52 protein-coding genes (1 of these 52 running past the window's edge) are annotated in these 57,671 nt (G+C 63.9%); 37 read left to right on the top strand and 15 right to left on the bottom strand.

Annotated features, from left to right (window positions below):
* The 4 genes in view from B552_RS0116235 to B552_RS0116220 are tightly spaced (at most 5 nt apart) and all read right to left on the bottom strand, a layout consistent with a single transcriptional unit that may run on beyond the window.
* Window positions 1–567, bottom strand: partial view of an HlyD family secretion protein gene (locus B552_RS0116235; protein WP_026035726.1) — the 5' portion only. It extends 417 nt beyond the left edge of the window; the window shows 567 of its 984 coding nt (coding positions 1–567); it begins with the start codon at window positions 565–567; its stop codon lies off the left edge, out of view.
* On the bottom strand, window positions 564–773 hold the full coding sequence (locus B552_RS0116230) for a DUF1656 domain-containing protein (protein WP_019450095.1): 210 nt from the start codon (window positions 771–773) through the stop codon (window positions 564–566). Before B552_RS0116230 ends, B552_RS0116235 begins: the two co-directional genes overlap by 4 nt.
* Complete coding sequence (locus tag B552_RS0116225; protein WP_019450094.1) at window positions 773–2,752, bottom strand: FUSC family protein; 1,980 nt, start codon at window positions 2,750–2,752, stop codon at window positions 773–775. The genes B552_RS0116230 and B552_RS0116225 overlap by 1 nt, the downstream gene beginning before the upstream one ends.
* 5 nt (window positions 2,753–2,757) lie before the next feature.
* Complete coding sequence (locus B552_RS0116220) at window positions 2,758–3,222, bottom strand: MarR family winged helix-turn-helix transcriptional regulator (protein ID WP_019450093.1); 465 nt, start codon at window positions 3,220–3,222, stop codon at window positions 2,758–2,760.
* Window positions 3,223–3,481: 259 nt separating this feature from the next.
* Between B552_RS0116220 and B552_RS0116215 the strand changes: the two genes are divergently transcribed.
* The 12 genes from B552_RS0116215 to B552_RS0116160 all read left to right on the top strand — a co-directional run bounded on the left by B552_RS0116215 (window position 3,482) and on the right by B552_RS0116160 (window position 15,376).
* Window positions 3,482–6,316, top strand: coding sequence for a glycosyl hydrolase family 18 protein (locus B552_RS0116215; RefSeq protein WP_026035725.1), 2,835 nt, complete (start codon window positions 3,482–3,484; stop codon window positions 6,314–6,316).
* Window positions 6,317–6,414: 98 nt separating this feature from the next.
* Window positions 6,415–6,861 (top strand): type II secretion system major pseudopilin GspG, encoded by a 447-nt coding sequence (gene gspG / locus B552_RS0116210; RefSeq protein ID WP_019450092.1) that lies wholly within the window; start codon window positions 6,415–6,417, stop codon window positions 6,859–6,861.
* A 9-nt stretch (window positions 6,862–6,870) separates the two neighbouring features.
* Window positions 6,871–8,049, top strand: coding sequence for a type II secretion system F family protein (locus tag B552_RS0116205; RefSeq protein ID WP_019450091.1), 1,179 nt, complete (start codon window positions 6,871–6,873; stop codon window positions 8,047–8,049).
* Window positions 8,046–9,725, top strand: a complete 1,680-nt coding sequence (locus tag B552_RS27560; RefSeq protein ID WP_019450090.1) for a GspE/PulE family protein — start codon at window positions 8,046–8,048, stop codon at window positions 9,723–9,725. The genes B552_RS0116205 and B552_RS27560 overlap by 4 nt, the downstream gene beginning before the upstream one ends.
* Window positions 9,706–10,467, top strand: a complete 762-nt coding sequence (locus B552_RS0116195) for a hypothetical protein (RefSeq protein WP_019450089.1) — start codon at window positions 9,706–9,708, stop codon at window positions 10,465–10,467. The genes B552_RS27560 and B552_RS0116195 overlap by 20 nt, the downstream gene beginning before the upstream one ends.
* Complete coding sequence (locus B552_RS0116190; protein ID WP_019450088.1) at window positions 10,464–10,967, top strand: hypothetical protein; 504 nt, start codon at window positions 10,464–10,466, stop codon at window positions 10,965–10,967. The genes B552_RS0116195 and B552_RS0116190 overlap by 4 nt, the downstream gene beginning before the upstream one ends.
* Entirely contained in the window at window positions 10,964–11,485 is a 522-nt protein-coding gene (locus B552_RS0116185; protein ID WP_019450087.1) for a hypothetical protein, read from the top strand. The genes B552_RS0116190 and B552_RS0116185 overlap by 4 nt, the downstream gene beginning before the upstream one ends.
* On the top strand, window positions 11,482–12,015 hold the full coding sequence (locus tag B552_RS0116180) for a hypothetical protein (protein ID WP_019450086.1): 534 nt from the start codon (window positions 11,482–11,484) through the stop codon (window positions 12,013–12,015). Before B552_RS0116185 ends, B552_RS0116180 begins: the two co-directional genes overlap by 4 nt.
* A gap of 85 nt (window positions 12,016–12,100) precedes the next feature.
* The gene (locus B552_RS27555; RefSeq protein ID WP_019450085.1) at window positions 12,101–13,981 is read left to right on the top strand and encodes a secretin N-terminal domain-containing protein; all 1,881 of its coding nucleotides are present in this window, start codon (window positions 12,101–12,103) and stop codon (window positions 13,979–13,981) included.
* Window positions 13,982–14,458 carry a type II secretion system protein gene (locus tag B552_RS0116170; RefSeq protein WP_019450084.1) on the top strand — a complete coding sequence of 159 codons (477 nt, stop codon included), beginning with the start codon at window positions 13,982–13,984 and terminating at the stop codon, window positions 14,456–14,458. It begins immediately after the preceding gene.
* A gap of 2 nt (window positions 14,459–14,460) precedes the next feature.
* Window positions 14,461–14,895, top strand: coding sequence for a prepilin-type N-terminal cleavage/methylation domain-containing protein (locus B552_RS0116165; protein ID WP_035879922.1), 435 nt, complete (start codon window positions 14,461–14,463; stop codon window positions 14,893–14,895).
* On the top strand, window positions 14,870–15,376 hold the full coding sequence (locus B552_RS0116160) for a type II secretion system protein (RefSeq protein WP_019450082.1): 507 nt from the start codon (window positions 14,870–14,872) through the stop codon (window positions 15,374–15,376). Before B552_RS0116165 ends, B552_RS0116160 begins: the two co-directional genes overlap by 26 nt.
* 34 nt (window positions 15,377–15,410) lie before the next feature.
* Here B552_RS0116160 and B552_RS0116155 read toward each other — a convergent pair whose 3' ends face one another.
* Entirely contained in the window at window positions 15,411–16,403 is a 993-nt protein-coding gene (locus B552_RS0116155; RefSeq protein WP_019450081.1) for an NAD-dependent epimerase/dehydratase family protein, read from the bottom strand.
* A complete protein-coding gene (kbl, locus tag B552_RS0116150) occupies window positions 16,400–17,602 on the bottom strand; it encodes a glycine C-acetyltransferase (protein ID WP_019450080.1) in 1,203 nt (400 codons plus the stop codon). Before kbl ends, B552_RS0116155 begins: the two co-directional genes overlap by 4 nt.
* Window positions 17,603–17,701: 99 nt before the next feature.
* On the opposite strand from kbl, the gene B552_RS0116145 reads away from it, so the two are divergent.
* Window positions 17,702–18,307 (top strand): helix-turn-helix domain-containing protein, encoded by a 606-nt coding sequence (locus B552_RS0116145; protein ID WP_019450079.1) that lies wholly within the window; start codon window positions 17,702–17,704, stop codon window positions 18,305–18,307.
* Between the two features lie 544 nt (window positions 18,308–18,851).
* The gene (locus B552_RS0116140; RefSeq protein WP_237718229.1) at window positions 18,852–19,094 is read left to right on the top strand and encodes a hypothetical protein; all 243 of its coding nucleotides are present in this window, start codon (window positions 18,852–18,854) and stop codon (window positions 19,092–19,094) included.
* A gap of 39 nt (window positions 19,095–19,133) precedes the next feature.
* Here B552_RS0116140 and B552_RS0116135 read toward each other — a convergent pair whose 3' ends face one another.
* Complete coding sequence (locus B552_RS0116135; protein WP_019450077.1) at window positions 19,134–20,480, bottom strand: cytochrome-c peroxidase; 1,347 nt, start codon at window positions 20,478–20,480, stop codon at window positions 19,134–19,136.
* 231 nt (window positions 20,481–20,711) lie between these two features.
* Between B552_RS0116135 and acpA the strand changes: the two genes are divergently transcribed.
* From acpA to B552_RS0116105, 5 genes are all read left to right on the top strand, one after another.
* Window positions 20,712–22,847: an acid phosphatase gene (gene acpA / locus B552_RS0116125; protein WP_026035722.1), complete on the top strand. Its 2,136-nt coding sequence runs from the start codon at window positions 20,712–20,714 to the stop codon at window positions 22,845–22,847.
* 179 nt (window positions 22,848–23,026) lie between these two features.
* On the top strand, window positions 23,027–24,457 hold the full coding sequence (locus B552_RS0116120) for an MFS transporter (protein ID WP_026035721.1): 1,431 nt from the start codon (window positions 23,027–23,029) through the stop codon (window positions 24,455–24,457).
* Between the two features lie 104 nt (window positions 24,458–24,561).
* On the top strand, window positions 24,562–24,951 hold the full coding sequence (locus B552_RS0116115) for a hypothetical protein (RefSeq protein WP_019450073.1): 390 nt from the start codon (window positions 24,562–24,564) through the stop codon (window positions 24,949–24,951).
* The gene (locus B552_RS0116110) at window positions 24,948–25,343 is read left to right on the top strand and encodes a type II toxin-antitoxin system VapC family toxin (RefSeq protein ID WP_019450072.1); all 396 of its coding nucleotides are present in this window, start codon (window positions 24,948–24,950) and stop codon (window positions 25,341–25,343) included. The genes B552_RS0116115 and B552_RS0116110 overlap by 4 nt, the downstream gene beginning before the upstream one ends.
* Window positions 25,344–25,469: 126 nt before the next feature.
* Window positions 25,470–25,661, top strand: coding sequence for a hypothetical protein (locus B552_RS0116105; protein WP_019450071.1), 192 nt, complete (start codon window positions 25,470–25,472; stop codon window positions 25,659–25,661).
* A 45-nt stretch (window positions 25,662–25,706) separates the two neighbouring features.
* Here the strand turns inward: B552_RS0116105 and B552_RS0116100 are convergent, their stop codons facing one another.
* A complete protein-coding gene (locus B552_RS0116100) occupies window positions 25,707–26,426 on the bottom strand; it encodes an SDR family NAD(P)-dependent oxidoreductase (RefSeq protein WP_019450070.1) in 720 nt (239 codons plus the stop codon).
* Between the two features lie 237 nt (window positions 26,427–26,663).
* Here B552_RS0116100 and B552_RS0116095 point away from each other — a divergent pair, with 237 nt between their 5' ends.
* Entirely contained in the window at window positions 26,664–27,530 is an 867-nt protein-coding gene (locus B552_RS0116095) for a DMT family transporter (RefSeq protein WP_051003574.1), read from the top strand.
* Window positions 27,531–27,537: 7 nt separating this feature from the next.
* Here the strand turns inward: B552_RS0116095 and B552_RS0116090 are convergent, their stop codons facing one another.
* Window positions 27,538–28,143: a GNAT family N-acetyltransferase gene (locus B552_RS0116090; RefSeq protein WP_019450068.1), complete on the bottom strand. Its 606-nt coding sequence runs from the start codon at window positions 28,141–28,143 to the stop codon at window positions 27,538–27,540.
* A gap of 88 nt (window positions 28,144–28,231) precedes the next feature.
* Between B552_RS0116090 and B552_RS0116085 the strand changes: the two genes are divergently transcribed.
* The 9 genes from B552_RS0116085 (at window position 28,232) to B552_RS0116045 (ending at window position 40,223) form a co-directional block, all read left to right on the top strand.
* The gene (locus B552_RS0116085) at window positions 28,232–28,702 is read left to right on the top strand and encodes a helix-turn-helix domain-containing protein (RefSeq protein ID WP_019450067.1); all 471 of its coding nucleotides are present in this window, start codon (window positions 28,232–28,234) and stop codon (window positions 28,700–28,702) included.
* Window positions 28,703–29,043: 341 nt separating this feature from the next.
* Window positions 29,044–30,357, top strand: a complete 1,314-nt coding sequence (locus B552_RS0116080; protein WP_019450066.1) for an MFS transporter — start codon at window positions 29,044–29,046, stop codon at window positions 30,355–30,357.
* Window positions 30,358–30,394: 37 nt separating this feature from the next.
* Window positions 30,395–32,956 carry a nitrite reductase large subunit NirB gene (gene nirB / locus B552_RS0116075; RefSeq protein ID WP_019450065.1) on the top strand — a complete coding sequence of 854 codons (2,562 nt, stop codon included), beginning with the start codon at window positions 30,395–30,397 and terminating at the stop codon, window positions 32,954–32,956.
* A gap of 26 nt (window positions 32,957–32,982) precedes the next feature.
* Window positions 32,983–33,378, top strand: coding sequence for a nitrite reductase small subunit NirD (nirD, locus tag B552_RS0116070; RefSeq protein ID WP_026035719.1), 396 nt, complete (start codon window positions 32,983–32,985; stop codon window positions 33,376–33,378).
* A gap of 51 nt (window positions 33,379–33,429) precedes the next feature.
* On the top strand, window positions 33,430–34,680 hold the full coding sequence (locus B552_RS27550; RefSeq protein ID WP_019450063.1) for an FAD-dependent oxidoreductase: 1,251 nt from the start codon (window positions 33,430–33,432) through the stop codon (window positions 34,678–34,680).
* Window positions 34,681–34,700: 20 nt separating this feature from the next.
* Window positions 34,701–37,448, top strand: coding sequence for a nitrate reductase (locus B552_RS0116060; RefSeq protein WP_019450062.1), 2,748 nt, complete (start codon window positions 34,701–34,703; stop codon window positions 37,446–37,448).
* 166 nt (window positions 37,449–37,614) lie between these two features.
* The gene (locus tag B552_RS0116055; protein WP_019450061.1) at window positions 37,615–38,241 is read left to right on the top strand and encodes a PAS domain-containing protein; all 627 of its coding nucleotides are present in this window, start codon (window positions 37,615–37,617) and stop codon (window positions 38,239–38,241) included.
* Window positions 38,231–39,229 carry an ornithine cyclodeaminase family protein gene (locus B552_RS0116050; protein WP_035879919.1) on the top strand — a complete coding sequence of 333 codons (999 nt, stop codon included), beginning with the start codon at window positions 38,231–38,233 and terminating at the stop codon, window positions 39,227–39,229. The genes B552_RS0116055 and B552_RS0116050 overlap by 11 nt, the downstream gene beginning before the upstream one ends.
* A 25-nt stretch (window positions 39,230–39,254) precedes the next feature.
* Complete coding sequence (locus tag B552_RS0116045; RefSeq protein ID WP_019450059.1) at window positions 39,255–40,223, top strand: threo-3-hydroxy-L-aspartate ammonia-lyase; 969 nt, start codon at window positions 39,255–39,257, stop codon at window positions 40,221–40,223.
* 39 nt (window positions 40,224–40,262) lie between these two features.
* Here B552_RS0116045 and tssJ read toward each other — a convergent pair whose 3' ends face one another.
* The 4 genes from tssJ to tssA all read right to left on the bottom strand — a co-directional run bounded on the left by tssJ (window position 40,263) and on the right by tssA (window position 45,285).
* Window positions 40,263–40,772, bottom strand: a complete 510-nt coding sequence (gene tssJ / locus B552_RS0116040) for a type VI secretion system lipoprotein TssJ (RefSeq protein ID WP_019450058.1) — start codon at window positions 40,770–40,772, stop codon at window positions 40,263–40,265.
* Window positions 40,773–40,829: 57 nt separating this feature from the next.
* On the bottom strand, window positions 40,830–41,804 hold the full coding sequence (tssG, locus tag B552_RS0116035) for a type VI secretion system baseplate subunit TssG (protein WP_157160270.1): 975 nt from the start codon (window positions 41,802–41,804) through the stop codon (window positions 40,830–40,832).
* Between the two features lie 68 nt (window positions 41,805–41,872).
* Complete coding sequence (gene tssF / locus B552_RS0116030; protein ID WP_019450056.1) at window positions 41,873–43,690, bottom strand: type VI secretion system baseplate subunit TssF; 1,818 nt, start codon at window positions 43,688–43,690, stop codon at window positions 41,873–41,875.
* Window positions 43,691–43,710: 20 nt separating this feature from the next.
* A complete protein-coding gene (tssA, locus tag B552_RS0116025; protein WP_026035718.1) occupies window positions 43,711–45,285 on the bottom strand; it encodes a type VI secretion system protein TssA in 1,575 nt (524 codons plus the stop codon).
* A gap of 484 nt (window positions 45,286–45,769) precedes the next feature.
* Between tssA and tssB the strand changes: the two genes are divergently transcribed.
* The 8 genes from tssB to tssE all read left to right on the top strand — a co-directional run bounded on the left by tssB (window position 45,770) and on the right by tssE (window position 55,413).
* Window positions 45,770–46,276, top strand: a complete 507-nt coding sequence (gene tssB, locus B552_RS0116020; protein ID WP_019450054.1) for a type VI secretion system contractile sheath small subunit — start codon at window positions 45,770–45,772, stop codon at window positions 46,274–46,276.
* Window positions 46,277–46,301: 25 nt separating this feature from the next.
* Window positions 46,302–47,849 (top strand): type VI secretion system contractile sheath large subunit, encoded by a 1,548-nt coding sequence (gene tssC, locus B552_RS0116015; protein WP_019450053.1) that lies wholly within the window; start codon window positions 46,302–46,304, stop codon window positions 47,847–47,849.
* A gap of 74 nt (window positions 47,850–47,923) precedes the next feature.
* Complete coding sequence (gene tssK / locus B552_RS0116010; protein WP_019450052.1) at window positions 47,924–49,270, top strand: type VI secretion system baseplate subunit TssK; 1,347 nt, start codon at window positions 47,924–47,926, stop codon at window positions 49,268–49,270.
* Window positions 49,267–49,917 (top strand): DotU/TssL family secretion system protein, encoded by a 651-nt coding sequence (locus tag B552_RS0116005; protein WP_026035717.1) that lies wholly within the window; start codon window positions 49,267–49,269, stop codon window positions 49,915–49,917. The genes tssK and B552_RS0116005 overlap by 4 nt, the downstream gene beginning before the upstream one ends.
* Before the next feature lie 10 nt (window positions 49,918–49,927).
* Window positions 49,928–51,652 (top strand): OmpA family protein, encoded by a 1,725-nt coding sequence (locus tag B552_RS0116000; protein ID WP_157160269.1) that lies wholly within the window; start codon window positions 49,928–49,930, stop codon window positions 51,650–51,652.
* Window positions 51,653–51,658: 6 nt separating this feature from the next.
* Window positions 51,659–52,144, top strand: a complete 486-nt coding sequence (locus tag B552_RS0115995; protein WP_019450049.1) for an Hcp family type VI secretion system effector — start codon at window positions 51,659–51,661, stop codon at window positions 52,142–52,144.
* Window positions 52,145–52,273: 129 nt separating this feature from the next.
* Entirely contained in the window at window positions 52,274–54,976 is a 2,703-nt protein-coding gene (gene tssH, locus B552_RS0115990; RefSeq protein WP_019450048.1) for a type VI secretion system ATPase TssH, read from the top strand.
* Complete coding sequence (gene tssE, locus B552_RS0115985) at window positions 54,976–55,413, top strand: type VI secretion system baseplate subunit TssE (RefSeq protein WP_019450047.1); 438 nt, start codon at window positions 54,976–54,978, stop codon at window positions 55,411–55,413. The genes tssH and tssE overlap by 1 nt, the downstream gene beginning before the upstream one ends.
* Window positions 55,414–55,467: 54 nt before the next feature.
* Here tssE and mdtD read toward each other — a convergent pair whose 3' ends face one another.
* On the bottom strand, window positions 55,468–56,916 hold the full coding sequence (gene mdtD, locus B552_RS0115980; protein ID WP_019450046.1) for a multidrug transporter subunit MdtD: 1,449 nt from the start codon (window positions 56,914–56,916) through the stop codon (window positions 55,468–55,470).
* Between the two features lie 155 nt (window positions 56,917–57,071).
* Window positions 57,072–57,671 (bottom strand): bifunctional UDP-4-keto-pentose/UDP-xylose synthase (locus B552_RS27545; protein WP_019450045.1); only part of this gene is annotated, 600 nt, incomplete at its 5' end.

Here is a 57,671-nt window from a genome sequence, read left to right as displayed (position 1 = left end):
GGAATTCGAATCGACCATCGACAGCACCGGCTTGCCGGTGACGACGTAGTCGCCAAGGCGCGGCAGGCGGTCATTGACATAGCCCTCCACCGGGCTCACCACACGCGTGCGCTCCAGGTTCAGCTTCGCCACGTCGATGGCGGCTTCGGCCTGCGCCAGTTGCGCCTCGCCCTGCTGCACCTTGGCCAGGCCTTCTTCCACGATTTCCTTCGACACCACTTCGGACAGCGACTGGCTGCGCGTGGCTTCGCGGCGTGCCTGCGACAGATTGGCACGTACCGCCGCCGCGGTGGCCTCCGCCTGGCGCAGCGCCAGTGCGTAGCGTTCGCGGTCGATCTCGAACAGGACGTCGCCCGCCTTCACATGCTGGTTGTCCTTGACGGCGATCCGGGTGACCAGGCCCGAGACATCGGGCGACACCTGCACCACTTCCGCGCGGACGTGGCCGTCACGGGTCCATGGCGCCACCGTGTAGTAATCCCAGAGGTGTTTGACAACCACCGCACCAACGGCGGTGACGGCCAGCGTCAGCACAACTGGCCCGAGCGAGGAGAGTCTGAGTTTCATGATTGCAGCAAGGGCACGATGGCGACCACCCCACCTAGGACGATCGCATACAGTGCCAGATTGAAGAGGGAACGGTGCCACACAAGCTTGTAGAAGCCTGCGCGCGCCAGCACCGCACGCGCGGCGCTTGTAATGACAAAAGCGGCGAGCATCCACACCAGCAGGCTGGGGATATACACGCCATAGATACTGATTTCACCGGGCATCATGCTTTTCCGGAAACGGGCGCCGGCGGCAGAGCCGGCGGGAACAGGGCCACTTGCATATCCACGAGCGCCGCCTGCGCGATGCGCGAGCGCACCTTCTGCTGTGCATTGGCCAGGCGCGTCAGCAACGCAGGCGGTGGCGCATCGATCTCGCCCTTCAGGCGCGCCTGGTAGTAACCGGACACACTGCGCAGCACGCGCTTCACGGCGTGCTGCTCGTCAGCGTGGAGATCCGCCATCTCGCGCTGCAGCGCGAGCGTGCACAGCTCCACGCGCACTTCACTGAATCCATCGTTGGACACTTCGCTCTCGCTGGCGGCCAGCCGCGGCACAAGCTGCGCCAGGCGGTCCAGCATGCGGGCCCGCAGCGTCGTGTGCGACTCGGGGCGCGTGCCCATCGCGTTCTCGGCGATATCACTCCAGCCGGCACGCACGAGCCGGCGCGTTGCCGCACGCGTGCCGAACGGCCGCATCACGAGCGTCCAGACCAGCGCAAACGCGATCCCGGCGATGCCGGCCATGTTGCTGTTGAAGAAGCTCTGGAAGTTGGCGCTGTAGGCGCCGGAGATGCCGATGTCGTTGGCGGTGACCACGGCCAGCGGCATGCCGATCATCGCCAGCCGGGGCTGCGCCACCAGCAGTCCGATGATCAGGTACGGCACCGCGAACATCAGCACGAGCATCTCGAAGTCATGCGCAATCGGCAGCACCGCGAACAGCATCACCATCGAAATCAGCAGGCAGACCACGTTCCAGTTGAAGAACGACTTGATCATCGGCGCGGGCTCGTCGAGAGCCGCAAAGAAACAGCACGAGATCGCGCCAAGCGCCACGGCGCCTGCGCCATCGGCCCATCCGGTCTGGATCCACAGGAAGCCCATGGCGAAGATCGCCAGCGCGACAGTCACGGTGGAAAACAGCAACATGCCGTGGTCATAGTGGCGCGCGCGGCCAACCTCCCAGCGCTGGAATTCGGGCAGCCAGTCACCTTCGATATGCTTCTGGCCCAGCCGGCGGCATAGCGAGATGCAGTCATGCCACAACGCAGCCATCTGCTGCAGGCGGTCTTCGGCCGCCGCGATCATCGCCGCATTGCTGCCCTGCCCAACCGGTGTGGGCGTCAGTTCCGGCCGCTCATGCTGCGCGGCCCCGCCCTGGATCCACGCCTTCACCGCGCGCATCTGTGCGGCCAGCGCTTCCGGCACGCCGCCTGCGGCCTGCATCGATTCCAAAATCGTTGCCAGCGAAGACAACACCGGCAGCAGCATCGTCATGCGACCACGCAACTCGCGCGCCGCGCGCACGCGGAGCGCGCTTTCGGCGTCATAGCTGAGTTGGCTGATCAGTTGGTCCAGCGCCAGGATATCGGCGGCCAGACGATGGCGGCTGTGGTGGCGCGATACGCGCACGCCGGGACTCGGCGAAAGCATATCCCCCGCCCACAGCGCGGCATCGGCCATCCACTGGCGCGATTTGTCGCGCAGCACGTTGGCGACGCTGGCCGGCATGACAACGGCACCAACCACACTGGCGCACAGGATGCCGAGGCAGATTTCCTCGGAACGCGCCACGGCCAGGTCAAAGATGCCAGCGGGATTGTCAACGGAAGGCAGCGCCACCAGCGGCAGCGTATAGGCCGCCAGCATGAACACGTAGCTGCGCGGCGTGCGGTGCAGCAGCGCCACATAGAGCAGGCACGCGGTCCAGATGGCCACCGCGCCCATCAGCAGCGAAGGGGCGTTCACCAGCGGCGGCACCATGACGATGCCTGCCGCCGCGCCCAGCAGCGTGCCCAGCACGCGGTATAACGCCTTGGAACGTGTAGCGCCGGTCAGCGGGTGCGCGACGATATAGACCGAGCCCATCGCCCAGTAAGGACGCGGCAGCCCGAGGTACATCGCAATCCACAACGCCAGCATCGCGGCGATGAAGGCCTTGAAGGAAAAAATCCAGTCTCTCGCGGATGGCCAACTGCCCATGCTGCTCAGGCCTCCTGCTTGCCTGACGAAGAAGCGGCCGCGGCAGCGCGGGACAACGCTTCGAGCACACGCAGCGTTGCCGCCATGTCCTCTTCGCACACATCCGCGAATACCTCCGCACGCAATTGTTTGAGTTCCAGCTCGATTTGCACGGCCATGCGCTCGCCGGCCTCGGTCAGCGACAGCACGTTGGCGCGCCGGTCACTCGGGTCCACCTCGCGCCGCACCAGTTCGGCCGCGCTGAGCTGGTCCACCAGACGCACGAGCGTTGCACCTTCCACGCCCACGTAATCGGCCAGGGTCACCTGGCGCACGCCCCCGCCAAGACGGCGAATGAACAGCAGCGGCGCAGCGGCCGCGGCGGAAATGCCATGCGCGCTCACGGTGGCCTGGCTGATCTGCCGCCACTGGCGCCCGGCCAGCATCAGCTGACCGGTAAAGGCGAAAAGAAGGGCATCGAACTGTGGCATGGGCCGAATGATAGACGTGAATCTATTAGAATGCAAATGATTTCTTTGCGAAGTAGTTCGAGTAGCCCGAAGTTCACGTGACTCTATCGTCGCTTCACGAAGTTGGATGATGACAACGTTCTCAGAAATCTCTCAATCCACTTCATCGCACGCAATTCGCTGCCATTTTCGGAGAACGGCGATTTCTCGCATCGCGTCATGCACATAGATTTGGACGGCCCGGCAGACCCGGGCGAAGTTCAACTCACATCTTCAAATCATGAACGCGAAAAAAACGACGCTAGAGAACGCCGCCATCACATCTGCTGTGATGGCGCTCCTGCTGTCCGCTGCGGGCAATGCGGCTGCGGCGCGCCCAACCAGTCCCGATGCGTGCCAATACATTGCGCCTTGGGAACGCCAGGAGGCCTACCCACCGGAGGTCTGTGTCGAGTTCGAGAAGCGCGTATGGTCGAACGACCGCTTTGCACATCCGGGTCAGAAGCCCGGCATGGACCATCCGCTCTATCACGTCGGCAGGTTCGGCCCGATGGCCAAGCTCTGGCACGACATTGGCGACTATGTGCCGCCATCGGGGAAGCCCGATGTCGTAGTAGAGGTGGGCTCGGGCGGCATCCCCAGCCCGATCGTTCACGCCGTTCCCACCAGCGAGAAAACGAGCGTCTACTTCACCTCGCGCGCGGAATTCGCCTCGGGCCGCCCCCGTCCTGGCCGCGAGGGCGAGTTCACGATGCTTGACGTGATGGCGGAGGATGCGTCGAATCCGGGCGTCCTGATGCCGGTGCGTCTGCGCGCGCAACGCAATACCACGGGCACGGGCTATGACGGCACCCGTGTGCAGATGAATGGCACGGGCGGCCCCGCCGGCCCCGGCGCGCTGGTGGTCTGGTACGAACCGTCCGACAACCCGAGACTCAACGCCGGCACACGCTATGTGACGCCCCTCAAGCATCGCGCGATAGTCCAGGCCATCGGCGGCGATCTGCCCGATCGGCCGGTCCTCAAGTCGTTCAGCATTGGCGTGGATATCGTCCACCGCGACATCAAGGCGGAGCAGGTCAGGTTCGACGGCAAGCAGGCGCGCTTTGTGCTGCCGCTGGCCACGGACCAGGGCCGCAGCGGCTGGTATGCAACCACCACATCCATGCCAATATCCGGGCCCGCGCATGGCACGGGTCATTGCCCGAAAGACGCCGCCGAAATGTTCATGGTCCCCGTGGCCGACGAGAACAACAAGGCGTTCTCGCTCTTCGTGCGCGCCTACAAGACGGCAAACCTCGAAGGCACCGGCGCACAGACCACGGCGGCTTGCCGCATACCTGGGACAGGTAACGGCGAATCGCTGGTGTTCGAATTGCACCCCGAAGACAACCGGGTGCTCCGTGACCCGGCTATCGGCACGAAGATTCGTAACGCCCTGCCGTACCACATCGCAGTGCGTAACGCAGCCGGCTCGATGGCCGACCAGGCGTACACGGTCCTGAACATCGATATCGACATGACGGTCGATAAGGATGCCGCCCCAACGCCACCCGGCCCGAAGGATCCGAAGGATCCGAAGGACCCGAAGGACCCGAAGGATCCGAAGCATCCGGGCGATCCGAAGGACCCGGCTGACCCGAAGGATCCGGGCGATCCGAAGCACCCAGGCGATCCGAAGGACCCGGCTGACCCGAAGGATCCGGGCGATCCGAAGCACCCGGGCGACCCGAAGGACCCGGCTGATCCGCAGGACCCCGCGGACCCGGAAGATCCGGCTGACCCCGTCGATCCAGACGATCCGGTCGATCCGGCTGATCCAGCCGATCCCGCCGACCCGGCCCCGCCAGATGACACCCCTCGCGTTGAAATCCCGGCTCCAAAGGCCGGTCAACTTGGCGGCACATACCAGCAGGGCAGCATCTACAAGCGCAACTACCTGATCCGCGACGTCGCCAAGACCGGAACGGCACGGAAGCTCACGTACCTGAACTACAGCCAGGCAAACCTGCATCGCGGCGACGACGGTCTGTACCGTTGCCAGAGCGGCGGCGCCACCAACGGTTGGAGCGACCCGTTCGCCGACTACGGCAAGCAGTTCACGGCGGCGCAATCGGTCGACGGCAAGGCTGACTCGGGTGACAAGCATGTGCTGCGCGGCAACTTCAACCAGCTGCTCAAGCTCAAGAAGGCGTACCCGATCAAGACGCTGATCTCGATCGGCGGCGCGGGACGAAGCGGCCAGTTCGCACAGGCCGCCAGCACCGCCGCCGGCCGTAACGCGCTGGCAGAAAGCTGCGTGGATGTCTATATCAAGGGCAACCTCGCAGCCAGCTCTTCCAGCACCGGCGGCAAGGGCCTGGCCAAGGGCGTGTTCGACGGTATCAACCTGCAATGGCTCGCACCGCGCATGCAGGAGGTCGACAACGGCACGGCCGATGCGGTCAACTGGGACAACTACCTTGAACTGGTCAAGGCATTCCGCGATGCCCTGCAGCGCGAAGGCAGCGACTACCTGCTGACCGCCAGCATGAACGCGGCCGAGGACCTCCCGACCGGAAAGACCGCCACGGCAATCGCCGCGGAGCTGAACTGGGTCAACGTCCAGGCCTATGACCTGACAGGACCGTGGAACGGCTCCACCGGTCATGCATCGGGCATCAGTGTCACCGGCACATCGCCGTGGGCCAAGGCAAGCGGGATGTCCCACCGCAGCCTGATGGGTCTGATCTGGACCACCTGGGAAGCCGGCATTCCGCAGAACAAGCAGGTTTACGGCATCCCGTTCCATGGGCAGGGCTGGACTTCGGTCAAGCCGGGCAGAAGCCGTGGCCTGTGGATGGCTGGCCAGCCGGTGGGTGGCAGCCAGGCGCAAAGCGTACGCGACTACCGCGACATCAAGCGGGCCTCCGGCTTCCGCTCGTTCGTCGACGTCAAGGCGCAGGCCGCATGGCGCTATGACGGGTGGACGTTCTGGTCCTATGACAACAGGAATGTGGTCAAGGACAAGATCGACGTCCTCCGCCGTACCGCAACGGCCGGCGTCTTCGCCAGCAACCTTGCCGGCGACGACAACGGTGAGCTGATCAATGTGATGGAAGCAGTCAAGCGCTGATCGGCAAGTCCACAGTCTGATGCGCTGCCCTGCGTAGCGCACCCCAACCGCCGTCGGCCGATGCCTCCATCGGCCGACGGCATTTTGCAGAGCAAGTCATGTCACTCACCAAGCACCTGATGCACCGTCAACGCCCACATCGAGCCCGTGGATTCACGCTGCTCGAGCTTCTGGTCGTTCTTCTGATCATCGCCATGCTGGCCGGCTACGTCGGACCAAAGCTGTTTGGTGAACTCGACAAGGCCAAGGTCAAGACCGCCCAGGGGCAACTCAAGGCGATTGGCGACGCGCTGGACCGCTACCGGCTCGACGTTGGCGCCTATCCGACCACCGAACAAGGGCTGGGCGCCCTGCTCGAAAAGCCCGGCGATGCAGGCACGCGCTGGCACGGCCCCTATCTGACCCGCGAGATTCCCGCTGACCCCTGGGGGCAGCCCTATCAGTACACGCGCCCCGGCGCCGGCGGCAAGGACTTCGATCTGATGTCCCATGGTGCTGACGGCAAATCGGGCGGCACCGGCTACGCCGCCGACGTTTCATGGTGAGGCTGACGCATGCAATACAGCCTTACCGTTGCGCGCAACGGCCAACTCCATGACCTCACGGTCGCCGCGCCAAGCGCGGCTGACGCATGCCGGCAGGCGCTGGCAGGTGGCGGCCATGTCGTTGCCTGCCGCCGCGCCCGCACGCTGCGCCGGCGCGCGCCCTTCTCCACCTCACTGTTTACGCAGGAGCTGATTGCGCTGCTGCGCGCCGGCCTGTCCTTGATCGAGTCGATCGAGGCATTGCGCGACAAGACCAGCACGACCGTTGAAAGCGAGACGCGTGCCGTACTTGACCATGTTCTCGACGGCCTGCTTCAGGGCCTGCCCCTCTCGCGCGTGCTCACGGCGCTGCCCGAACAGTTTGCGCCGCTCTACGTGGCCACCGTTGCCTCCGCGGAACGCACCGGGCACCTTGCCGAAGCGCTCTCGCGCTACCACCACTACGAGGCACGCCTGACGGCCGTTCGCAAGAAAGTGGTCAGTGCCCTGATCTATCCCGCCGTGGTTATCGCCGTCGGGGCAGGCATCATGGCATTCCTTCTGTTCTTCGTGATTCCCCGTTTCAGCCAGGTCTATGCGTCCATGCGCGAGTTGCCGCCGGCTGCGCAATGGCTGCTCTGGTGGGGGCAGACCGTGGAGACCCACGGCGGCCTTATCGCCATTGCGATGGCCGGTTGCGCAATCGCGCTGTTCGTTGCGGTGCGCCGCGGCGGACTTGCCGGACGCATCGCGGCCCTGGCGTGGCGCATTCCGCAGCTGCAGGCATTCCAGCAGTTGCTGGCACTTGCCAAGCTTTATCGAACCACGGGCTTGCTGCTGGCCGGCGGCATGGCCGTGGTGCCGGCGCTGCGGCTGGCAGCCCCGCTGCTGCCCATTCCGCTGCAGGGCGCGCTGCGCCAGGCCATCGCCGAGATCGAAACCGGCAAGCCTGTCGCGGACACGCTCGCCGGGCACCATCTGACGACGCCCGTTGCCGAACGCCTGCTTCGGGTGGGCGAGCGCAGCGGCGAGTTGCCCGACATGTGCGAACGCGCGGCCCAGTTCTGCGACGAGGCGATCGACCGCGCCATCGATACCGCCACCAAGCTGATCGAGCCATTGCTGATGCTGGTGGTCGGCGCATTGGTGGGCGGCATCGTGTTCCTGCTCTACATGCCGATCTTCGAACTGGCAGGGAGCATGCAATGACAAACGCAATGCCTTCGCTGCAGACGCTGCAGGCCCTGCGCGCCAATGGTGCCGGGCATGACCTGCAGGCGATGATCGCCGAAGCCAGCGCGCAACCGCCGCACCGCTGCGCCGCCCATCTGGCGGAGCTGCTCGGGCTTCCCCTGGTCGATGCGAACACGCTGGCCTCGGCAACACCACGCTTCGACCTGCTTCCCTACGCCGAAGCCATCGCCGACGGCTGCGTGCTGCTGCAGGCAGACCCGGCGTCGCCGGCCCTGACTCTCGCCATGGCCGACCCGACACGGCTGGTTATGCGCGAACGGGTCACCCGGCGCATGGCTGAATCCGGCCTGGCATACACGGAAGCGCTGGCCGAGACGGCTGTGATCGAAGCCCTTCTCGCGAGCCAGGCCGATCGGCAACGCGCACTGACGCAACTGGCGCCGCCTGCCGAGCGCCTCGATGACGCCGTGGACGACGCGGGCATCTCGCTCGCAAGCCTCGCGCAGGATGCCAGCCCCGTGGTGCGCCTGGTCAACTCAACGCTCTACGACGCGCTGCGCATGGGCGCCTCCGACATCCATCTGGAAACGACGCACGACGGTCTTGCGGTGCGCTACCGCATCGACGGCGTGCTGCTGCATGCCGCGTCCGTGCCCGGCCTGGACACAGCCGAGCAAAGTATCTCCCGTATCAAGGTGCTGGCCGAACTCGACATCGCCGAGCGCCGCATCCCGCAGGACGGCCGCTTCAAGGCCACGGTGCAAGGCCGTGAGATCGACTTCCGCGTATCGGTCATGCCATCGATTCATGGCGAGGACGCCGTGCTTCGGGTGCTCGACAAGCGCCGTGACGATAACGCCGGCGGTCGGCTCAGCCTCGAAAGGCTCGGCCATGATGCGGCCACCGTGGCAGCCATCCGCGCGATTGCCGCCATGCCGCACGGGCTGCTGCTGGTCACCGGCCCCACCGGCTCGGGGAAATCCACCACGCTATATGCGGCCTTGTCGGAACTCGACAACGGCGAAGCAAAGATCATCACCATCGAAGACCCGGTCGAGTACGAACTGGCGGGCGTGCTGCAGATTCCTGTCAACGACAGGAAGGGGCTGACGTTCGCACGTGGCCTGCGGTCGATCCTGCGGCACGACCCCGACAAGATCCTGGTGGGCGAGATCCGCGATGGCGAAACCGCCGCAATCGCCGTGCAGGCAGCGCTCACCGGCCATCTGGTGCTGACAAGCGTGCATGCCAATGGCGCGCTGTCGGTCGTCGATCGCTTCCTTCACATGGGGATCACGCCGCACAGTCTGGCCGAATCGCTGATCGGCGTGGTCGCACAGCAACTTGTGCGGACGCTTTGCCCGCATTGCATGCAAGACGCCACTGCAACTGACGATCTGCTGCGCCATTCCGGCCTTGCGCGCACCGACATCACGGACTGGCACCTGCGCGCCGCTTGCGGCTGCGAACACTGCCACGGCACGGGTTATCGGGGCCGCCGCGCGGTAGCCGAGGTCCTGCGCCTGGACGACGGCATTCGCGATGCCATCCTCAGACAGGCGCCGTCGGGCGAACTACGCGCACTGGCGCGCCAGGCCGGCTTTGTTTCACTGCGACGCGCCGCGCTGACACTCGTCGCGCAAGGCGTCACTTCGCTGCAGGAGGCCAATCGTGTCACGATCGCCGAGTGAGTACTGCATCTGGCTGCTACACGATGCCGTGTGCCTCCGTGCGCGGCATCGGCGCATCTCCATCGATGCACCCGGCCTCTATCGTCAAGCCAGCACCAGCACCATGCTGTCGATCATCGACGATCTGCTGCCCGCCGGGCGCGGCAAGGTTCTGGACATCCGGCTAGGCTTCCCGTGGAGCCGTCACGTCGTGGTGCCGTGGCAGGATCGCCTGATCGACGACGCCGGCTGGCTCGCCTGGACGCAGGCTACCTGCGACACCTTGGGCATCGCGCATGCCGATACACACATTGCGCTGACACCACTGCGGTACGGGCTGCCCCGCCTCGCCGTCATGGCCGACAGCGCCATGCTCGATGCGATTGGGCAATGCGCTGGCAGGCGCGGCCTGCGCCTGCGCAGTGCAACGTCAACCTTCCTTCAGGCCATTCATCACTACCGCCATGCGATACCCGGCCCGGACGTGGCACTGGTCTTGCGCGAACGCGGCACCCTGACCTGCGCGCTGCGCAGGCAAGGCGCCGTGGCCGCCGTGACAACCCAGCGTGACGACAGCCAGGACGAGCGTCAACTCGCGCCGATCGTCAACAGCCTTGCCTTGTCGGCCGCCCTACCGGCTCCCGCGCGCATGGCCGTCATCGGTGACGGCTTCAAGCCGGCCCATACCGCCACATGGCTGGGCCCCCATCTTCCACGAGCGAGCGATGTTGGTGAACAGGACAAAGGGGAGCGCAAGCCATGAGCCTGATGCCCCCCAATCTTCTACACAAGGGCCGCCGGCATTCGCCGATCGGCATGGTGCTGCTGGCAGCGGGTATCGCCATTGGTCTCTGGGCTGCGCACGCGTACCACGGGCTGCGCGGGCTGAACGCCGACGTAGCCGAAGCCGTACTCGCGCAGGCCGACCTCAAGCGCCAGCGGGACAAGCTGCGCGCCAGCGCCCCAAAGCCGGATTCGGATCGGGGCCTGGCCGGACGGCAGAAGCTGCCACTTGCCCCGACGCTGGCATGGCTCGAACAGACCTGGTCAGACAACCTTGCCTATGTGCGCATCGACATAGACAGCGCTGCGCGCACCCAGCGGCTTGACGTGGAGGCCCGGCACGACGACGCCTTGCTGGCACTGGTGGATGCACTGTCGGCAATCCCCGATGTGACAGCCGCCTCACTGGTCCGGCAGCGTCGTGGCGACGCGGGTATCGAGGCGACGATCCAGTTGCGCTGGCAGGAGAACTCACGATGAATCGACTGATCTGGACGGCCCGGCGCTGGAGCCATATTTGCGGACGGACCGGCATGCTGGGGTTGCTTCTTGCCATCGGCGCAGCGTGCGCGGTGCTCGGCAGCGTGCGCCCGCAAGTGGCGGCCCAGACCGCACGATTGATGGCCTTGCAGACCGAAAACGCTGCGATCAGGGCAGAGATTGCCGCCGCCGCAGGCAGTGCCGCCGATCACAGGATGCCAGGCGCTTCCAGCTATACCGCCTTCCTGCGCGCACACGCCGATCTGGCGCTGCAACGATCGATCGAACTGACCGAGATCGACTATGCGTCGCGCCCCGAGGCCGGCCACCGCCTGGTGCGGCATACGCTGCGCTATACCGTCGATGGCCCCTACCCCGCCTTGCGCGACTACCTTGCGGAGATCGAGCGCATGCCCGGCGTACGCGTGGAAACCCTGTCCTTCGTACGCTCGCCCAACCCCGATGGCGCCGTCAATGCACTGGTGCAGATCAGCTATCTCGTGGAGGCCGGAGCATGAAGCTTTCCCGTCCCCTTCAGTATGTGCTGCTTGCCAGCGTGTGCGCGACGATCTATGCGGCATGGATCGACCTGAACGGCGACACGGCCCCGGCGCCTGCCGGGCGGCAAACGCGGACGGCTCCCGGCCGACCGCAGCCCCCCGCGCCTGCCGGTCCGGACCTTGCACACGCCGCCACAGCCGCCAACATCGACCCCACCAATGCGGTCGATCTCTTCACCGCCCCAGGCTGGCGATTCGACACCACGCCGGCAGCGTTGCCGGACGGACCGGATCTCGACGCCCCGGCCACGCCGCAACCGCAACGGCCAGCCATCGAAGTGGCCGCCATCTGGCGCGACGCAAACGGCGTGAAGGTGGTTGTCAACCACGGTCAGGCAACCCGAATCGCTTGCGACGGCTGCAGCCTGCCCGGCAGTTGGAAACCGGGCAGCCAATGGAATGGATACCGGCTGGAAACGGTGGAGGCAACCGGCGTCTCGGTCACAGAGCTCTCCACCGGCAAGCGCCTCCCGTTGGAGGCTACATGAAACCGTCTGGAGCCCCCACGATGTCACACGAAGTCCCCTGGCGCCGGCAACTGTCCGGCATCGACCAGGCCCGCAGGAGAATTTCTTGAGAACCCCATCGCAATACAGCATCGCAGCCGCCGCCATACTTGCACTCGGCGGCTGCGCCTATCCCGGGCTGGATGCATCCAGTCCCGCCGACCCTGCCGCGTCCCTGGCCAAAACCGCCGCAGCGGCGGCGGCCGCGCCCGACCATATCGCCAGCCAGCTACGATTCCAGATGGAACGGGACCAGCGGGTGATGACACTGGTCCAGCAGGGCCAGGCCGAACTGGAGATGAACGCGCCTGACAGGGCCGCAGCCTCTTTCGCGGAGGCCATCTCGATCGAGCCAGGCAACGCACGCGCCATCGAGGGCGCACGGCGTGCAGGCAGCGCCCGGGAGATTGCTGCGATCGTAGACCGCGCGCGTATGCTGGCGCTTTCCGATCCGGCCGGCGCCATCGAGCAACTAGATCGCGCCATTGCTCTCGATCCGCGCCACACCGGCGCCCGGGCGCTGCAGGCGGAAATCGAGGCGGCACAGGCCAGTAAAACCAGCCGGCCCGCGCGCACGCTGGCGGCGTCCCTGCGCCAGCCGATCTCGGTCCAGTTCCGCGAGCAGCCGCTCTCCAGCGTGCTGGCGACGATCTCCACGCTGTCGAAGCTCAACTTTGTCCTCGATCGCGACGTGCCGCAGGACCTGCGGGCCACTGTCTCGGCTCACGATACGTCGGTCGAGGCCATCGTCGACCTGATCCTGGCCACGAACAACCTCGACCGCAAGCTGCTCAACGACACCACACTGCTGATCTACCCGAAGGCGGCCGACAAGGTTCAGCAATACCGTGACCTGATAACGCGCACGTTCTACCTGAACAACGCCGATCCCAAGCAGGTCATGAGCATGCTCAAGCAGATCGTGAAATCCAAGGACATCTATATCGACGAGCGCCTTGGCATGCTGGTGATCCGCGACACGCCAGAGGCCGTGGCCGTGGCCGAGCGGCTGGTAGCCGCCCACGACCTGCCGCAGTCCGAAGTGATGTTCGACGTGCAGGTGCTGGAGGTCAACAACACCAACGCGCTGAACCTCGGCATACGGTATCCGTCCAGCGTGTCGGCTTCGATCATGGGTGCGGCCAAGGTACCCGGCGTGGTCACGTGGGACGAACTGCGCCACCTGAACGGCGACAAGATCGGCGTGAACCTGGGGGACCCGGTGGTCACGGCCAACCTCGCCCGCGAGACCGGACAGGGCCAGTTGCTGGCCAATCCACGTATCCGCGTGAAAAACCGCGAGAAAGCCAAGATCATGATCGGCGATCGCCTGCCGGTTGTGACAACGGTCAATGGCAACGGCGTCGTCACGGAATCCGTCAGCTACCAGGACGTCGGTCTGCAGCTCGATGTCACGCCCACCCTTTCGCAAGATGGCGAGATCGGCGTGAAGGTGGCGCTGGAAGTCTCGAACGTGGTGAACACCATCAAGACACGGACAGGCCTGATGGCCTATCAGATCGGCACCCGCAAGGCCGAAACCAACATGACGGCACGTGACGGCGAAACCCAGGTGCTCGCGGGCCTGCTCTCCCGCAACGAACACGAGGGTGGCCAGGCCATACCCGGCCTTGGCGACTTGCCGATACTCGACCGCATCTTCGGCAACCGGCAGTCGAAGAAGACATCAACGGAACTGGTGCTGCTGATCACGCCGCGTATCGTGCGCAACTTGCCGGTTCCCGCCGCACATGTCACGACGTTCAATAGCGGCCCGCAGGCCGGCATTACAACCGACCCGCTCGGACTGCCGCCTTCGATGCCCGCCACGGTGACCGCGTCGCCAAAGAAGCCGGTGGCACGCGCGCCCGCGCCGACGCCGACGCCGACGCCGACGCCGACGCCCATCGACGATGACGGCACTACCGCGATTACGGAGGTACGCTAGATGCCACGCGCGGATGCTGGCTTCACGCTGATCGAAGTGCTGGTCACGCTAACGCTGCTGGCCACGCTGGCGATGGTGGCATGGCCGCTCACCCGCGTGGCGGCCACGCAGGCGCGTGAAGCGGAACTGCGCCGCGCACTCTGGCAGGTCCGCGAAGCCATTGATGCGCACAAGACCGCCATGGACGGCGGCCATATCACGCGCATGGTCGGCGCCAGCGGCTACCCGGCAACGCTGTCCGAACTCGTCGACGGCGTGACCGATATTCGCAACCCGGCTGGCGCCAGGCTGTATTTCCTGCGCCGGATTCCGCGCGACCCGATGTGCGAATGCCCCGGCATCGCGGCCGCCGATACCTGGGGATTGCGCGCCTACGCCAGCCCGCCCGATGCCCCCGAGGCCGGCAACGACGTATTCGATGTCTATTCGAAATCGGCCGCGATCGGCACCAACGGCATTCCCTACAAGGACTGGTAACGATGACGACAAGAACAACGACAGCCCCAACCGCAACACGCCGTGCCGGGTTCACGCTGATAGAGCTGCTCGTGGTACTGGCCATCATGGCCGCGCTGATGACACTGGTGGTCCCCCGCTACGCCACGCAGACGGAACGCGCCGAGGAAGTGGTGCTGCGCCACAACCTGCTGGCCATGCGGGACGCGATCGACCGCTTCCATGCCGACCACGGCCAGTACCCACCATCGCTCGATGCACTCGTCCAGCGGTCCTATCTCAGGCAGATGCCGCTGGACCCGATTACACGCACTGCCGACAGCTGGGAAATCGTGCCGCCGCCGGTTGACCCGCATTCCCCGCCGATGACCGAAGGCAGCGCCGCCGCTGGCGTGTTCGATGTCCGGAGCGGCGCGCAAGGAGAGGCACGCGATGGCACGCCGTATCGCGAACTCTAGGGCGTCAAAATCGCGCGCGCGCGGATTCACGCTGGTCTGGTGCCTGGCCGCCGTGGCCATCATGGGCGTCTACCTGATGAAGGTTGGCGATGCCTGGCAGATGCACATCCAGCGCGAGCGCGAGTTCGAACTGCGGCAGGTCGGCAGCGAGATCCGCACGGCCATCCGCCGCTACGTCGAAAATGGCGATGGCAGCTATCCGCGCACGCTGCAGGACCTTGTGGAGGACACGCGCACCGGCCAGACACGCCGCTGGCTGCGCCGCGCCTGGCGCGATCCGATAACCGGGGCGGACTGGCAATACCTGCACGCGCCCGGCGAAGGTTTCATGGGGGTCCATAGCAGATCGAACAAGCAGCCGCTCAAGCAGTCGGGATTTCCTGACGAACTGGCCGACATGGCCGGCGCGGCCGCCTACGCCGACTGGCGCTTCGCCTATTGGCCCGCCTGGAACTCGCCGGACACCGCCGCGCCGCAGTAGAACGGCGATGGCGATGGCCCGGCGATGGACCTGATCAGGCCGCCGTCACTGGCGAAACAGCTTCGGCCGCGAGGCTCCGGCGCAGGTTGTCCAGCATGTCGTCGACCATTTCCTGCAGGCCGAACCGGGGCTTCCAGCCCCAGTCGCTACGGGCAGCGCTGTCGTCGATCGAGTCTGGCCAGCCCTGTGCGATAGCCTGCCGATAGTCAGGCGCGTAGCCGATTTCGAACGCCGGCACGCGCAGGCGGATTGCCGCGGCAATTTCCGCCGGCGTGAAGCTCATGCCGGCGAGGTTGTAGCTGCCGCGCTCCCGCACCTGCTCGCGCGGCGCTTCCATCAGTTCCAGCGTGGCCCGAATGGCATCGGGCATGTACATCATCGGCAGCCGCTCACCGGCTCCCAGAAAGCAGGTGTACGGCTCGCCGCGCACGGCGTAGTGGAAGATCTCCACGGCATAGTCGGTGGTGCCGCCGCCCGGGGGCGTCTTGTGGGAGATCAGCCCCGGATACCGGACACTGCGCACATCCACGCCATGATTCTCGAAATACCAGCGGCACCAGCCTTCGCCGGCCAGCTTGGAGATGCCGTACACGGTCGTAGGCTCCATGACGGTCTTCTGCGGCGTGTCGATGCGCGGCGTGGTCGGCCCGAACGCGGCAATCGAACTGGGCCAGAACACCCGTTCGATGCCATGGTGCCGCGCGGCCTCCAGCACGTTCAGCAGCCCGGTCATGTTCAGGTTCCACGCCCACTGCGGCGCCTTCTCGCCAGTGGCGGACAACGCTGCTGCCAGCAGATAGATCTGCGTGATGCCGTGCCGCTCGATCACCGTCGTCAGTTCCCCGCGATCCGTCACGTTGAGCATCTCGTGCGCGATGTGCACGTGACGGCCCGTCGGCACCACGTCGGACGTCACCACCTGCTGGCGCCCATGGCGTTCAGCCAGCGCCAGTGCCAGCTCCGACCCGAGTTGTCCGTTGGCGCCGATGATCAGGATCTTCGGCGCGGTATTGGTTGCAGCGCTCATTGAATCAGCCCCAGTTCACGTCCGGCCTGTGCAAAGGCATCGAGTGCCGCCTGCAGCGTCGGAGCGTCGTGCACGGCGCTCATCTGCACGCGAATCCGCGCCTGCCCCTTCGGCACCACGGGAAAGAAGAAACCCACCACGTAGACACCGAGTTCGAGCAGCCGCTCGGCCAGCTTCTGCGCGCGCTCGGCGTCGTAGACCATGATCGGCACGATCGGATGGTCGCCGGGCTTGATATCGAATCCCAGCCTTGCCACGCCTTCCCGGAAGAACTTCGTGTTCTGTTCGAGCCTGTCGCGCAGTTCGGTGCTGGCTTCCAGGATGTCCAGCACGGCAATGCTGCCACCAACGATGACCGGCGCAACGGTATTCGAGAACAGATAGGGCCGCGACCGCTGGCGCAGCAGGTCGATCACTTCCTTTCGCCCCGACGTGAAGCCGCCGGACGCCCCGCCGAGCGCCTTGCCCAGCGTGCCGGTGATGATGTCGATCTTGCCGAACACGCCGCGCGCCTCGTGGGTGCCGCGTCCACGCGCACCCATGAAGCCGGTGGCATGACATTCGTCGATGCCGACGAGCGCGCCATGTTCATCGCAGATCCTGCGGATCTCGTCAAGCCGGGCCACGGTGCCGTCCATCGAGAACACGCCATCGCTGAATACAAGCTTGAAGCGTGCGCCATCGGCATCGGCCTGCTTCAACTGGGCGCGTAGATCGTCGAGGTCATTGTGCTTGTAGCGGTAGCGGCGCGCCTTGGACAGGCGGATGCCGTCGATGATTGACGCATGGTTCAACTCGTCGCTGATGACCGCATCGTCCGGGCCTAGGATCGTCTCGAACAGCCCGCCGTTGGCATCGAACGCCGAGCCATACAGGATGGTGTCCTCGGTGCCGAGGAAGCGCGACAGCCGCCCTTCGAGCGTCTTGTGCAGGTCTTGCGTGCCGCAGATGAAGCGCACCGACGACAGGCCGTAGCCGTGGGTGCGCAGTGCTTCGTGCGCGGCCTCTATGACCTTGGGATGCGACGACAGCCCCAGGTAGTTGTTGGCACACAGGTTGATGACCTCACGGCCATCCGCCGTGCGGATTCTGGCGCCCTGCGGCGTGGCGATGATGCGCTCTCGCTTGTACAGGCCGGCGGCGCGGATCGAATCCAGTTCCGCGCGGATGGATGCATAAAAGGCCTCGGCACTCGACATGGCCAGACTCCCGGTGGTAGTGTCTCGGAATCGCTCGATCGATAAATCGAACATGTTCTATATAACGAACGTGTCGTGCAATATAACGAACATATGACAATGACGCAACCCTCTTCCGCCAAGCCGCCTGTTTCGGCCGAAGGACCGCCGGCAGTCGGCAGCGCGCTGCAGGCGTTGCGGCAGAGCCAGCAGCTTTCGCTGGATGACCTGTCACGCCGCGCCGGTGTCTCCAAGTCTATGCTTTCGCAGATCGAGCGGAACCTGGCCAACCCGACCGTGGCGGTGCTGTGGCGGCTGGCCAACGCGCTCGGCGTCAGCCTGACGGATTTCCTGGCGCAGGGTTCGGCAAGTCCGCAGGCCCCGGCCATCACCGTGGTCCAGCCACACGCCATCCCGGCGCTCAAGAGCCCGGATACCCGTTGCGAGCTGCGCATCCTCGGTCCGATCGACCTGGCGGGGCGCTTTGAATGGTATGAGCTGTCGATCCAGCCCGGCGGGGTGCTGGCGTCGGAACCGCACGAGGCGGGCACCCAGGAACATCTGTCAGTGCTGTCGGGGTCGATGACCGTGCGGTCCGGCGGGGACGAGAAGAAGCTCAAGCACGGCGAAACCGCTCGCTACGGCGCGGACGTTGCCCATGCCATCGCCAACCCGGGGAAAAGCGTGGCAACGGCATTGCTGGTGGTCGTGCATCCTGCGGGCTGAAGGCCCTGGGGCTGCAGCATCGCCCCCACGGATAGCCCTGCACTAGTCAAGGTCTTTTACCCGGCGGCACAATTTTCGGCCCACCGAATAGCACGTGGATGTGATCGCCGCGCTGTCGACCCGAGGGCACGCAATGGACGCGTTTTCCGGAACACATCATTCCAGCGGGCAACTGGCGCAACCATTACGCATGCATTAAGTTGTCTGACGAGGGCGCGGACGCGAATGCACATGAAGCGCGCCGCGCCGCTGCTGGCATGGGGAAATGGCGCTCATGGTTGTCAGATGAGGATCGGCAAGCGGGCTCACGCAAAACGCCGCATGAAGGCCGCATTAAGATCCGATGAAATCTTTTGACATGTATCCGTCGTGTATCGGCTGGAACCCGCACGGAGGGGTTCCGTCAAATCCCATGACTGTCGACTGCCGATCACGATGCAACGCAGCGTGAAACGTTCACGAAGATGGTTCACAATTCCGCCGGAGGACGTGCGATGTGAAGCGCCCCCAAGTCCCCAGCAACCACTCCCCTCTCGCCAAGGAGATGACTGTGCTGAGTCCACACGAACTGGCCACGCTGATGCTGATCGGCAATGGCCCCCACACCCGCGACGACACCGCCGCAACCCACACCCGGGAAATCGATCCCGTCGACCTTGACGCGCTGATTTCCAAACGGCTTGTCATCCTGGACGCTGCTCAGGATGACGAGCATGGACCGAGCCGTTCACCGCAGATCACCGCGCACGGCCGCTCGATGCTCAAGGCCGTTGGCCGTCTGGGATAGTTATCCCGCAGTAACGCTAGCCAGGAATCGGTGCCGGCATCATTGCGCTTCCGGCACGCGATATCCGTCTGTCAGCGTATTCAGGAACGCGATCACGTCGCGCATTTCCCCTTCGGTCATCAAGGGCTTGCCGCCAGGTTTGCCGCCGAACGGGGCTTCCATGTTGATATTGCCGCGATACTGCGCGGGGAGGTCGTCAAACTTCTGTACCTTGCCGTCCTTGCCGCGCGGATACCACTTCAGCGGCTTCACGTCGCGTTCGGCATAGAAATGCAGCACCTCGTCGAGCGAGTGGAAGATGCCGTTGTGGAAGAACGCCCGCCGCAGCGCCACGTTGCGCAGTGACGGCGTGCGGAACAGGCCGCAGTAGTCGGCGCGGTCCTTGAGGTCGGTGCGATCGGGGCCGCAGAGTCCCATGTCGTAGAAGTCCGGGTCGGCATTCCCGACCAGCTTGCGATTGCGTGGCACGCCCAGCGCGATAAAACCGAAATCGGAAAACGCCGGGAAGGCTCCCTCACGGACGCTGCCCGAATGGCATGCCGCACAGTTTCCCTTGTTTGGATCGTTGAAGACGCGCAGCCCACGCTCTTCCTGCGGGCTCAGTTTCGCCTGGCCGCGCAGAACGGCATCGTACTTGCTGGTGTACGGATAGAACTCCGAAGGCGTTTCCTGAAAGACTTCCAGCGCCATCAGGACGGCATTGAAGGCGGTCTCGTCATCGTCGAGCACATCCTGTCCAAGCACCTTGCGGAATGTCTCCGCATGCGGACCGTTGCGGATCTTCTCGACCACCACGCGCGGCTCGCCGTTGGCCATCTCGTGTGCGGACAGCAGCGGGATGCGCGCCTGGTCATGCGCGGAGTTGGCGCGGCCATCCCAGTTGTGACCGCCCGTGGGCCCCTGGTCCTCGGCGTCGTTGCCGTCGTTCTCGTGAAAGTGATCGGTGTAGGCCGGCACGTTCTGCACGTAGCGCAGAGACGGCGCGGCGCGTACGCCCGTGCGCGTCATGTCGGCCCCGCCGAGTTGCACCGACAGGTCATTCGGCGGCCCATAGGCGTGATCGGGGCTGTGGCAGCTAGAACATGACTGCTTGCCGGAAGCGGACAGCGCCGGGTCGAAGAACAGCGTCTTGCCGAGTGCCGACAGCGCGGGAATGTTCGGGCGGCGCTCCGCCATCATCGCGTAGAACGGCTTCGGCCCCGCTGCTTTCGGTGCGCTTGCGGCCACTGTCTGCGGCGCCGCAGGCGGCACGCCGGCTGCGACCTCCTGCTTGCTGCAACCGGTCGTCAGACTGATCAGTAGCGCGGCCAACAGACTACCCGCCACGCGAATCCACATGATTGGCGAAGGAAACGCGGCATTCCAGAGCAGCGGCGGCAGGGTCATGACGGAGCGATGACGACGGGATGAAGATTGAATGGCACCGCAAGGTTAAGCCACTTCTGTGACACGTCCATGTCGGTCATCAAAGTGACATTGTGCGCTGCCGGCACGGCGCCATCGGTCTCCGGCGACATCATCAACCTGACACACGCCCGCTGCACACTCCACGCGCACCCCGTAGTACCTCAGCTTTTCCCAAGCCTTGAAATCCCACACATAACAAAGAGGAAATCCATGAGCCGTCTCCATCGTCTGTGGCCATTGGCCGCAATCGCCGCCGCATCGCTCACCGCCTGCGGCGGCAGCGATTCCAACAGCTCCGCCAGCACCGGCAATACCGCTACCACGTCCGGCGTGGTCACGGGCAGCTACTTCGAGCATGCGAAGGTCTGCATCGACGCCAACGGCAACGCCCAGTGCGACAGTAACGAAACCTCGGTCTACACCGATGCCAGGGGCGCTTTCACGCTCACCGGCCAGGGCCCCGTGGTGGCGGAGATCGACACCGATGCCTTCCGAAACGACGACACGGGCGCCCACAACCCCGTGACACGCAAGATCGTGTTCCGCGCACCGGCCAGCGCCAATGGCGTGGTGAGCGCGATCTCGACCGAGCTGGCCGCACTGATGGACACCAACGGCGGCAAGCTTGACGATGCCCGCAACCAACTGGCCGCACGCCTGGGCGTCACCATCGACAAGCTGCTGGAAGACCACAACAAGGAAACCGACAGCAACGTCAAGGCTGTGCTGCAGGCCGAGATCGACCAGGCCATCGACCTGATCGCCACGGCCGTGGCGTCTGGCGGCGACATCGGTGCCGCGATCCGCGATGGCGTGACCAAACGCATTGCCCTGCAGAACATCAAGAACGTCGTGGTGATCTACGCGGAAAACCGCGGCTTCGACAACCTCTACGGCCTGTTCCCGGGCGCCAACGGCATCCCCGGCGTGAACCCGACCGCCGTAGGCACGGCAGAACCGCAGAAGGACTTCGACGGCACGACGCTGTCCACGCTGCCGCCTACCTGGGGTGGATTCACGGCCAACGGCCAGACCGTCACGCTTGCCCAGGCCAGCACCGTGGGCTGGGCCAACAAGCCATACCGCATCGACGATCCGGCAGGCGTGAATGGCACGGGCGTGGTGGTGGGCCAGAACGTGATCACGCGCGACCTGGTACACCGCTTCTATAACAACCAGATGCAGATCAACGGCGGCAAGAACGACAAGTTCACGGCCTTCTCCGACGCCGGCGGCCTGGTCATGGGCTATTACGATGGCAGCAGCATGGCCATGTGGAAGCTTGCCCAGCAATACACGCTGGCCGACAACTTCTTCATGGGTGCCTTTGGCGGTTCGTTCCTGAACCACCAGTACCTGGTCTGCGCCTGCGCGCCGATCTATCCGAACGCCACGACTTCCGTGGCTTCGGGCTCGATCTCGGTCATCGATACGGATGCCAGCGGCAACTTCAAGAGCCTGTCGCTCAAGCCGACGAGCCCGGCGAGCATCCTGACCGGTACGGCCCAGTACGTGAACGACAGCACGCTGACCGCCAAGGACAGCTCGGGCATCTACTACGCCGTCAACACGATGCAGCCGCCGTACCAGCCCAGCGGCAACGCTCCGGCGTCGACCGATACGACGAAGCTGCTGGCTGATCCGTCCAAGGCCACTACGCTGCCGGCCCAGACCCAGGACACCATCGGCACGCTGCTGGACCGCCGTGGCATCAGCTGGGCCTGGTACTCGGGCGCGTGGAACGCCGTGGGCGCCAACAGCTCGCTGATCTACAACAACACCACGCCCAACTTCCAGGCGCACCACCAGCCGTTCAACTACTACGCCGCGCTCAGCCCGATCGACCATCCCGACTACCGCGCAGCCCACCTGCGGGATTTCGATTCGGCCTTCCTGGCTGACGCCGCCGCGGGCAAGCTGCCGGCCGTGTCGTTCTACAAGCCGCAGGGCAACCTGAACCAGCACCCCGGCTATGCCAGCGTGACGGACGGCGATGCCCATATCGCCAGCGTGATCGCCCAACTGCAAAAGAGCCCGCAGTGGAACAACATGCTGATCGTGGTGACGTATGACGAAAACGGCGGCTTCTATGACCACGCGCCGGTGCCGAAGGGCGACCGCTGGGGCCCGGGCACCCGTATCCCGGCCATCGTGATCTCCCCGTTCGCCAAGCGTGGCTTCGTGGACCACACGCAGTACGACACCGCCTCGGTGCTGCGCTTCATCACGCATCGCTTCGCCCTGCCGACGCTGCCGGGCCTGAAGCTGCGTGACGATTCGCTGATCGCCAACGGCAAGCCGGCCATGGGTGACCTGAGCAATGCACTGACGTTCCCGGCGCAGTAAGCAGTTCGCCTTCGTGTTGAAAGGGCGGCTCCGCAAGGGGCCGCCCTTTTTCCATGTGCGTCTCACATGCACGCTGTTTTCTCCCCTCTCCCGCATTGCGGGAGAGGGGCCGGGGGAGAGGGCCGGCGCGCGGCGCACTATAGTTGTTCGAAACGCGAGAAGCTGCAAAGGAGCGCCCCATCCCCGGCCGGCAATCAGACATCCCCGCCCGCCTCGACCGCCTGCCCTGGTCCGCCTGGCACTGGCGCGTCGCCATCGCGCTGGGCATCGCCTGGGTGCTCGACGGCCTGGAAGTCACGCTGGTCGGGTCGGTTGGCGCTGTGCTCGAGCGGCCCGATACGCTTGCGCTCAACGCCACGCAGGTCGGCTGGTCCGGCTCGCTGTATGTTCTCGGTGCCGTGCTCGGCGCACTTGCCTTCGGTCGCCTGGCCGACCGCCTCGGTCGCAAGAAGCTGTTCCTGGCCACGCTGGGGGTCTACATGGCGGCCACGCTGGCCACGGCGTTTTCTCCTGACTTCGCCTTCTTTGCGGCCTGCCGCTTCCTGACCGGGCTGGGCATCGGCGGCGAGTATGCGGCCATCAACTCGGCGATCGACGAACTGATTCCGGCGCGCGTGCGCGGACGTGTCAACCTGGCGATCAACGGCAGCTTCTGGCTTGGCGCGGCTTTGGGCGCCGGCCTGAGCCTGTTGCTGCTCGATCCGCGCGTGCTTGGCGCGGTGTGGGGCTGGCGCGCGTGCTTTGCGCTGGGGGCGGTGCTGGCGGTAGCGATCATCCTGGTCCGGCGCCATGTGCCGGAAAGCCCGCGCTGGCTGGCCACCCACGGCAGGCATGACGAAGCCCATCGGGTCACTGCCGGCATCGAGGCCGAAGTCAGCCGCCTGCACGGTGCCCTGCCCCCGGTCGACGCAACAGCGATCGTTGCCTATGGCGGCAAACCCGTGCCGCCCCTGCATGAAATCGTCCGATTGCTCGTGCAACGATACCGGATGCGCAGCGCCGTCACCCTTGCCCTGATGGTGGCGCAGGCGTTCTTCTATAACGCGATCTTCTTTACCTATGCCCTGGTGCTGACCCGCTTCCTTGGGGTGCCCGAGGAACGCGTCGCTCTGTATATCTTCCCGTTCGCCATCGGCAACGCATTGGGGCCACTGGTGCTTGGCCCGCTGTTCGACCAGATCGGCCGCCGCAAGATGATTGCACTGACCTACGTGCTCTCCGGCATCGGGCTGGCGGCCACCGGATGGGCCTTCATGGCGGGCTGGCTCGACGCCAGATCCCAGGCACTGTGCTGGTCGGCGGTGTTCTTCCTGGCCTCCGCCGCAGCCAGTTCGGCGTACCTGACAGCCAGTGAAGTCTTCCCGCTCGAAATGCGGGCGCTGGCGATATCGGTGTTCTATGCGGTGGGAACCGGCATCGGCGGGTTCATCGCACCGGCATTGTTTGGCACGCTGATTGAAACGGGCAGCCGTGGCGCGGTGGCGGTGGGCTATGGCATCGGCGCAGCGCTGGTAATCGTGGCGGGCGCGCTGGCCCTGCGGTATGGCGTGGATGCTGAACGGCGAGCATTGGAGGAGGTGGCACCTCCTTTGGGCACTGATGAAGGCTGACGCCTGCGAACGCGATTTGCGCCGCGCATTTTGAGAACCGTCCCATAGCCTCAAGCGTTGACTCGGCCCAGACTTGAGGCACACAAACTCAGGAAGGGGCAATCATGACCATGACGAGCATGGCGACGAATACCAATCAGGTAGTCGCCAAGACTACAGCGAAGGCTGCAGAGCACCAATCCAGCCGTCTCCACTTGCCTCCGCACGTGCCTGGCAAACGGCGCTCCATCAAGGACATGCACGGATGCCTTGCAGGTCGCGTCCCGCCGCCGACAAAGGAAGAAATCAAGCGGGCCGTCGAGGCAGAGGAGGCATTCAACAGCCGCAAGCCGGGCGTCCTCAACTTGCCCCCGCGCATACCTGGCAAGACGTGTTCCATCAAGGACATGTACGGATGTCTTGCCGACAACGATATTCCGCCCATGACCGTGGAAGACATGAAGCAGGCCGTGGCTGAAGCCGTAGTCCAAAAATACCTGAGGACCTTCGCATGATTGGGCTCGATGCAAGCATTCTGGTTCGCTACTTTGCCAAGGACGACCCAATTCAAACCCCTAAGGCGAAAGCGCTGATCGACTCCCTTTCCGATGATAGGCCCGGCTACGTCCCTGTCGCCGCGCTCGTGGAGTTGACATGGGTAATGGACGCTCGGCACAAATCCGAGCGAACCGAGATCCAGAAGGTCGTTCAACACCTGCTGGATAGCGACGAGCTCAACGTGGAATCCAGCGCAATGGTAGCGTCGGCGCTGCATCTCTTCGTCACGTCGAATGTCGGCTTTGCCGACTGCCTGATCCTGCGAGCCTGCCAGGATGTTGGCTGCCGGCATACAGCCACCTTCGATCGGAAGGCCTCGCGAGCAATTGGCATGAGCCTGGTCGCGTGAGATGGATGTCAGTTCAGCCCTTCCAGCACCATCAATTTTGAGAACCGTCCCATTTCGCGGTGGTCCCGCACGGTTCAAACTGAGGATCACCATGCAATCGGGCATGGCACTTCTTGGAGCCACACAATGTCGACCCCTTGCCAGAAAGTCCCAGAAACAGAAACACCTGCTCCGGTCATTGAGCGCGACGAAAGCCTGCTCGATAACGTCAAGGACATCTTTGACATGGCCGGCTGGTTCATCAATCCGACCAACGTTCCACTGACCATTGAACGGATGAACGAAGTCATTGCAGAAGCAGGAGCTTCATGCCGCTGACAGCAAAGTGACACGATATCGATCGGTTGGACTTGGGCGCACCCCTCAGCTCAACCCATCCAGCACCATATGCTGCCCGTGAATCGCCTCGGCCGCGTCGGACGCCAGGAAGGCCACCGCCCGTGCGGCTGCGCCTGTGGATACCCAGCGTGTATGGTCAGCCGTAGGCATGCCCTGGCGGTTGGCCGGGGTATCCAGGATGCTCGGCGCGATGCTGTTGACGTTGATGCCGGAACTGCGCACCTCGTGCGACAGGCTTTCCACCAGCCGCTGCAACGCGCTCTTCGATGCCGCGTAGGCGGCCATGGTCGCCGCGCCGCTCGATGCACCGCGCGCCGAAACCGCGACAACCTTGCCGTGTCGCTGGAAGATCATGGCGGGGATGAAATGGCCGGTAACCGCAACGAAGGACCACGCGTTCAGATCCATCATGCGCATCCAGGATTCCCGGCTCATGGCATGGGTAGCCTCGCCCATTTCAAAGCCGCCCGCCACATGCACCAGCACGTCAACGGTGCCAAAGGCATCGAGGATGGCGGCCGCGACGGGCGCCATCGCGGTATCTGACGTGACATCGGCTGCGTGCAGCAGCGTGCCGCCGTGGTCAGGCTCGGGATGGGCGAAAACGCTTTGCAAGTGTTGAAGGTCGCGGTCGATCAGCGCCAGCCGGGCGCCCTCGGCTGCAAAGCGGCTGGCCACAGCGCGCCCCAGTGCGCCGGCGGCTCCGGTAATGACGACATGACGACGGGCTGCGTTCGATTCCATGGACGGCTCCGGGGGGTGTGTCCGTAAACGATAGAACTCCATCAGTCACAGCGCAAAAATGTTGCACCGCGGGCAACTGTACAGTGCCCCTGGCACCCATCTGTGTATGGCAGCCAGCGCCCCGCTCAGGCATGATGCCGCACCGCCCCGCATTGAGGACGTTCTGGCGGACGTTTTAGCGGACGTTTCAGCGGACATTTTGGCGGACGTTTTAGCGGATTTTTTCCAGGACAAGAATTGCCACTCTCGCGCATCAAACAAAGTGACAGCCTGTTGGCCGTGCTGGCGCTGATCGGCTCGATGGCGTCGCTCTGCATCGGCACATCGTTTGCCAAGAGCCTGTTTGCCGCGATGGGTGCGCAAGGCACCACGGCGCTGCGGGTCACCTTTGCCGCGCTGATCCTGATCTGCGTCTGGCGCCCATGGCGCTTCCCGCTTTCGGGTGCGCATGCGCGCGCCATTGCGCTCTACGGCGCGGCACTCGGCTGCACGAATCTGCTGTTCTACATGTCGCTGCGAACGATCCCGCTTGGGTTGGCCATTGCGATCGAATTCACGGGCCCGCTTACGGTTGCCGTGTTGTCATCGCGGCGCGCCATCGACTTCCTGTGGATCGGCTGTGCGGTTACCGGGCTGATATTGCTGCTTCCGCTTGGTGAAGCCGCCACGCACCTGGACCCGGTCGGCATCGGCTTCGCGCTCGCCGCCGGGGTTGGCTGGGCACTCTATATAGTGTTCGGCCAGATGGCCGGCAGCGCCCATGGCGGCCAGGCCACCTCGCTGGGCATGACAATGGCCGCGCTGGTTACGCTGCCGTTTGGCCTGGCCCATGCCGGGACGGCAATGTTCAACCCCGCTTTGCTGTTATCCGGGCTGGCGGTCGGCGTGCTGTCCAGCGCGATCCCGTATTCCCTTGAAATGGTGGCGCTCAAGCGCCTGCCGCGCCGGACGTTCGGCATTCTGCTCAGCCTGGAGCCAGCCATGGGTGCGCTGGCAGGCCTGGCCTTCCTGAACGAGCAATTGACGACGATTCAGTGGGCCGCTATTGCTGCAATCATCACGGCGTCGATCGGCTGTACCGCCACCTCGCGTAGCAAGCGCTAGAGGTTTTTCAGACTGCCGCAAACCAGTCACGCGGTAGCCGATGCTCCCGCGCGGGTGTGCGGCTTTCCGCCAGCATGAGGCTAACCTCGTGGAGGTAGCTGTCCTCGGGATTGCGGCGCGCGGCGAATCCGCTGTCCCGCATGATCGCCAGCATGCGGCGGTTCTCGCTTAGTACGTCGCCCCGCATACCGCGCAAGCGGCTTGCGCGGGCCAGTTGCTGAAGCCGCTGGATCAGCCGCCGGCCCAGGCCCTGCCCCTGCCAGTCGTCGGCTACCACCACGGCCAGTTCGGCGATGTCCTGGTCATTCACCACGTACTCGGCATTGGCGACGATCGTCTCGGCACCCGTGTCGGCATCGCGAGAGATCACCACAAGCGCCACATCGCGTCCCATCCCGTGGCTCACAAACCCCCTGATGACCTCGTCGGCCACGCTTCCGCCGGTCAGGAACCGGAAGTAGCGGCTTTCACGCGACAGGCCGTCTATAAACGCCCGCATCCCCTGCTGGTCTGCGGCGCGCGCGACGCGTACCGTCAAACGAACACCACTACGCGTCGCCCAGCTTTCTTCACTGATAGGTGCTTCCACCTTGTTGTCTTCCGCATGGCTCATGGCCCGCTCCTGACTACGTTTTACATAGCCAGGACTATAGTTCAAACCCTGACTTTTGCAAATGAAGTTAGAGTGCTATGCTTAAACCATGACTACGCCACCTCCCGTCGACCTCGCCAACTGCTCGATCGCAGCCACGCTCTCGCTAATCGGAGAGAAGTGGACGATCCTTATCCTACGCGACGTTTTCTCCGGGGTTCGCCGCTTTGACGACTTTCTTCAGCGACTTCAATGCTCGCCGGCGGTACTGTCGACGCGGCTCAAGACGCTGACTGAGGCGGGACTGCTGCGCAAGGTCAGCTACAAGGAACCAGGCGAGCGGGAACGCTTTGCCTACCATCCGACGCGCGCCGCCGTTGATCTGCTGCCCGTCCTGATCGGACTGATGCAATGGGGCGATGCACATCTGGCCGCCGACGGAAACGGCCCGGCGGAAGTCCGTTCGAAGATTTCGGGGCTCAAGGTCCGTGCGGCGTTGATCGACGAAGCGGATGCTCCTGTTTCGCCTGCGGACATGCAGATGATGGCTACCCCAACCGCCCCCGAAAGCTCCACCTGAGCCCCACCTGAGCATCACCTGAGCGCCCGCCCACGCACCGCCCTCACACATTGCACCGCACCATTGCCGTGCGAACGCCCAAAACTGGCGCTGCACGATGATGCATCAATGTGCATTTTTATCCACTCCATAGCCTGACCTAGGGCCGATAAGGATCCCACCCGGCATCTGCAAGGGCTGGCACGACGCTTGCAACACTAAGCGCGGGCCGGTCAACGGCGATCCGCCCACCCCACACAGCCGACGGCTCCCCTCATGAGAGCCGTCGTCAGGACAACGGCGTCCCAGAACTGGCCTACCCGCCAGACTCTCGGGACGCCTTTTGTTTTTGGAGCAAAAGGATGAACGGCAAAGCCACCCGGATCGACCTGCTAAGTCTCAAGACTCCGCAGATGCGCGCCTTCCACCTGACCTGGATGGCGTTCTTCGTCTGCTTCTTCGCCTGGTTCGCCTGCGCGCCGCTGATGCCGGTGCTCAAGGGCGAATTCGGCCTGACGCCGGGCCAGATCGCCAATATCAATATCGCCGCCGTCGCCGTGACGATCCTGGTACGACTGGTGGTCGGCCCGCTGTGCGACCGCTTCGGCCCGCGCAAGACCTACACCGGCCTGCTGGCCATCGGCGCGCTGCCCGTGCTCGGCGTGGCCTTTGCCCAGAGCTATGAAACGTTCCTGTTCTTCCGTCTGCTGATCGGCGCTGTCGGCGCCAGCTTCGTCATCACGCAGTACCACACGTCGGTAATGTTCGCGCCGAACGTGGTGGGCACCGCCAACGCGGCGTCCGCCGGCTGGGGCAATGCCGGCGGCGGTGCCGCGCAGGGCTTGATGCCGCTGCTGCTGGCCGCGATCCTGTTCCTCGGCGTCGATCACACGATGGGCTGGCGCCTGGCGCTGCTGGTGCCGGGTGTGCTGATGCTGATCATGGCCGTCGTCTACTGGCGCTTCACCCAGGACTGCCCGGAAGGCAATTTCTCCGACCTGCGCGCCCGCGGTATCGCGGTCAGCGGCGGCAAGGGCGGTGGCGGCTGGTCCAGCTTCCGCGCCGCCAGCGCCAACTATCGCGTCTGGATGCTGTTCATTACGTACGGCGCGTGCTTCGGCGTAGAGATTTTCATCCACAACGTGGCCGCCACGTTCTATGTCGATCGATTCGGCCTGTCGCTGTCGGCCGCGGGCATGGCCGCCGCAAGCTTCGGTCTGCTGGCCCTGTTTGCCCGTGCGCTCGGCGGCTACGTATCAGACAAGTTCGCAAAGCGCCGCGGCCTCGATGCACGCTCGCTGGTGCTGTTCGTCTTCATCCTCGGCGAAGGCCTGGGCCTGCTCGGCTTTGCCCATGCATCAACAGCCACCAACGCCGTCGTCGCCATGCTGATCTTCGGCCTTTTCACCCACATGGCCTGCGGCGCGACGTATGCACTGGTGCCGTTTATCGACCGCAAGGCGCTCGGTGGTGTGGCCGGCATCATCGGCGCCGGCGGCAACGTGGGTGCGGTTGCTGCGGGCTTCCTGATGAAGGGCCTCGGCGATCTGCAGCAAACGCTGACGTGGCTCGGCGTGGCCGCCACGCTGGCCGCGATGTGCGCGATTGCTGTGCGCTTCAGCGCCGAACACAAGGCCCGGGAACAGGCGCTCTACGACAGCGCACTGGCCAACTGAAATCCACAAGACATCCCCTTCGGACAAGGAAAGCATCATGAAGATCATCATCGTCGGGCATGGCATGGTCGGCCACAAGTTCCTGGAATGCCTCGCGGATGCCGGCGCGCAGGACCTCGAAGTGACGGTGCTCTGCGAGGAACCGCGCCCCGCATACGATCGCGTCCACCTGTCCGAGTTCTTCGCCGGCAAGTCCGCCGAGGACCTGTCGCTGGTGCCGGAGGGTTTCTTCGCGCAAAACAACAACATGCTGCTGCGCCTGAACGCCAAGGCCACGGCAATCGACACGGCCGCAAAAACCGTCACCACGTCCACCGGCGAGACGCTTGGCTACGACAAGCTCGTGCTGGCGACCGGCTCGTACCCGTTCGTGCCGCAGCTGCCGGGCAAGGATCGCAAGGACACCTTCGTCTACCGCACCATCGAGGATCTGGAGGCGATGCTCGAATGCGGCCAGCGCGCGAAGTCCGGTGTGGTCATCGGTGGCGGGCTGCTTGGTCTCGAATGCGCGAAGGCACTGCGCGACATGGGGCTGGACACCCACGTGGTGGAATTCGCGCCGCGCCTGATGGCGGTACAGGTCGATGACGGCGGCGGCCGCATGCTGCGCCGGAAGATCGAAGAACTCGGCGTCACGGCGCACACCGGCAAGAACACGCTTGAAATCGTCGATGGTGCCGAAGGGACCCATCGCATGAACTTTGCCGACGGCACCCATCTGGACACGGACATGATCGTGTTCTCTGCCGGCATCCGCCCGCGCGACGAACTGGCCCGCGCAAGCGGCCTGACAATCGGCGCACGCGGCGGCATCGTAATTGACAACAACTGCCTGACGTCAGACCCGCACGTCTACGCAATTGGCGAATGCGCACTGTGGGACGGCAAGATCTACGGCCTGGTGGCCCCGGGCTACGACATGGCCCGCGTGGCAGCCCGTCACCTTCGTGGCGAGGCGGCTGAGTTCGCTGGCGCCGACATGAGCACCAAGCTCAAGCTGATGGGCGTGGATGTGGCCAGCATCGGCGACCCGCATGGCAACGAGCCGGGCAGCCGCTCTTACCAGTTCACCGACGAGCGCAAGCAGATCTACAAGAAGCTGGTGGTTTCCGAGTCCGGCAAGTACCTGCTCGGCGGCGTGCTGGTTGGCGATGCCGCCGAGTACGGCACGCTGCTGCAGATGATGCTCAACCGGATCGAGCTGCCCGAGTCGCCCGAATTCCTGATCCTGCCGACGTCCGATGGCAAGGCCAGGCCCGCGCTCGGCGCCGATGCGCTGCCTGACGGCGCCCAGATCTGCTCGTGCAACAACGTCAGCAAAGGCGAAATCTGCGCGGCCGTGTGCGACGGCGCCACCAGCATCGGTGCACTGAAATCGTGCACGAAGGCCGGTACCGCGTGTGGCGGCTGCGTGCCGCTGGTCACGCAGATCATGAAGGCCGAGATGACAAAGCAAGGCATGGCCGTGAACAACCATGTCTGCGAGCACTTCCCGTACTCGCGCCAGGAGCTTTACCACCTCGTGCGCGTTGGCAAGTTCAAGACGTTCGAGGACCTGCTGGCCGCGCACGGCTCCGGCCTGGGCTGCGACATCTGCAAGCCCACGGTCGGCAGCATCCTGGCTTCGTGCTGGAACGAGTTCGTGCTCAAGGAAGAGCACGCGAGCCTGCAGGATTCGAACGACTACTTCCTGGCCAATATCCAGAAGGACGGCACCTACTCGGTGGTGCCGCGCATGCCGGGCGGCGAAGTCACGCCTGACGGCCTGATCGCCGTGGGCCAGATTGCCAAGAAATATGGCCTGTACACGAAGATCACCGGCGGTGCACGGGTCGACATGTTCGGCGCACGGCTGGAGGAACTGCCGCTGATCTGGGAAGAACTGGTTGCGGCCGGATTCGAGTCGGGCCATGCGTATGGCAAGTCGCTGCGCACGGTGAAATCGTGCGTCGGCTCGACGTGGTGCCGTTATGGCGTGGATGACTCGGTTGGGCTGGCCATCGACATCGAGAACCGCTACAAGGGCCTGCGTGCACCACACAAGATCAAGTTTGGCGTTTCGGGGTGCACGCGCGAATGCGCTGAGGCACAGGGCAAGGACGTGGGCATCATCGCCACCGAGCGTGGCTGGAACCTCTACGTGTGCGGCAACGGCGGCATGAAGCCGCGCCACGCGGAACTGCTGGCAGGTGACCTCGACCGCGAAACGCTGATCCGCTACATCGACCGCTTCCTGATGTTCTACGTGCGCACTGCGGACCGCCTGCAACGCACCAGCACGTGGCGCGACAACCTCGAAGGCGGCCTGGACTACCTGAAGTCCGTGGTCATCGACGACAAGCTTGGCATCGGCGCCGAACTCGAATCCGAGATGCAGCACGTGGTGGATACGTATGAAGACGAATGGAAGAAGGCCATCACCGACCCGGAAACGCGCAAGCGCTTCCGCCACTTCGTCAACAGCGACCTGCGCGATGACAACCTCGTCTTCCTGGAAGAGCGCGGCCAGGTTCGCCCCGCCACACAGGAGGAACGAAACTTGCAACGCTCCAGCCTGAGCCACATCCCAGTGGTTGCCGTGCCCGCAAAAGTAGCGTGAAGCCAACCGATTTCAAGGAGAACGTGATGAGCCAAGCCCACCACCCCGAAACCTGGACCGCGATTTGCACCTTGCGCGATATCGTGCCCAATACTGGTGTCTGCGCCCTGGTCGATAGAAAGCAGGTTGCCGTCTTCCGCATCGGCCGCGGCGAAGAGGTCTACGCAATCGCCAATTTCGATCCCAACGCGCGCGCCAACGTGCTGTCACGTGGCCTGATCGGCAGCCTGGGCCCGCGCACCGTCGTGGCCTCGCCGATCTACAAGCACCATTTCGACCTGCGCACTGGCGAATGCCTGGAAGCCCCGGAGTATTCGGTCGACGCCTATGCCGCACGCGTCTATGACGGCAAGGTCTGGGTGACCACCGCGGCAATGGACAGGGAGCTCGAAGAAGAACTCGAGGAAGAGCTCGCCGCCTGACCATCGCTCGATATCGCCCCGCCCTTCGCCCACGCAAACAGGAAGACGCACATGACGTCCACCGCGCTCCCCGTCTCGTCCCACGCCAAGCCGCGACTGGTTGTTGTCGGCAACGGCATGGCCGGCATGCGCACGGTCGAGGAACTGCTGAAGCTGGCGCCGGACCTGTATGACATCACGGTGTTCGGCGCCGAGCCGCACGGCAACTACAACCGCATCCTGCTGTCCCCGGTGCTGGCCGGCGAAAAGACCGTCGACGACATCATGCTCAATCCGCGCGCCTGGTATGACCAGCACGGCATCGAGCTGCTGGCCGGCGATCCGGTCGTCGCCATCGACCGTCCGCGCCGCGTGGTCCGCTCGGCTTCGGGCAAGGAAGTCCGCTATGACCGCCTGCTGCTGGCCACCGGCTCCCGGCCGTTCATCCTTCCCGTGCCTGGCCACAAGCTCGACGGCGTGATTGCATTCCGCGATATTCAGGACGTGGAAACGATGATGCATGCCGCACGCAATCATCGCCATGCGGTAGTGATTGGCGGCGGCCTGCTCGGGCTGGAAGCGGCCAACGGCCTGATGCGTCAGGGCATGGACGTGACCGTTGTGCATCTGGCCGACAGCCTGATGGAGCGCCAGCTCGACAAGCCGGCCGCCGAACTGCTCAAGGCAACGCTGGAACGCAAGGGCCTGCGCTTCCTGCTCAGCGCCCAGACGGCAGCCATTCTTGGCGATGACCGCGTGACCGGCGTGCTGTTCAAGGACGGCACGCAGATTCCGGCGGACCTTGTGGTGATGACGGCTGGCGTACGCCCCAACTTCGAACTGGCCGCCAGCGCTGGCCTGCGCTGCGAACGTGCGATCGTCGTCGATGACACGCTGCAAACCTTTGACCCGCGCATCTACGCAGTCGGCGAATGCGTGCAGCATCGCCAGGCGACGTTCGGGCTGGTGGCGCCGATCTGGGATCAGGCGCGAGTATGCGCCGCGCATCTGGCCGGCGCCGGGCACCGCCGCTATGTGCAGCAGGCCACCGCCACCAAGCTCAAGGTGACCGGCGTGGACCTGTACTCGGCCGGCGACTTCATCGGCGGCGAAAACAGCGAAGACCTCGTGCTGCGCGATCCTCGGCGTGGCGTGTACAAGCGCCTGATCCTGCAGGATGGACGGCTCGTGGGCGCCGTGCTCTACGGCGACGTCAAGGACGGCCCGTGGTACTTCGACCTGATCCAGACTGGCCAGCCCGTAGGCGGGCTGCGCCAGCGCCTGCTGTTTGGCCAGGCGCAATGCGAGGCGCTCGCAGCTTGAGCTTTCTTTGAGGCATCGACGTGAACCTGTCCGATATTGCGGTGGTCGCCACCACCCCCACCAAAACGATCGCAACGACCTGCCCGTACTGCGGCGTCGGCTGCGGCGTGCGCGCCACCGTGCGTGCCGATGGCCAGGTTGAAATCAGCGGTGACGCGGACCATGCGTCGAACTTCGGCCGCCTGTGCGTAAAGGGATCGGCGCTTGGCGATACCACTGACCTGAATGGCCGCCTGCTGCATCCGCAGATGCGGCAGCCGGATGGGTCGCTGCGTCGTGCAAGCTGGGACGAAGCATTGGACAAGGTCGCGCACGGCTTTGCCGATGTCATCGCGAAGCACGGCCCGGATGCCGTCGCACTATACGTATCGGGCCAGATCCTGACCGAGGACTACTACGTTGCCAACAAGCTGATGAAGGGCTTTATCGGCTCGGCGAACATCGATACCAACTCGCGCCTGTGCATGTCATCGGCCGTGGCCGGCCACAAGCGCGCGTTTGGCGAAGACCTCGTACCGTGCAGCTACGAGGATCTGGAGCAAGCCGATCTCGTGGTGCTGGTGGGCTCCAACACCGCGTGGTGCCACCCGATCCTGTTCCAGCGCCTGACCCGCGCCAAGGAAGCGCGGCCCGAGATGAAGATCGTGGCCATCGACCCGCGCCGTACCGCCACATGCGAACTCGCGGACCTGCACCTGCCGCTGCGCGCCGGTACCGACGTGCGGCTGTTCAACGGGCTGATGAGCTATCTGGCGCGCCACGGGCATGCGGATGCCGCGTTCGTTCAGGCCCACACCGCCGGCCTGGATGAAGCGCTGGCCATGGCCGATACCGACGGTGCGGACGTTGCCGCCGTGGCACGCGCCTGCAAGCTCGATCCGCAGGACGTGCAGGCGTTCTACGAACTGTTCGCCGCCACGACAAACGTCATCACTGCGTTCTCGATGGGCGTGAACCAGTCGTCGGCCGGGACGGACAAGGTCAACGGCATCATCAACTGCCACCTGCTGACTGGCCGTATCGGCCGCCCGGGCATGGGCCCGTTCTCGCTGACCGGCCAGCCCAACGCGATGGGCGGACGCGAAGTGGGCGGTCTTGCCAATATGCTGGCGGCGCATATGGAGCTGGCCAATCCATTGCATCGCGACATCGTCCAGGACTTCTGGCAATCGCCGGCCATGGCCGACAGGCCGGGGCTGAAGGCGGTGGACCTGTTCGACGCGATCGAGCAAGGCAAGGTCAAGGCCGTGTGGGTGATCGGCACGAACCCGCTGGTCAGCCTGCCCAACGCCGACCAGGCGCGCCGCGCGCTGGGCAAGTGCGAACTGGTGGTGGCGTCCGACATCGTCACGCACACCGATACCAACGATGCCGCGCATATCCTGCTGCCAGCGCTGGGCTGGGGCGAAAAGGATGGCACGGTGACCAACTCCGAGCGCCGCATCTCGCGCCAGCGCGCGTTCCTGCCCGCGCCGGGCGAGGCCCGCGCCGACTGGGACATTCTCTGCGACGTGGCGCGACGCATGGGCTTCACGGGCTTCGACTATGCGGGCCAGCACGAGATTTTCGACGAACACGCACGGCTCAGCGGCTGGCGCAATGGGACGGATCGCACGGATGCCGGCGATCTGGCGCCGCGCATGTTCGATATCAGCGGCCTGGCGGGCATGGCCAAGGTGGACTACGACGCGATGCAGCCCGTGCAATGGCCGCTGCCCGCCAGCGCTTCGGCAGGTACCAAGCGCCTGTTCGAAGACGGCCGCTTTGCATTTGCCGACAGCCGCGCGCGCTTTGTCGCCACAGCGGCACGTGCGCCGGTGCACGCCACTGATGACGAGTTCCCGCTGATCCTGAACACCGGCCGCGTGCGCGACCAATGGCACACGATGACGCGCACGGGCAAGGCCGCGCGGCTGTCCGACCACCTGCCCGAGCCGTTCGTCGACATGCACCCGCAAGATGCACTGCTCTGCGGCGTTGGGGAAGGCAAGCTTGCGCGCGTCACCAGCCGCTGGGGTGCGATGGTCGGCCGCGTACGTTTTGGCGGCGGCATTCCGCGCGGCAGCGTATTCGTGCCGATCCATTGGAATGACCAGTTCAGTTCCGATGCGCGTGTGGGCGCAGTGGTCAATCCTGCCGTCGATCCGGTATCGGGCGAACCGGAGTTCAAGCACACGCCCGTACGCGTGGAGGAGTTCCGCGTGTCGTGGCACGGCTTCATGCTGAGCCGCAAAGCCGTTCCTCCCGACGCGCTGACCTGGTGGACCCGCATCCAGGGCAAGCAATTCCAGCGCTACGAATTCGCCGGCCGCGAAGTCATCGGCGACCGCGCTGCGTGGGCGCGCGAACTGCTTGGCGCGCAAGACCCCGATGCCGACTGGCTCGAATTCGAGGATCGCTCCGCTGGCGTGTATCACGCGGGTTACGTCGTGGATGACCGGCTTGAGGCATGCGTGTATATCTCGACCCGCGCAGACCTGCCTTCGCGCGCCTGGCTGTCGCAGCTTTTCGGGCAGCAGCGCCTGGAAGACGGCGACCGCATCGGCCTGCTGCTGGGCCAACCGCTCGAAAAAGCCGCCGACGTGGGACCAACTGTCTGCTCGTGCTTCGGCGTGGGCCGCAATACGATCTGCGACGCGGTGCGCAAGCACGACCTCAAGACACCGGCGGAGATCACTGCTTGCGTCAAGGCGGGCGGCAATTGCGGGTCTTGTGTGCCGGAACTGCGCAAGCTGCTGGTGGAAATTCGGGTGACAGAAGCCGCCTGAAAGAAGGGGCCTGAACGAGCACGACGCCGCACAAGACGCGGCAAGGATCAGCAAGGCGCGGTGAGCCATGTGGCCTCCGCGCCTTTTTCTTCACCGCTTTCTTGACATTTAGTCCATCTCTATACAAACTGTCCAGAATCATCCCAGACATCGCAACCCGTCCGACATGGCCAAGCGCACCCCCGAGCAGCGCGTGCTGCTCGACCAGATCAAGCAGATTGCCGATGGCCTCGGCCAGACGCTCGCCCCGTTCTGCGAGGTAGTGGTTCACGATCTGCTGGAACCCGAGCAATCGATCCTGGCCATTCACAACAACCTGTCCGGCCGCGCCGTTGGCGACCCTACGACGGAACTCGGCCAGGCACGCATCACCGACCCCGACTATCCGCAGGTGGTGGCCAACTACGCAAACCAGTTTGCCGACGGCCGCCAGGCAAAAAGCACGTCGATCGGTATCAAGGACGGCAGCGGGCGCTATATCGCCGCACTGTGCATGAACGTGGACCTGACGCTGTTCCGCAGCCTGCAGATGGCAATGGGGCAGTTCGTGCAAACGGCCGCGCAAGGCCCGAAGGAAACGCTCGATCCGGCGGGCAGCGATGCACTTCGCGCCCGCATCGACGCGTTTGCCGCGCGGCTGGCCACCACGCCACGCGCATTGAAGACCGAAGAGCGGCGCGCATTGCTGGGCGAACTGAAAGCATCGGGGCTGCTCGACGTCAAGCGCGCCATGGAAACCGTCGCGGCCCACCTCGGGGTGTCGCGCGCAGCCGTCTACAGCTATGTCCGCTAACTGTCCTGAAACTCGCAACACTTCCTCGGCGCACTTGCTGCTGCTCGACGGCGCCACCGTGGAGGCCGCGCTGCAGCCCGAAGACGTCCTGGCCGCCGTGCGTGAGGCCTTCGTGCTGCACAGCCAGCGCGAAGGCCGCGTCTTCCCGGTGATTCGCGAAAAGCTCGCCACGGGCGGCGTGTTCGGCATCAAGGCCGGCGATGTCGGCAGCCAGAACCTGCTCGGCTTCAAGGCGGCCGGCTTCTGGCCCGGCAATCGCGAGAAAGGTGGAGACACACATCAGGCCACGATCATGTTGATCGACCCTGCTACTGGACGGCCGCTCTGCATCCTCGATGGCAATGCGATCACCACGGCCCGCACCGGCGCAGCGGGAGGCATCGGCTTGCAGCACCTTGCCCGCCCCGACAGCACGCGCGTCTGCGTATTCGGAACCGGCGTTCAGGCGCGCATTCAGCTCCGCTTCGCATTACGCCTGATGCCCACGCTGCGCGAGGTGCGCTACGTCACAAGCAACGGCCTGCGCAATAACGGGTTCGAAGCGGCGTTCCAGGGGCAGTGTTCGATCAGCCTGGCGACTGACCGCAATGACGCAGTCGCCAACAGCGACGTGGTGATCACGGCCACGCCGGGCGGCGGCGCGCTGTTCGATGCCCAGGCTGTACAGCCCGGCACGCATCTGACCTGCGTTGGCACCGATACCGGTGGCAAACGCGAACTGCCACCGGGCGTGCTGGAGCGCGCCCGCATTGTTGTGGACGACCGCGAGCAGGCACGCCGCATCGGCGAATGCCAATGGGCGCACGACCTGCCCTGCACCGAAATCGGCGACCTGCTGACCGGCAAGGCTATGATCGATCGCCAGCCCGACGACATCACCGTGTTCGACATGACCGGCCTGGCCCTGCAGGATCTGACAGTCGCCCGCTTTCTTCATGAAAACGCCCTGACCAACGGTACCGGCACGCGCCTGGCCTGGCCCTGGTAATCACCTTTCCTTCTTCCTGCCCACCATGACGACCCTGCAACTCCCCACCTACGCCGACGTCGAAGCTGCCGCCAAGCGGATCGAAGGCTACGCCAACCGCACGCCGGTCAACACCTCCCGCACGCTCAACGAAATGCTTGGCGCCGAGGTGTTCTTCAAGTGCGAGAACTTCCAGCGCATGGGCGCGTTCAAGTTCCGCGGCGCGTTCAACGCCCTCGCAAAGTTCACCCCCGAACAACGCCGTGGCGGCGTGGTGGCGTTCTCGTCGGGCAACCATGCGCAAGGCATCGCACTGTCCGCGAAGCTGCTGGGCATGCCGGCTACGATCGTGATGCCGCACGACGCGCCGGCCGCAAAGGTAGCGGCAACCCGGGGCTACGGCGCAAACGTGGTGACCTATGACCGCTACAAGGAAGACCGCGAAGCCATCGGCCGCGACCTGGCGGAAAAGCATGGCATGACCCTGATCCCCCCGTATGACCATCCGGACGTGCTGACCGGCCAGGGCACCGCAGCCAGGGAACTGTTCGAGGAAGTCGGCGCGCTGGATGCACTGTTCGCGCCGCTAGGCGGTGGCGGCCTGCTCTCCGGCACGGCCTTGACCGCGCGTGCACTGGCCCCCCAATGCAACGTCTACGGCGTGGAACCGGAAGCCGGCAACGATGGCCAGCAATCGTTCCGCAGCGGCGCTATCGTTCATATCGATACACCGCAAACCATCGCGGACGGCGCCCAGACGCAGCACCTGGGCCAGTACACGTTCGGCATCATCAAGCGCGACGTCACCGACATCGTCACCGCCACCGACGCGCAACTCGTGGAGGCGATGCGCTTCTTCGCCGAACGGATGAAGATGATCGTCGAGCCAACCGGGTGCCTGGGCCTGGCCGCCGTCATGCAGATGAAGGATGCCCTCAAGGGCAAGCGCGTGGGCGTGATCATCAGCGGGGGGAATGTGGACCTGGGGCGGTTTTGCTCGTTGTTGTCGGTGTGAGCTACCAGCCTGCCACGGTGGAGATCAGTAGACTTCTGATCAGCGGATCAGTGCCAGCGTACTGCCGCTTGCCTCGATCTTCACCGGGTCTGTCTGTTTCCATTGCTTCCTCGGAATAACGAGCTTCCACGCCGAGTCCGTGCCGGAATCACGGAAAAAGCCGACCACACCTATGAACTGGGCATCTTCGTGCATCGGCTCGATGATGCTGACGGCAGCTTCGGGCCTGAGCACCGCATCCCTCGTGGCCAGCAGATCGGCTTTCAACAATTCGCGGTCATTAGCCTGAAGCTGCGCGTAGCTCAGTTGCAAAAACGTCTCCGATGTCTTGAGCTGGTAGAAGCGCACCACGGTGGACAGCGACTGTCCGGCGCTGCCTGCATTGAGCGACGGCCGGCCGGTGAGGTCAATATTCATGGTTTTCACTTGCGTCGTGAAGGCCCATTTCGCCGCCTCCACTGTGCTGTCCTTGACTGCCTGCCCCACCCCACAGCCGGCCAGAAGCGTGGCCACGAGCATCGCGCCGCCGCTTTGAAATTGCCAACTCATTCGATCATCCTCTTCATGTAACTTGCGTGGATTGTGTGGCGTGTCATGGCGCTACTGCTATGGCGCCGGCACGCAGGGATGGCTTCCGCGCCAGGTGCCCAGTTGAACGCGCGTAAAGGCGCCGCCGGCATCCGGGACATCGCTCGCACGCGGTGGCCGGAGTTGCGTGGTGTATCCAAGGCAAACCTCCTCGGAATTCAGCGTTGGGTCGGGCATCAGCGAGCGCTGCACGCGCATTTCAAGGCGAGCGTGTGCGGCATGGCCGAGGTAGAAGCGCAGCAACGCCATGACTTTCCCGAATGCATTGCCACCGGGCATCAACCCGAGCACCGAATCGCGCTCGGCCGGGGTTATTACCACGCGCACGGTGTTCGCACGATCGTAAAAGCCGCGCCCGAGCACGCAATTCTCCCCGAGCGGCATCCGCTCGCGGGTGTCGACTGGAATCCAGACCGGGTAGAATTCCTCCACCTTGATCGTTGCATCTGGAACCGCGTGCTGCAGCACACCCGCCAGTCCCTCGGCCGTGCGCGTACGCTGGCTGGCCAGCCCCAGCATCGACAGCAGTTCTCGCGTGGGCACGGCCTGCCGGACTGGCGATTGTCCAAAGCCAAGCCCTAGCAGACTCAGCAGATAGCGCGACACCTCATCCTGCCCCCCCTTGCGGAAACCCACCGGATATCGGTATTTGCACGCCACGCGATGGAATTGCGTGATGATCCGGTGGTGGAACAGGTCCAGGAGCGCCGCAAGCGGCTCGGCGCCGTCGCGGCGCTGTGCGATCTCATCCACGAAATAGGACGGTATGCGCGCGTCGACGCCGTAGAGGCCAAGGAACGTCGTCCGGATGACCGGAGGGAGCCCCGGCTGATCGTCATCAGTCTCGACTGCATCGACTTCGCGCCCTGGGAACCCTAGCCTCCCGCTCGAACGGAAGCGCACCGGATCATCGGCCGGGGAGTCGGTCGTCCCTAGCGGCGGCCGCTCTGGCGCTGCCAGCTCCATCAATTCGCACAGACGGAGGACATTCATCCGCGGCGCGTTGGCGAGCAGCGCCGGCAGCAACGCACCGGCCGCCTTGCGGCTCGTGTCTGGCCCCGTCATAACGGAGCTCCTTCGCCCTTGCTGTCAGGCCACTCCAGCCGCTTGCCGCCTGGCTGTGAGACGATCACCAGGCGGGTGTACAGGTTCAGGGTGGCATAGAGCGACAGGAACCGATTGAGCATTTCGCCGAACAGTGCAATATCGCCCTCTCCCGCAAACCGCGCACTGTCGAGCGACACCTCGACCTCTACACCACGCAGCAGGCCGCCCTTGACGAGCTTCTGCAGCGGCCGGGCACGCACCCCTGCAATACCATCGATCCGGCGACGATTCAGCTCCCCCTCGGTCCAGTCGTATAGCGCAAGGCTGCCGCGCAGCACCTCTTGATCCAGCAACGACAGGTAGTTCGGAGCCAGATGCGACAAGACTCGCCAATGGAAGCGGTCTCCGGTTGGCGGATAGACAGGTAGCGTTGGAGCCGTCAGGTTTCGCACCGATCCGATGTTGGTAAATCCGCCCCGCATGCGGGTGATGCCGGCCTCGCGGAGCCCCTTGCGCGGCAACATACCGTTAGTGCCCGTGACCGAGAGCGACAGTGTTTCCTGCGGCAGTGCATCCATCTGGTCCCACGCATGGCCGCCGAGCACTACCCAGGTGTCGAACCGTCCTGATGGTCCTCTACGTACCCGGGTGTGGAAGTAGCGCTCCGGCATCTCATGACGGAGCATGCCGCCCCGGTGGCGGAACGCGGCAAACGGCGCGTACTCGAAGCGCTCACCGGTGGCGGCTTCGAAACCGCGCACTGTATCGACCGAGTAAGCTTCCACATGCTGGCCGTGGTGTTCCATGGCTCGGACTCGGTACTCCGTTTCGAAATGTGTAACGGTAATCGGGTCTGCCTCCAGTTGAAACAGATTGATGATCGGCGTGCAGTAGAGCCGGATATTTTCGGCCGAGAAGCGCATGTCATCGGGAAACGGCTTTGCCAGCACGACCTCGACTTCGAAATGTTCGGTGCCTGCCGGGATGGCCTCCATGTCCAGACCGACCAGATCCACGAACATGAATTTCTCGGGAAAGGTGAAGTACTCCAGCAGAAGTTGATATCCGCCGAAGGCATTGTCAGGTTTGGGCCAGAGCCGCTCGTCAGCGCGGAACCCCACCGGTTCCACGCGCAGGCCAGGCATGAACTGCGGTACGCCCGGACGGTCTGCCGGATAGCCGGGAATGCGTATCTGTACAGCCAGAGGCGGGGCGGTAAGCGCAGCATACAGCGCCAGTGCCAGCGGCCGATCAGCATGCAGGTAGAGCCGCAGCCGCGGCACATCCACGCGTTCTCCACTCGACTGCGCCTGCATGGCCAGACGAAGGCGAATCACCGAACGGCCGTCATCCCTTGCGTAGGTGCCTGCCTCGGCCATGCGCAGTGGGTACAGATCAACTGCTTGCGTGGTCCGGTAAGGACATTCCACATCGCCACTTCCGGGCTGGCCACCGAGTGGCACTGGTTCGGAGACGACTTCCAGCCCGGCTGGCAGCGTCTCGTGGCGCTGCAGTGCACCGGCAGCGGGGATCAGTTCCAGGATAGACAGCGACGGAATCATGCGCAGGTAGTGCGGCCACAGCATGCTGACCAGCCCCTCGGTCAACTCCGGCATTTCGTCATCGAGCTTGTGCCTCAGACGGCCCATCAAGAAGGCGAAGCCCTCGAACAGCCGTTCGACATGCGGATCGCGTTCTCCGATCCGATCGATATTGAGCATGCGTGCGCGATCAGGAAAGGCCCGAGCGAACTCCTTCCCGGCCTCGCGCAGGTAGCGCATCTCCGCCTCGTAGTAGCGCAGGATTTCGTTGTCTTGGGTGGGATGGTCCATAAGATTCAGGGCTGGGCGCGTCAGACGATTGCTACTGCCCGCGCCGGGTCGATTGCGGTCAGCTCGCCCGCGAGCGTGTCGATTCGTTGGGCGATCACCACCTTGTCCACGTCCTTTCGGTTCATGCGCGACTTCAGCAGGCGCAGCAGATGCTGCTTGACCTCGAATACCAGGGCAGGTTCCCAGGTGACCAGCCGGAATCGCTCGGCGCCGGCCTCCAGTGCGGTAAGCAGATGCAGCGCCGTGTCCGACCGATCAGCACGCTCCGCCACTCGCGCAGTCACGAGTTGCCGGAGGAAACGCTCCCGCTCGCCCTCCGCGGCCGGCAAGCCTTGCAACCACGCCAGTGCCGCATCGAGGCTCTGCTGGGCCGCAAGGTCCACAGCCTGCGCTTCGGTCTCTGCCCAGTCCATGCTGGCCGAGTCCAGTGCCATAGGCGTCACAGCCTCACCGCGCTCGATATCGCGTACGGTGGCATGGCGCGCAATCCATTCCAGCGTGGTGTCATCCGCAAAAGTCGTGCCGTCGGCAAAGGCCAGTTGCTCCAGACCCGGCAGGCGGTCCAGCATCAGCGCGCAATCGGTGGCAAGCAGATCCCGCGCGCACGCATACTGACCTCCTGCCTGGTCCTGGGCCGTGTAGGCGTAGTACTGGAGATCCAGCCAGAAATGGTTGGCGCCCTCCGCGAATGCCTGCTCCACGCGGTCCAGCAGTTCCGGCCACTGGTTTTGCAGGACCAGCCGTTTCATGTGGGCCCGAAGCTCGGCACGCGGCGCGATCAGCCGTGTCCGCCCGCCAGCATCGTGCGGCGGCACCTCGATGAGCGTATCCCAGCGTACGCACCGCATCAGGCGATAGGCCGCCAGATAGCCTTCGGGCTGCTCTCGCAGGAATCGCGCCATCTGGCGCGCGCGGTCGAGCAGATCGCGCGTTGACGCCACCTCACCAGACGCGATTGCAGTCGAGGCTACGGACAAACTGGAGGAATCATGTCGCGCTTCGTATTCCATTGCGGATGGCGATTCGACACGCCCTTCGAACCGGCGATAGAGCGCATCCAGGGCCGGGCGCGCCGGCTCGGGCCATTGCGCGGATCGCTCCTGGATCAGTGCCAGCGCCGAAAGCGTCCGCTCCAGGTACGAGCCCGTCAGGTCCTGCACACGATCCAGACGGCCCGTGAACGTCGCGCCGGCCAACCATTCCAGCGCGGCCTTGCGGCTTTCGATGCGCACAGGCAGCAACCGGTCGCCAAAGCGATCGATGAGTGCCGACAGCAGTTCAAAGCCCGAGGCCACGCCTTCCGCGCCATCCCGCCGCATGCGGCCATATGCATGGTAGACCGCTGCGCGGACATCCTTCGCGTTGGCCTTGAGCAGGCGTTCCGTCGATTCGACGATCAGCGTGTCATTGATGTCCGATACCTTGGCCACCTCCTCCTTGACGGCAATGAAATCGTCGTCGTAGCCGGGATCGTCTCCCACCGGCGCATCCGGCCGGATCGGCTGAAGCCAGGGCTCCCAGCGCATCTGTGTGGAGCGTGCCAGGTCGGAAGGGGAGCGCGTGCCAAACAGCGCGTCAAGAAGATTGTTGAACATGTCGATGTCTAGCTGCGCGAGGTCCACGTGGCACCAGCCGCAAGCCCTTTTCCCACAAAAAAGCGTGGAGGAAGAAAAAAAATTCTATGCGCGCTTACGGCGCGGATGATGCGCGGTCGCATGCGTTCGTACGCCGCAGTGCGTTGCCAACCGGGCCAAGCACCTGCCCCCACACCCGCCATTGCCAACGCCCCGGTTATCCAGCATGACAGAACGACAACGCCTGTCGACGCCTTCCAAGCGGGATGAGTTCCCTGCGCGCCCGCACAATACCTCTTTTATAAATATTTGAAAATATTCAAAGCAAGAATTCGTTGAAATACGATCAAACGATCAAACTTCAAAATACATTTTCGTAGAACAACTATTTTTTCCTTTTGCCTTGAGTGATAACAATAACGGGCTTCGACGCACATCGACGTTCTTTAGTTTTCGAAGCATAGAATTAAAACCAATTTAATTCAGATATAAACCGGAATAGCCAATGACTGAGAGCTTTCAGAACGAAGTGCCAAAGGCACGGGTCAACATCAAGCTGGACTTGCATACCGGAGGCGCACAGAAGAAGGTCGAGCTGCCACTCAAGCTTCTGGTAATGGGCGACTACAGCAATGGGCAGGACACCCGCACGCTGTCTGAACGCGAGAAGGTATCGATCAACAAGAACAACTTCGACTCCGTCCTCGCCGACTTCAATCCGAAAGTGCGTATCGCCGTCGAGAACACGCTGGCCAGCGATGGTTCGGAGCTGCCGGTCGACCTCGACTTCAAGTCGATGGACGATTTCAAGCCAGAGGTAGTGGCCAGCCGCGTGCCCGAACTGCGCGCCCTGATGGCCGCGCGCAATCTGCTGCGAGACCTCAAGTCGAACCTGCTCGACAACGCCATGTTCCGGCGCGAGCTGGAAAAGATCCTCAAGGACCCGGCCCTTTCCGAGCGGCTGCGGGCCGATCTGCAAAGGATCGGCGAGAACGCCCCGTCCGCCCAGTAACCCAGTCTCCTGAGAGTTGAATCCAATGGCCAAGCACGATATCCCCGTCCAAACCAATAGCGAGTCCGATACTGTAGTTCTGGATGCGCCCGGCAAGAGCGTCTACGAATCCCTTTGCGAAAAGATCAACTTAACGCCGGTCAAGGCGACGCGCCCCGTCGAATCGTTCCAGAGTGCCGATGCACTCTCGGAATCGTCACTCGACGAGCGCGTTGCCCAGGCAATGAGCGTCTTCCTGAAGATGATTCAGGATTCTTCGCAGAAAGTCGACCGACTCGACAAGAGCCTGCTGGATTTCCATATCGAGCATATCGACCAGCAGATCAGTCACCAGCTCGACGCGATCATGCACCACGAAACTTTCCAGGAGATCGAATCCGCCTGGCGCGGCCTCAAATTCCTGGTTGATCGCACGGACTTCCGCAAGAACATCAAGATCGAAGTTCTGGATGTGTCGAAGGATGCCCTGCGCCAGGATTTCGAGGACACGCCCGAGGTCATCCAGAGCGGCCTGTATCTGCACACCTACATCCAGGAGTACGACACGCCGGGCGGCGAGCCGATCGGTGCAATCATCTCGAACTACGCGTTCGACCGCAGCCCGCAGGACATCGCGCTGCTGCGTAACGTCTCCAAGGTATCCGCCGCCGCCCACATGCCGTTTATCGGCTCGGTATCGCCTAAGTTCTTTGGCAAGGACTCGATGGAGGAGGTTGCCAGCATCCGGGACATCGGCAACTACTTCGATCGGGCCGAGTACCTGAAATGGAAGAGCTTCCGCGATTCGGATGATGCCCGCTACATCGGCCTAACCTTGCCGCGTTTCCTGGCGCGCCTGCCATATGGTCCCGAGACGGTGCCGGTGCGCGCATTCAACTACACCGAGGCCGTCAAGGGTCCGGATCACAGTCGCTATCTCTGGGCCAACACTTCTTTCGCCTTTGCCGCAAACATGGTGCGGAGCTTCATCAAGAATGGCTGGTGCGTGCAAATTCGCGGTCCGCAGGCGGGCGGTCTGATCGAGGACCTGCCGATCCATCTGTATGACCTGGGCACGGGCAACCAGGCCAAAATCCCGACTGAGGTGCTGATTCCCGAAACCCGGGAGTTTGAATTCGCCAATCTTGGATTCATCCCGCTCTCGTACTACAAGAATCACGATTTCGCGTGTTTCTTCTCCGCCCATTCGAGTCAGAAGCCGGCACTCTACGACACCGCCGAAGCCACGGCTAACAGCCGCGTCAATGCGCGCCTGCCGTATATCTTCCTGCTGTCGCGCATTGCCCACTACCTGAAGCTTATCCAGCGCGAGAACATCGGCACCACCAAGGACCGTCGCGTACTGGAGCTGGAGCTGAACACTTGGGTCAAGACGCTTGTCACAGAAATGACTGACCCGGGTGACGAGTTGCAGGCATCGCATCCGCTGCGCGAGGCCAAGGTTGTTGTCGAAGACATCGACGACAACCCAGGCTTCTTCCGCGTCAAGCTCTATATCGTGCCGCACTTCCAGATAGAGGGGATGGATATCAATCTGTCGCTGGTATCGCAAATGCCGAAGGCAAAGAACTGAGCGCGCCACGTCTATCGCGCATATCCGCCGCGTGAAGACTACATCTTCACGCGGAGCGCTTCTTCTCGATATCCATGAAAATCACAAGACCGCTGTGGACTCAGGGCATCTTCATGACCCCGCAGCACTTCCAGCAGCAGGCGCTCTGGGAGCGCTATTCCGACGACCTTGTCTCTCGCGTGTCGAGCCCCGAGCCGTGGGGCGTTGCCCGGGTCGAGCTTGACCTGCAGGCGCTCTCGATCCATCGATTGACAGTCAGTGCTCTGACCGTTCGCCTGCCGGACGGGTCGATCATCGATACGGAGACAGCCGATCTCGCGCCCGCCGCGCGTGACCTGACGGACGTACCGACGAGTGCTGGTGGGGTAACCGTGCTGATCGGCCTGCCCTTGCTGGACGCTCAAGGCAGCAATTGCGTCGAGGATGGCGAGCGGCCTGCACGTCCGCGCCGTTACGTGCGCGAGTACCTCCCCGTTGCGGATCTGAACGGAGACGGAAAGGAGGAAATCAGCGTCGAGCGGCACGCTCTGGCCCTTCTCCTTGACTCCGAGGAACACGCCGATTACGTGACCTGCCCGATTGCCCGACTCATCCGCACCCCGCAGGGCCGCTTCGAGATCGATTCGACGTTCGTACCACCGTGTCTGTTCCTGTCGGCAAACGACCGTCTTACCGAGCGGATGAAACGCTTGTCAGATATCCTCCAGTCGAAGAGCGCGAGCCTTGCCGTGCGACGGCGTGAGCGTTCAGACCAGATTGCGGATTTCGCGGTGGCCGACGTCGCCCTCTTCTGGCTCCTGCACAGCGTCAACACAAACTGGCCGGAGCTGGCTCGCCTGTGCGCAGCGCCGCAGCAGCACCCCGAACGACTCTATCGCCTGCTCGCCCGCCTGGCCGGTGCACTCCTCACCTTCTCGACCACCGAGACACTGCATGCCATCCCCACCTACGATCATCTAGCCCCCGAACCGGTGTTCGCGGAACTGGAGTCGCTAATTCGCACGCTACTCGATACGGTGATCCCTTCGCGCGTGGTTCCCCTGGCTCTGGAGCGGGTGCGGCCAACTACATGGCTCGGCAAGATCAACGAGGAGCGGCTGCTCCAAGGCGTCGACTATTACCTTTCAGTCCAGGCAGGTTTGCCCGCCCATACGCTGCTGGATCAACTGCCACGGCTGTGCAAGGCAGGGGCCCCCGATGAGGTAGAGCAGATTGTCAACTCGGCACTGCCCGGGATTCCCCTGCGATCCATGTCACGCCTGCCTGCAGCCATACCGGTGCGTATCGAGAACCAGTACTTCGCGCTGGACAGCGCGCACCCCGCCTTCCGACGCATGCTCGACGCGCGTGCCTGCCAGTTCTATGTTCCGGCGTCGATGCCGGACGTTTCGCTTGAACTCTTTGCGGTACTCCCTGCATGACGACGCTTACACCAATTCTTCCGCTCGCCTTACGCGACACGGCCCTTACCATCACCGGTCTGGCTAATGGGGACAAACCCGCCGAATCCTTCGAAGCCTTCAGGGCAAGATGCCTGGACCTCTTGACCCGCCTGCGCGAAGAGTTCCGCACCGCGGGGCATTCGACAGCCGTGGTCGAGGACGCGGCTTACGCACAGTGTGCATTGCTTGATGAAGTGGCGCTGCAATATCTGCAGCCCGCCGAACGTGACGCATGGGAACGTGAGCCGCTTCAGGTCAAGGAGTTCCAGAGCCATAACGCTGGCGAGGAGCTTGTCACCCGCATCGAGCGCCGCCTCGCGGAACCTCAGCCGATGGTGCCGCTGCTAGTCGTCTTCTACGCGGTGTTCGGACTTGGCTATCAAGGGAAGTTCGCGCTCGAAGGCGCTAGTGCTCGTGAGGCGCTGATGCGTGCCATTGATGAACGCCTGGAAAGTGCCGGTGTGCAAAAGGCCTCCGGACCGATCATCGTCACGAGCAACAAGCCACGAAGCATGAGCCATCTGTCACCACTGGTCTGGGTTCTAGTTGCGCTCGTTGGCACGGGCCTATTCTACGTTGCGCTGGATCGGTGGCTGGCCTCATCGATTTCGCAACTCGTCGGCTGAAAGGGTGCTCGTGACCGGTTATCCCTATCGCATGCTCTTTGCCTGGATCGCTACGCTTGCGCTTGCGTGGCTGGCATTGAGTTCGCCATGGAGCATCGCCTGGAATCTGCTGCTCGCGGGAGTCGTGATCGTCATAGCGGTAATAGCCATCGTTACGACGACACGACGCGCGCGAGCGCGCCGGCGAGCATCCCAGGCAGTGCTGGCTGCTATCGACGCCAGCCTGGAATCCATGCCCGGCGATATTCGCCACAATACACCGCTGGTGCTGGCCTTGGGAGAGCCTGCCAGCGCCCTCACTCTCACGTTTGGCAACGCACTAGTGAAAATTTCCGATGGCGCGATCTGGGTGCGCATCGATGAGACTAGTCGCCTTGCGCACGTGGCCGCCGCGCTCAAGTGCTGGCGCGAGGGGCAAGGACCAGACGTTGTTGCCTGTCTGGTCAGTGCCGACCAAGTCCGCGAAGCTGGCATGCTCAATTCCGCGCTTCGACATTGGCGCACGGCCATCGGCGAGGCCAGTCGAGCCCTTGGCTATTCGCTGCCGGTCTGCCTTGCCGTGTATTCGGCAGAAGCCGCTGGGCCCACAGATGACTGCCCCTGGTTTGGCATTTCAGGCGAAGTTCCTGCGGACACCACGCTTTGCGCGCAGCTTGCTGACAGACTTGCACGTTATCCATTCGTAGCCGTACCTGCCGACCGGACTGCACGCATGCACCGTGCCGCGCGCCTTGACGCACTGGTAAGGTGGGCGGCACGCGACTTGCTCCCCGTGCTGCGCGACGACGAACAGGGCAGGACGCCCACTGGGCGCCCCGTACAGATCGCCGCGGTTGGGGTGACCGCCATCGCAGGCGTGCCGCAACCTGACTCCCTGCAAGCCCGGTTCGTATCGCAGATCACCGGTCTGACCCCTGCAGTACGGTCTGGAAGCGAGGCGCCCTATCCCTTGCCAGATCTACTCATTCGGGGCATTGCCATGCAGCCCGCGCAGCGTGTCATGTCACGCTCGCTGGCCCACGCCTTTGCCTGGCTGGCTTTGGCCATTTGCGCGGCCGCAGCGGCCTCGGCCTGGCAAAACCGGGCACTGGTCGTGCGCGTTGTGAGCAACATGGAGCGCTACCGCACCATCGACGTAACGCATGATGCCGCACGGCTTGACGCGCTGCAGGCACTCAAGCGCGACCGCGACGAACTGGAGCGATATCAGCACAACGGCACTCCGCCAAGACTCGGTCTGGGCTTCTACCGAGGAGCGACGCTGCTCGCTCCGCTCCATACCCTGATCGCAGCCTATCAACCGCCGCCCCCACCGCCGTCGACCATCGAACTGGAAAGTCTGGCGTTGTTCAAGAGCGGCAGTGCAGTCCTTAACCCGGGCTCCAACCGCGTCCTGATCGGGGCATTGGAGATGATCAAGGCGCATCCGGATAAACGCGTACTGGTGGCTGGTCATTCGGATACCGTGGGCAACGCCCAGGCCAACCTTCGGCTTTCAGAAGCACGCGCCGCCTCGGTACGCGATTGGCTTGCCGATGCGGCTGGCCTGCCTCTGACCCATTTCGCGATCCAAGGCTACGGCGACACGCGCCCCAAGGCCTCCAATGACACCGAGGCTGGACGCACTGCCAACCGCCGTGTCGAGATCACCCTCATTCCAGACTGTCGCGGCGATATGCGCGGTAGTCAGGCATCTTTGGGCCACCCGGCCTGTTCATTCCAATCGAAGGAGTAAGTAACGATGGCAATTCCCGCATACATGTGGATCAAGGACGACGGCGGCGCCGAAATCAAGGGCTCCGTCACCGTTTCGGGCCGCGAAGGCAGCGTCGAAGTGGTGGCCTTCGACCACGCCGTAAACATCCCTACCGACTCGAACACCGGCAAGCTCACCGGCACCCGCGTGCACAAGCCGATTACGTTCACGAAAGAAACGGATGCTTCCACGCCCTACCTGTACAAGGCCGTCACCAGCGGCCAGACCCTGAAATCGATCGAGATCAAGTGGTACAAAATCGACGATGCGGGCAAGGAGAAGGAGTACTTCAACACCAGGCTGGAAAACGTCAAGGTGGTGGGTGTCACGCCGAAGATGCTGGACATCAAGAACCCGGCCTATGAGAAGCACAACCATCTCGAAGATATCGAACTCCGCTACGAGAAAATCACCTGGTCGTACAAGGACGGCAACATCATCCACGCCGATAGCTGGAACGAGCGCGCATAAGCGCACGGGACCGGCGCCTGCTTCCCGGCGCCGGTCCTGTCATCACCATCATCGTCATCTGTGCGGCCGCCGCGTTCCAGCCGCGCCACCCCATTCCCGTTCCGCAGTTGCCTGCCAGCCAACATCGCCATGATTGCCCGAGACTACTCTCCATTCCTGCGTCGCCTCAACGCGCACTGCGCGCACGCTCTGTCCGAAGCAGCGAGTTTCTGCGAAACGCGCGCCCACCGGGACATCGAGGTAGAACACTGGCTGGTCAAGTTGCTGGAACTGGGCGAAGGAGACCTGCTCGCCGTCCTCCGCCGCTACGAACTCGATGTGGACAGCATCTGGAATGGGTTGCTGGCCGCCATCGACCGCCTGCCGCATGACCTGCGGGGCAAGCCTGGGCTGTCGACAAGGCTTGGGCAATGGCTGGAAGCCGCATGGATCAAGGCCTCCCTGACTGAAGGCGCAACTTCGATCCGGTCAGCCCACCTGCTGGCCGCGCTGACCGAGACGCCGCAACTTCTGCGTGCGCCGGATGCCTGGCCGCTCCTGAGCATCTCTGCGGCGCAGATCGAACGGCTGATTCCCGAACTCGACGCGATCTCCACGGAAGCAAACCCGCAGCCAGCCGCGCACGATGCTCAGCCATCGGCCAACGCACCGGCGCAAGCTCAGACTGGGTTATCTGCGGCACGCCCCTTGCCAGGCCCGGCCGACACCTCCGTGCTCACCCGGTTCACCACTGACATCACCGGGAAAGCGCGCGACGGAAAGATCGATCCCGTATTTGGCCGCGACGTCGAGATCCGGCAGATGGTCGATATCCTGGCGCGGCGGCGCAAGAACAACCCGATTCTGGTCGGTGAACCGGGTGTCGGCAAAACAGCGCTTGTCGAAGGCCTCGCCTTGAAGATCGCCGAGGGCGAAGTGCCCGCCGTCATCCGCGACGTGTCCATCCTCACCCTGGATCTCGGCCTTCTGCAGGCGGGAGCTGGCGTCAAGGGCGAATTCGAGCAGCGACTCAAGAACGTCATCGAAGCGGTGCAGCAATCCGCGACGCCGATCCTGCTTTTCATTGACGAGGCACACACCCTGATCGGTGCAGGCAACAATGCTGGCGGAGCCGACGCAGCCAACCTGCTCAAACCTGCGCTCGCTCGCGGCGAGTTGCGCACGATAGCGGCGACCACATGGTCGGAGTACAAGCGATACTTTGAACGTGACGCGGCACTGGAGCGTCGATTCCAGATGGTCAAGGTGGACGAACCTGACGATGAGAACGCCTGCCTGATGCTGCGGGGGCTCAAGGAGCACTACGCACGGCATCACGGCGTCCATATCACCGATGCGGCAGTGGCTGCCGCTGTCCGCCTGTCTCGCCGATACCTGACCGGGCGACAGTTGCCGGATAAGGCAGTCGACCTGCTCGACACGGCAGCAGCCCGTGTACGCATGAGTCAGGAGGCAACGCCGGCCGCCATTACCGCCTGTGAAGCGGAACGCGCTGCGCTCGAAATCGAGCGCAGCGCCCTGCGCGAGGACCAGGGTGCCATCGGCACCACCGATCAAGATCGCCTGGAAGCCATCGCCGCGCGGCTTGACGCATTGGCGGCCGAACGGGATCGGCTTGAACAGATGTTCGCCGAGCAGAAGCACGCCACCAAAACGCTGTTGTCCCTGCGGGCGCATTGGCAAGACGCTCCGGATGAGTCGGCACGACGCGACCTGGAGCCGGCGATCGTCGCCACGCATGAGGCGCTCAACATGTCTGGCCACTGCGCACTGGTTCATGCGGAAGTCGACGAGCGTGCCATCGCGCATGTGATCGGGGATTGGACCGGGGTACCGGTCGACAGCCTGATGTCCGACGAAATTGCCGCGCTGCTGGAGTTTGAGGCCCGCCTCGGCCGCGTCGTGATGGGTCAGGATGAAGCGCTGTCCGCACTCGGCAAAAGCCTGCGTGCCGCCAAGGCAGGACTGAAGTCCGATGAGGCGCCGCTCGGGGTGTTCCTGCTGGTCGGCCCTTCTGGCATTGGCAAGACCGAAACCGCGCGCGCGCTCGCGGAGTTGATGTTTGGCGGAGAACAGTCGCTCATCACCATCAACCTTTCAGAATACCGGGAGGGCCACACGGTATCGCAGCTGAAGGGCTCGCCGCCGGGCTATGTCGGCTATGGCGAAGGCGGCATCCTGACCGAAGCGGTGCGCCAGCGGCCCTACAGCGTGGTGCTGCTCGACGAAGTGGAAAAGGCCCACCGTGACGTACTGAACCTGTTTTACCAGGTGTTCGATCGCGGCTTCATGCGTGACGGCGAAGGGCGGGTGATCGACTTCCGCAACACGGTCATTCTCATGACGTCAAATCTCGGGGGTGACGAGATCCTGGCGGCAAGCCAGGCAGTTGTCGAGGCAGGTGGCGGCGCAACCAACGCGATGCTGATGGAGGTGATCCGGCCACTGCTTGTGGAACACTTTCAGCCCGCGCTGCTCGCGCGCTTCCAGACCATCGTGTATCGGCCGCTTGCTGCCAGTACCATGGTGTCGATCGTACGGATGAAGCTTGAAAAGGTGGTGGACCGTATCGAGCGCCGGTTCGGAATGCCGCTGCGGTACGACGATACGCTGGTCGACGAACTCGTGGGCGCATGCCTGCTGCCGGACTCCGGTGCGCGCAATGTCGACAACCTGCTTAATCAGCAGATCCTTCCCGTGCTTTCGCGCGAGTTGCTTGTACGCATGGGGGCCTCCCGGCTGCCCGCGTCGATCCGGATATCGTTCTCTGAGTCTGAGGGGATCGGCGTGGACTTCGAAGATGGTCCGGCGGGCAACGGAGCCATCGCATAATGCGCGGCGGCCCTGGGCTCTTCGAGGCCGTAACGGGATACTTCGCCAACGGCGTGGCAATCGACGAGTTCGATGCAGCCACGCAGACCTTCCTGTCGGTACAGGACAATATCCAGCGCATTCTAAATAGTCGCCGTGGCAGCCTTGCACACCTGCCCGATTACGGGCTCGGCGACCTATCCCGCATTTACCGGCACTTGCCCGCGTCCGCACATACCCTCAAGCGCGAGATCGAGACGACGCTACTGCAGTACGAGCCACGCCTGAAGGCGATCGACATTGAGATAGAGGAAACCGAGCCGGGCATGCTGCTGAGCTTCACGTTGAGTTGCCATCTGCACCGCGTTGGACTGGTGCGCTTCGGTACCCACTTCACCCCTGACGGCAAGACGCGACTCAAGCTGCTTCGCGCCGAACGGGACCGCACCTCGGCTTGATCGACCCAGAATCGGGTTGGAAAACCTGAGGAGCCTGAAATATCCCTGCAGGCATCAAACCTCCCCACCCTGCTTCACCTCCTCCTTCGTCCGCACCGCCTTCTCTGGCATCAACTGCATGAAGATCCATGCCGATGCCGATGTAATCAGACCGACGCAAATGAACGTTGCGTGGAATGCCGGCAGGACGTCGAAGTGATGTGAGCCGATGCCGGCCTGGAACGTTGCCAGCAACGCACCGGCCGATGTCACCGCCAGACTCATCGACAGCATCTGCACCATCGACAGCATGCTGTTGCCGCTGCTGGCACTGGCGCCGGTCAGGTCCTTGAGCGTCACCGTGTTCATGGCGGTGAACTGGATCGAGTTGACTGCGCCGAATATGGCCAGTTGCAGCACGACCAGCGCCAGTGGGCGGGTCGGTGTGATCAGGGCAAAGGAAGCCATGACCAGCCCGACTGCAAACGTATTGGTCACCAGCACGCGGCGGTAGCCATGCCGCTCTATCAGCGCCGTGGCCAGCCGCTTCGACGCCATACCGGCGGCCGTTACCGGCAACATCATCAAGCCTGCGTCGAATGGTGAGTAGCCCAGGCTGACCTGCAGCGTCAGCGGAATCAGGAACGGCATGGCCCCGTTGCCGATTCGTGCAAACAGGTTGCCGAGCAGCCCCACGCTGAACGCGTGGATCCTGAACAGTTTGAGCGGAAACAGCGGCTGCTTGCGCTTTTTGGCATGCAGGACATAGGCACTGAGCGCGGCCATGCTGGCGATCAGCAGCATCAGCACCGTGGCATGCTGGAAGCCCAGTTCCGCCAGTCCGTCGAGCGAGAACGACAGCGTGACCATGGCGATCGCCAGGAACGCGTAGCCGGCCAGGTCGAAGCTGCCAATCCCCGGCAGCCGCGCGTTGGGCATGTAGCGGATTGTGGCGAGCGCGCCGAGCAGGCCGACTGGCACGTTGATCAGGAAGATCCAGTGCCAGGAGAACGTCTGGGTAATCCATCCGCCGAGCGTTGGGCCGATCAGCGGGCCGATCATGCCAGGAATCGCGACGAAACTCAGCGCCTGCAGATACTGCTCGCGCGGAAACGTGCGGAGCACGGACAGGCGTCCCACCGGCAGCAGCATCGCCCCGCCAGCGCCCTGCACCACGCGGGCCACCGTCAGAAACGGCAGTGTCGGCGCCCACGCGCACAGCAATGATCCGAGCACGAATAGTGCGATGGCAAGCTGGAAGATCGTTCGCGTGCCGAACTTGTCGGCCAGCCAGCCTGACGCGGGAATGATCACCGCCATCGTCAGCGAATAGGCGATGATCACCGACTGCATGCGCAGCGGGCTTTCGCCAAGGCTGTGCGCCATTGACGGCAAGGCCGTGTTGACGATCGTCGAATCGAGCGTCTGCATGAAAAAGCCCACCGCTACCACCCACAGCATGAAGCGCAGGTTGCGGTCGGTGGGCATATCGGCCGGTTTGGCGATGGAATTGGCTGGGGGCATGGCTGGCGGCGGTGCGTGCGCCTTAGGGCGCACAGGCTGAACCGCAACCATAGGCCCGCTGGACCGTGATGGCAAGTCCACGAGCCGGTTGGACACCCGCCAGCCGCCAGAATCTACCCTCAGTTGTCCCCGCCCCGCCTGTTCCGGCGGACTTTTCAGTTGTTCGCGTCGACCAGCGTGCGGGCTTCCACCACCTTGTCGCGATACGCTTCAAAGATGCGGCGCAGCGCCTGCTCCATCGACACCTGCGGCTTCCAGCCCAGCTCGTCGATCGTGTTGTCGATCTTCGGCACGCGGTGCTGCACGTCCTGGTAGCCCTTGCCGTAGAAGTCGCCCGACGACGTTTCCACGATCTGCGTCTTGCGCGCTTCCTCGGCGTACTCGGGGTACTCGGCGGCCATCTTCAGCATCATCTCGGCCAATTCGCGCACCGAGTGGATGTTGCCCGGGTTGCCGATGTTGAAGATCTTGCCGTTGGCCACGCCGTCCTTGTTCTCGATGATCTGCATCAGCGCCGAGATACCGTCCGAAATATCGGCAAACGCGCGCTTCTGCTCGCCGCCATCGACCAACTTGATCGGCTCGCCGCGCACGATATGGCCCAGGAACTGCGTCACCACGCGCGACGAACCTTCCTTCGATTCGAAGATCGAATCCAGCCCCGCGCCAATCCAGTTGAACGGGCGGAACAGCGTGTAGTTCAGGCCTTCCTGCATGCCGTACGCGTGGATCACGCGGTCCATCAGCTGCTTGGA

Source organism: Cupriavidus sp. BIS7 (assembly GCF_000292345.1).
Classification (GTDB): Bacteria; Pseudomonadota; Gammaproteobacteria; order Burkholderiales; family Burkholderiaceae; genus Cupriavidus.
The sequence above is the reverse complement of the archived record's forward strand: the minus strand, read 5'-3'. Positions and strand labels throughout refer to the sequence as shown.

Coding starts and splice junctions, on each gene's coding strand:
- B552_RS0116230 (WP_019450095.1), bottom strand. CDS start 773: ATGCCCGGTGAAATCAGTATCTATGGCGTGTATATCCCCAGCCTGCTG.
- B552_RS0116225 (WP_019450094.1), bottom strand. CDS start 2,752: ATGGGCAGTTGGCCATCCGCGAGAGACTGGATTTTTTCCTTCAAGGCC.
- B552_RS0116220 (WP_019450093.1), bottom strand. CDS start 3,222: ATGCCACAGTTCGATGCCCTTCTTTTCGCCTTTACCGGTCAGCTGATG.
- B552_RS0116215 (WP_026035725.1), top strand. CDS start 3,482: ATGAACGCGAAAAAAACGACGCTAGAGAACGCCGCCATCACATCTGCT.
- gspG (WP_019450092.1), top strand. CDS start 6,415: ATGTCACTCACCAAGCACCTGATGCACCGTCAACGCCCACATCGAGCC.
- B552_RS0116205 (WP_019450091.1), top strand. CDS start 6,871: ATGCAATACAGCCTTACCGTTGCGCGCAACGGCCAACTCCATGACCTC.
- B552_RS27560 (WP_019450090.1), top strand. CDS start 8,046: ATGACAAACGCAATGCCTTCGCTGCAGACGCTGCAGGCCCTGCGCGCC.
- B552_RS0116190 (WP_019450088.1), top strand. CDS start 10,464: ATGAGCCTGATGCCCCCCAATCTTCTACACAAGGGCCGCCGGCATTCG.
- B552_RS0116185 (WP_019450087.1), top strand. CDS start 10,964: ATGAATCGACTGATCTGGACGGCCCGGCGCTGGAGCCATATTTGCGGA.
- B552_RS0116180 (WP_019450086.1), top strand. CDS start 11,482: ATGAAGCTTTCCCGTCCCCTTCAGTATGTGCTGCTTGCCAGCGTGTGC.
- B552_RS0116170 (WP_019450084.1), top strand. CDS start 13,982: ATGCCACGCGCGGATGCTGGCTTCACGCTGATCGAAGTGCTGGTCACG.
- B552_RS0116165 (WP_035879922.1), top strand. CDS start 14,461: ATGACGACAAGAACAACGACAGCCCCAACCGCAACACGCCGTGCCGGG.
- B552_RS0116160 (WP_019450082.1), top strand. CDS start 14,870: ATGGCACGCCGTATCGCGAACTCTAGGGCGTCAAAATCGCGCGCGCGC.
- B552_RS0116155 (WP_019450081.1), bottom strand. CDS start 16,403: ATGAGCGCTGCAACCAATACCGCGCCGAAGATCCTGATCATCGGCGCC.
- kbl (WP_019450080.1), bottom strand. CDS start 17,602: ATGTCGAGTGCCGAGGCCTTTTATGCATCCATCCGCGCGGAACTGGAT.
- B552_RS0116145 (WP_019450079.1), top strand. CDS start 17,702: ATGACGCAACCCTCTTCCGCCAAGCCGCCTGTTTCGGCCGAAGGACCG.
- B552_RS0116140 (WP_237718229.1), top strand. CDS start 18,852: ATGACTGTGCTGAGTCCACACGAACTGGCCACGCTGATGCTGATCGGC.
- B552_RS0116135 (WP_019450077.1), bottom strand. CDS start 20,480: ATGACCCTGCCGCCGCTGCTCTGGAATGCCGCGTTTCCTTCGCCAATC.
- acpA (WP_026035722.1), top strand. CDS start 20,712: ATGAGCCGTCTCCATCGTCTGTGGCCATTGGCCGCAATCGCCGCCGCA.
- B552_RS0116115 (WP_019450073.1), top strand. CDS start 24,562: ATGACCATGACGAGCATGGCGACGAATACCAATCAGGTAGTCGCCAAG.
- B552_RS0116110 (WP_019450072.1), top strand. CDS start 24,948: ATGATTGGGCTCGATGCAAGCATTCTGGTTCGCTACTTTGCCAAGGAC.
- B552_RS0116105 (WP_019450071.1), top strand. CDS start 25,470: ATGTCGACCCCTTGCCAGAAAGTCCCAGAAACAGAAACACCTGCTCCG.
- B552_RS0116100 (WP_019450070.1), bottom strand. CDS start 26,426: ATGGAATCGAACGCAGCCCGTCGTCATGTCGTCATTACCGGAGCCGCC.
- B552_RS0116090 (WP_019450068.1), bottom strand. CDS start 28,143: ATGAGCCATGCGGAAGACAACAAGGTGGAAGCACCTATCAGTGAAGAA.
- B552_RS0116085 (WP_019450067.1), top strand. CDS start 28,232: ATGACTACGCCACCTCCCGTCGACCTCGCCAACTGCTCGATCGCAGCC.
- B552_RS0116080 (WP_019450066.1), top strand. CDS start 29,044: ATGAACGGCAAAGCCACCCGGATCGACCTGCTAAGTCTCAAGACTCCG.
- nirB (WP_019450065.1), top strand. CDS start 30,395: ATGAAGATCATCATCGTCGGGCATGGCATGGTCGGCCACAAGTTCCTG.
- nirD (WP_026035719.1), top strand. CDS start 32,983: ATGAGCCAAGCCCACCACCCCGAAACCTGGACCGCGATTTGCACCTTG.
- B552_RS27550 (WP_019450063.1), top strand. CDS start 33,430: ATGACGTCCACCGCGCTCCCCGTCTCGTCCCACGCCAAGCCGCGACTG.
- B552_RS0116055 (WP_019450061.1), top strand. CDS start 37,615: ATGGCCAAGCGCACCCCCGAGCAGCGCGTGCTGCTCGACCAGATCAAG.
- B552_RS0116050 (WP_035879919.1), top strand. CDS start 38,231: ATGTCCGCTAACTGTCCTGAAACTCGCAACACTTCCTCGGCGCACTTG.
- B552_RS0116045 (WP_019450059.1), top strand. CDS start 39,255: ATGACGACCCTGCAACTCCCCACCTACGCCGACGTCGAAGCTGCCGCC.
- tssJ (WP_019450058.1), bottom strand. CDS start 40,772: ATGAGTTGGCAATTTCAAAGCGGCGGCGCGATGCTCGTGGCCACGCTT.
- tssG (WP_157160270.1), bottom strand. CDS start 41,804: ATGAATGTCCTCCGTCTGTGCGAATTGATGGAGCTGGCAGCGCCAGAG.
- tssF (WP_019450056.1), bottom strand. CDS start 43,690: ATGGACCATCCCACCCAAGACAACGAAATCCTGCGCTACTACGAGGCG.
- tssA (WP_026035718.1), bottom strand. CDS start 45,285: ATGTTCAACAATCTTCTTGACGCGCTGTTTGGCACGCGCTCCCCTTCC.
- tssB (WP_019450054.1), top strand. CDS start 45,770: ATGACTGAGAGCTTTCAGAACGAAGTGCCAAAGGCACGGGTCAACATC.
- tssC (WP_019450053.1), top strand. CDS start 46,302: ATGGCCAAGCACGATATCCCCGTCCAAACCAATAGCGAGTCCGATACT.
- tssK (WP_019450052.1), top strand. CDS start 47,924: ATGAAAATCACAAGACCGCTGTGGACTCAGGGCATCTTCATGACCCCG.
- B552_RS0116005 (WP_026035717.1), top strand. CDS start 49,267: ATGACGACGCTTACACCAATTCTTCCGCTCGCCTTACGCGACACGGCC.
- B552_RS0115995 (WP_019450049.1), top strand. CDS start 51,659: ATGGCAATTCCCGCATACATGTGGATCAAGGACGACGGCGGCGCCGAA.
- tssH (WP_019450048.1), top strand. CDS start 52,274: ATGATTGCCCGAGACTACTCTCCATTCCTGCGTCGCCTCAACGCGCAC.
- tssE (WP_019450047.1), top strand. CDS start 54,976: ATGCGCGGCGGCCCTGGGCTCTTCGAGGCCGTAACGGGATACTTCGCC.
- mdtD (WP_019450046.1), bottom strand. CDS start 56,916: ATGCCCCCAGCCAATTCCATCGCCAAACCGGCCGATATGCCCACCGAC.